General features: G+C 69.5%; 54 protein-coding genes and 5 pseudogenes (2 of these 59 only partly in view). 28 read left to right on the top strand and 31 right to left on the bottom strand.

All coding sequences use genetic code 11. The features are described from left to right. Both ACN28I_RS14335 and ACN28I_RS14330 read right to left on the bottom strand, forming a co-directional pair. Window positions 1–131, bottom strand: the 5' portion of a protein-coding gene (locus ACN28I_RS14335) for a glutathionylspermidine synthase family protein (protein ID WP_420942592.1). 1,129 nt of this gene lie to the left of the window's left edge; the window shows 131 of its 1,260 coding nt (coding positions 1–131); its start codon is at window positions 129–131; its stop codon lies off the left edge, out of view. Then, a complete protein-coding gene (locus ACN28I_RS14330; protein ID WP_420942591.1) occupies window positions 128–985 on the bottom strand; it encodes a DUF350 domain-containing protein in 858 nt (285 codons plus the stop codon). The genes ACN28I_RS14335 and ACN28I_RS14330 overlap by 4 nt, the downstream gene beginning before the upstream one ends. A 187-nt stretch (window positions 986–1,172) precedes the next feature. Between ACN28I_RS14330 and ACN28I_RS14325 the strand changes: the two genes are divergently transcribed. Then, complete coding sequence (locus tag ACN28I_RS14325) at window positions 1,173–1,862, top strand: GNAT family N-acetyltransferase (protein WP_420942590.1); 690 nt, start codon at window positions 1,173–1,175, stop codon at window positions 1,860–1,862. Here ACN28I_RS14325 and ACN28I_RS14320 read toward each other — a convergent pair. Then, window positions 1,835–2,689: a hypothetical protein gene (locus ACN28I_RS14320; protein ID WP_420942589.1), complete on the bottom strand. Its 855-nt coding sequence runs from the start codon at window positions 2,687–2,689 to the stop codon at window positions 1,835–1,837. The two genes, ACN28I_RS14325 and ACN28I_RS14320, sit on opposite strands and share 28 nt — an antisense overlap. Before the next feature lie 118 nt (window positions 2,690–2,807). Between ACN28I_RS14320 and ACN28I_RS14315 the strand changes: the two genes are divergently transcribed. Next, a complete protein-coding gene (locus tag ACN28I_RS14315) occupies window positions 2,808–3,809 on the top strand; it encodes a hypothetical protein (protein ID WP_420942588.1) in 1,002 nt (333 codons plus the stop codon). Window positions 3,810–4,017: 208 nt separating this feature from the next. Here ACN28I_RS14315 and ACN28I_RS14310 read toward each other — a convergent pair whose 3' ends face one another. The 4 genes and pseudogenes from ACN28I_RS14310 to ACN28I_RS14295 all read right to left on the bottom strand — a co-directional run bounded on the left by ACN28I_RS14310 (window position 4,018) and on the right by ACN28I_RS14295 (window position 7,238). Then, a complete protein-coding gene (locus ACN28I_RS14310; protein WP_420942587.1) occupies window positions 4,018–4,473 on the bottom strand; it encodes a DUF2381 family protein in 456 nt (151 codons plus the stop codon). Window positions 4,474–4,507: 34 nt separating this feature from the next. Then, window positions 4,508–4,903 (bottom strand): annotated as a pseudogene (locus tag ACN28I_RS14305) (DUF2381 family protein); the annotation flags it as partial. A gap of 53 nt (window positions 4,904–4,956) precedes the next feature. Further along, a complete protein-coding gene (locus ACN28I_RS14300; RefSeq protein WP_420942586.1) occupies window positions 4,957–6,681 on the bottom strand; it encodes a serine/threonine protein kinase in 1,725 nt (574 codons plus the stop codon). A gap of 107 nt (window positions 6,682–6,788) precedes the next feature. Beyond that, complete coding sequence (locus tag ACN28I_RS14295) at window positions 6,789–7,238, bottom strand: HmuY family protein (protein ID WP_420948640.1); 450 nt, start codon at window positions 7,236–7,238, stop codon at window positions 6,789–6,791. A gap of 319 nt (window positions 7,239–7,557) precedes the next feature. On the opposite strand from ACN28I_RS14295, the gene ACN28I_RS14290 reads away from it, so the two are divergent. The 6 genes from ACN28I_RS14290 to ACN28I_RS14265 all read left to right on the top strand — a co-directional run bounded on the left by ACN28I_RS14290 (window position 7,558) and on the right by ACN28I_RS14265 (window position 11,930). Beyond that, complete coding sequence (locus ACN28I_RS14290) at window positions 7,558–8,076, top strand: hypothetical protein (RefSeq protein WP_420942585.1); 519 nt, start codon at window positions 7,558–7,560, stop codon at window positions 8,074–8,076. 24 nt (window positions 8,077–8,100) lie between these two features. Continuing rightward, window positions 8,101–8,502: a hypothetical protein gene (locus ACN28I_RS14285; protein WP_420942584.1), complete on the top strand. Its 402-nt coding sequence runs from the start codon at window positions 8,101–8,103 to the stop codon at window positions 8,500–8,502. Window positions 8,503–8,600: 98 nt separating this feature from the next. After that, complete coding sequence (locus tag ACN28I_RS14280; protein ID WP_420948639.1) at window positions 8,601–9,779, top strand: M48 family metallopeptidase; 1,179 nt, start codon at window positions 8,601–8,603, stop codon at window positions 9,777–9,779. A gap of 24 nt (window positions 9,780–9,803) precedes the next feature. Then, window positions 9,804–10,460 carry a TIGR00266 family protein gene (locus tag ACN28I_RS14275; protein WP_420942583.1) on the top strand — a complete coding sequence of 219 codons (657 nt, stop codon included), beginning with the start codon at window positions 9,804–9,806 and terminating at the stop codon, window positions 10,458–10,460. A 12-nt stretch (window positions 10,461–10,472) separates the two neighbouring features. Next, window positions 10,473–11,162: a TIGR00266 family protein gene (locus ACN28I_RS14270; protein WP_420942582.1), complete on the top strand. Its 690-nt coding sequence runs from the start codon at window positions 10,473–10,475 to the stop codon at window positions 11,160–11,162. A gap of 21 nt (window positions 11,163–11,183) precedes the next feature. Further along, complete coding sequence (locus ACN28I_RS14265) at window positions 11,184–11,930, top strand: TIGR00266 family protein (RefSeq protein WP_420942581.1); 747 nt, start codon at window positions 11,184–11,186, stop codon at window positions 11,928–11,930. A 44-nt stretch (window positions 11,931–11,974) separates the two neighbouring features. Here ACN28I_RS14265 and ACN28I_RS14260 read toward each other — a convergent pair whose 3' ends face one another. The 3 genes and pseudogenes from ACN28I_RS14260 to clpB form a co-directional block, all read right to left on the bottom strand. Beyond that, the gene (locus ACN28I_RS14260; RefSeq protein WP_420948638.1) at window positions 11,975–12,724 is read right to left on the bottom strand and encodes a TonB-dependent receptor plug domain-containing protein; all 750 of its coding nucleotides are present in this window, start codon (window positions 12,722–12,724) and stop codon (window positions 11,975–11,977) included. Between the two features lie 778 nt (window positions 12,725–13,502). After that, window positions 13,503–13,790, bottom strand: a pseudogene (locus tag ACN28I_RS14255) (TonB-dependent receptor plug domain-containing protein); the annotation flags it as partial. A 424-nt stretch (window positions 13,791–14,214) separates the two neighbouring features. After that, window positions 14,215–16,818: an ATP-dependent chaperone ClpB gene (gene clpB, locus ACN28I_RS14250; protein WP_420942580.1), complete on the bottom strand. Its 2,604-nt coding sequence runs from the start codon at window positions 16,816–16,818 to the stop codon at window positions 14,215–14,217. A gap of 143 nt (window positions 16,819–16,961) precedes the next feature. On the opposite strand from clpB, the gene ACN28I_RS14245 reads away from it, so the two are divergent. Beyond that, window positions 16,962–17,555 (top strand): hypothetical protein, encoded by a 594-nt coding sequence (locus tag ACN28I_RS14245; protein WP_420942579.1) that lies wholly within the window; start codon window positions 16,962–16,964, stop codon window positions 17,553–17,555. 24 nt (window positions 17,556–17,579) lie between these two features. Here ACN28I_RS14245 and ACN28I_RS14240 read toward each other — a convergent pair whose 3' ends face one another. Genes ACN28I_RS14240 through ACN28I_RS14230 form a run of 3 tightly spaced genes read right to left on the bottom strand, consistent with a single transcriptional unit; the run spans window position 17,580 to window position 18,800 of the window. Beyond that, window positions 17,580–18,263 (bottom strand): hypothetical protein, encoded by a 684-nt coding sequence (locus ACN28I_RS14240; RefSeq protein WP_420942578.1) that lies wholly within the window; start codon window positions 18,261–18,263, stop codon window positions 17,580–17,582. Next, the gene (locus tag ACN28I_RS14235) at window positions 18,260–18,559 is read right to left on the bottom strand and encodes a DUF1844 domain-containing protein (RefSeq protein WP_420942577.1); all 300 of its coding nucleotides are present in this window, start codon (window positions 18,557–18,559) and stop codon (window positions 18,260–18,262) included. Before ACN28I_RS14235 ends, ACN28I_RS14240 begins: the two co-directional genes overlap by 4 nt. Window positions 18,560–18,563: 4 nt before the next feature. Further along, a complete protein-coding gene (locus tag ACN28I_RS14230; RefSeq protein ID WP_420942576.1) occupies window positions 18,564–18,800 on the bottom strand; it encodes a hypothetical protein in 237 nt (78 codons plus the stop codon). 95 nt (window positions 18,801–18,895) lie between these two features. Here ACN28I_RS14230 and thiE point away from each other — a divergent pair, with 95 nt between their 5' ends. The 4 genes from thiE (at window position 18,896) to ACN28I_RS14210 (ending at window position 21,938) form a co-directional block, all read left to right on the top strand. Then, window positions 18,896–19,573: a thiamine phosphate synthase gene (gene thiE, locus ACN28I_RS14225; protein WP_420942575.1), complete on the top strand. Its 678-nt coding sequence runs from the start codon at window positions 18,896–18,898 to the stop codon at window positions 19,571–19,573. Continuing rightward, a complete protein-coding gene (locus tag ACN28I_RS14220) occupies window positions 19,570–20,331 on the top strand; it encodes a gamma-glutamyl-gamma-aminobutyrate hydrolase family protein (protein ID WP_420942574.1) in 762 nt (253 codons plus the stop codon). The genes thiE and ACN28I_RS14220 overlap by 4 nt, the downstream gene beginning before the upstream one ends. Beyond that, the gene (gene thiD / locus ACN28I_RS14215; protein ID WP_420942573.1) at window positions 20,328–21,068 is read left to right on the top strand and encodes a bifunctional hydroxymethylpyrimidine kinase/phosphomethylpyrimidine kinase; all 741 of its coding nucleotides are present in this window, start codon (window positions 20,328–20,330) and stop codon (window positions 21,066–21,068) included. Before ACN28I_RS14220 ends, thiD begins: the two co-directional genes overlap by 4 nt. Window positions 21,069–21,269: 201 nt before the next feature. Then, a complete protein-coding gene (locus tag ACN28I_RS14210; protein ID WP_420942572.1) occupies window positions 21,270–21,938 on the top strand; it encodes a hypothetical protein in 669 nt (222 codons plus the stop codon). A 3-nt stretch (window positions 21,939–21,941) separates the two neighbouring features. Here the strand turns inward: ACN28I_RS14210 and dnaB are convergent. The 9 genes and pseudogenes from dnaB to ACN28I_RS14165 form a co-directional block, all read right to left on the bottom strand. Then, a pseudogene (dnaB, locus tag ACN28I_RS14205) lies at window positions 21,942–23,316 on the bottom strand (replicative DNA helicase). A gap of 190 nt (window positions 23,317–23,506) precedes the next feature. Next, the gene (rplI, locus tag ACN28I_RS14200) at window positions 23,507–23,953 is read right to left on the bottom strand and encodes a 50S ribosomal protein L9 (protein ID WP_047856539.1); all 447 of its coding nucleotides are present in this window, start codon (window positions 23,951–23,953) and stop codon (window positions 23,507–23,509) included. A gap of 33 nt (window positions 23,954–23,986) precedes the next feature. Next, window positions 23,987–24,334: a 30S ribosomal protein S18 gene (gene rpsR / locus ACN28I_RS14195; protein ID WP_375772279.1), complete on the bottom strand. Its 348-nt coding sequence runs from the start codon at window positions 24,332–24,334 to the stop codon at window positions 23,987–23,989. A gap of 51 nt (window positions 24,335–24,385) precedes the next feature. Further along, window positions 24,386–24,850 carry a 30S ribosomal protein S6 gene (gene rpsF, locus ACN28I_RS14190; RefSeq protein ID WP_420942571.1) on the bottom strand — a complete coding sequence of 155 codons (465 nt, stop codon included), beginning with the start codon at window positions 24,848–24,850 and terminating at the stop codon, window positions 24,386–24,388. A 228-nt stretch (window positions 24,851–25,078) separates the two neighbouring features. Next, a complete protein-coding gene (gene pth / locus ACN28I_RS14185; RefSeq protein ID WP_420942570.1) occupies window positions 25,079–25,657 on the bottom strand; it encodes an aminoacyl-tRNA hydrolase in 579 nt (192 codons plus the stop codon). A gap of 75 nt (window positions 25,658–25,732) precedes the next feature. After that, window positions 25,733–26,426, bottom strand: a pseudogene (locus ACN28I_RS14180) (50S ribosomal protein L25/general stress protein Ctc). Window positions 26,427–26,613: 187 nt separating this feature from the next. Further along, complete coding sequence (locus ACN28I_RS14175) at window positions 26,614–27,567, bottom strand: ribose-phosphate pyrophosphokinase (RefSeq protein ID WP_420942569.1); 954 nt, start codon at window positions 27,565–27,567, stop codon at window positions 26,614–26,616. A 67-nt stretch (window positions 27,568–27,634) separates the two neighbouring features. Continuing rightward, on the bottom strand, window positions 27,635–27,937 hold the full coding sequence (gene spoVG / locus ACN28I_RS14170; protein WP_420942568.1) for a septation regulator SpoVG: 303 nt from the start codon (window positions 27,935–27,937) through the stop codon (window positions 27,635–27,637). Window positions 27,938–28,028: 91 nt separating this feature from the next. Beyond that, window positions 28,029–28,232: a DUF5658 family protein gene (locus tag ACN28I_RS14165; RefSeq protein WP_420942567.1), complete on the bottom strand. Its 204-nt coding sequence runs from the start codon at window positions 28,230–28,232 to the stop codon at window positions 28,029–28,031. Between the two features lie 323 nt (window positions 28,233–28,555). On the opposite strand from ACN28I_RS14165, the gene ACN28I_RS14160 reads away from it, so the two are divergent. The 5 genes and pseudogenes from ACN28I_RS14160 to ACN28I_RS14140 all read left to right on the top strand — a co-directional run bounded on the left by ACN28I_RS14160 (window position 28,556) and on the right by ACN28I_RS14140 (window position 33,078). Then, window positions 28,556–29,158: a thymidine kinase gene (locus tag ACN28I_RS14160; protein ID WP_420942566.1), complete on the top strand. Its 603-nt coding sequence runs from the start codon at window positions 28,556–28,558 to the stop codon at window positions 29,156–29,158. A gap of 30 nt (window positions 29,159–29,188) precedes the next feature. Beyond that, a complete protein-coding gene (locus tag ACN28I_RS14155) occupies window positions 29,189–30,004 on the top strand; it encodes a uracil phosphoribosyltransferase (protein ID WP_420942565.1) in 816 nt (271 codons plus the stop codon). A 10-nt stretch (window positions 30,005–30,014) separates the two neighbouring features. Further along, window positions 30,015–30,549, top strand: a pseudogene (gene hpt / locus ACN28I_RS14150) (hypoxanthine phosphoribosyltransferase). A 117-nt stretch (window positions 30,550–30,666) separates the two neighbouring features. Next, window positions 30,667–32,904 (top strand): peptidase domain-containing ABC transporter, encoded by a 2,238-nt coding sequence (locus tag ACN28I_RS14145; protein WP_420942564.1) that lies wholly within the window; start codon window positions 30,667–30,669, stop codon window positions 32,902–32,904. Beyond that, window positions 32,905–33,078, top strand: coding sequence for a hypothetical protein (locus ACN28I_RS14140; protein ID WP_420942563.1), 174 nt, complete (start codon window positions 32,905–32,907; stop codon window positions 33,076–33,078). A gap of 81 nt (window positions 33,079–33,159) precedes the next feature. Here the strand turns inward: ACN28I_RS14140 and ACN28I_RS14135 are convergent, their stop codons facing one another. The 8 genes from ACN28I_RS14135 to ACN28I_RS14100 form a co-directional block, all read right to left on the bottom strand. Then, entirely contained in the window at window positions 33,160–33,321 is a 162-nt protein-coding gene (locus ACN28I_RS14135; RefSeq protein WP_420942562.1) for a hypothetical protein, read from the bottom strand. 180 nt (window positions 33,322–33,501) lie between these two features. Then, entirely contained in the window at window positions 33,502–34,458 is a 957-nt protein-coding gene (locus tag ACN28I_RS14130; RefSeq protein WP_420942561.1) for an ATP-grasp domain-containing protein, read from the bottom strand. Next, window positions 34,455–36,227, bottom strand: a complete 1,773-nt coding sequence (locus ACN28I_RS14125) for a vitamin K epoxide reductase family protein (protein WP_420942560.1) — start codon at window positions 36,225–36,227, stop codon at window positions 34,455–34,457. Before ACN28I_RS14125 ends, ACN28I_RS14130 begins: the two co-directional genes overlap by 4 nt. Before the next feature lie 157 nt (window positions 36,228–36,384). Further along, window positions 36,385–37,413 carry an ATP-binding protein gene (locus tag ACN28I_RS14120; RefSeq protein ID WP_420942559.1) on the bottom strand — a complete coding sequence of 343 codons (1,029 nt, stop codon included), beginning with the start codon at window positions 37,411–37,413 and terminating at the stop codon, window positions 36,385–36,387. Next, window positions 37,352–37,957, bottom strand: coding sequence for an RsbRD N-terminal domain-containing protein (locus ACN28I_RS14115; protein ID WP_420942558.1), 606 nt, complete (start codon window positions 37,955–37,957; stop codon window positions 37,352–37,354). The genes ACN28I_RS14120 and ACN28I_RS14115 overlap by 62 nt, the downstream gene beginning before the upstream one ends. Before the next feature lie 223 nt (window positions 37,958–38,180). Beyond that, the gene (locus ACN28I_RS14110; RefSeq protein WP_420942557.1) at window positions 38,181–38,738 is read right to left on the bottom strand and encodes an MmcQ/YjbR family DNA-binding protein; all 558 of its coding nucleotides are present in this window, start codon (window positions 38,736–38,738) and stop codon (window positions 38,181–38,183) included. A 54-nt stretch (window positions 38,739–38,792) separates the two neighbouring features. Further along, window positions 38,793–39,245 carry a dirigent protein gene (locus ACN28I_RS14105; RefSeq protein WP_420942556.1) on the bottom strand — a complete coding sequence of 151 codons (453 nt, stop codon included), beginning with the start codon at window positions 39,243–39,245 and terminating at the stop codon, window positions 38,793–38,795. Between the two features lie 83 nt (window positions 39,246–39,328). Continuing rightward, the gene (locus tag ACN28I_RS14100) at window positions 39,329–40,177 is read right to left on the bottom strand and encodes an IF-2 protein (protein ID WP_420942555.1); all 849 of its coding nucleotides are present in this window, start codon (window positions 40,175–40,177) and stop codon (window positions 39,329–39,331) included. 101 nt (window positions 40,178–40,278) lie between these two features. On the opposite strand from ACN28I_RS14100, the gene ACN28I_RS14095 reads away from it, so the two are divergent. The 6 genes from ACN28I_RS14095 (at window position 40,279) to ACN28I_RS14070 (ending at window position 50,986) form a co-directional block, all read left to right on the top strand. Beyond that, on the top strand, window positions 40,279–41,745 hold the full coding sequence (locus tag ACN28I_RS14095) for a methyltransferase domain-containing protein (RefSeq protein WP_420942554.1): 1,467 nt from the start codon (window positions 40,279–40,281) through the stop codon (window positions 41,743–41,745). A gap of 98 nt (window positions 41,746–41,843) precedes the next feature. Then, on the top strand, window positions 41,844–44,996 hold the full coding sequence (locus ACN28I_RS14090) for a hypothetical protein (protein WP_420942553.1): 3,153 nt from the start codon (window positions 41,844–41,846) through the stop codon (window positions 44,994–44,996). 15 nt (window positions 44,997–45,011) lie between these two features. Further along, window positions 45,012–45,866 carry a diaminopimelate epimerase gene (gene dapF, locus ACN28I_RS14085; protein ID WP_420942552.1) on the top strand — a complete coding sequence of 285 codons (855 nt, stop codon included), beginning with the start codon at window positions 45,012–45,014 and terminating at the stop codon, window positions 45,864–45,866. Between the two features lie 36 nt (window positions 45,867–45,902). Next, the gene (locus ACN28I_RS14080; RefSeq protein WP_420942551.1) at window positions 45,903–47,753 is read left to right on the top strand and encodes a response regulator; all 1,851 of its coding nucleotides are present in this window, start codon (window positions 45,903–45,905) and stop codon (window positions 47,751–47,753) included. Between the two features lie 17 nt (window positions 47,754–47,770). Then, window positions 47,771–49,273 carry a DUF4388 domain-containing protein gene (locus tag ACN28I_RS14075; RefSeq protein WP_420942550.1) on the top strand — a complete coding sequence of 501 codons (1,503 nt, stop codon included), beginning with the start codon at window positions 47,771–47,773 and terminating at the stop codon, window positions 49,271–49,273. Between the two features lie 195 nt (window positions 49,274–49,468). After that, entirely contained in the window at window positions 49,469–50,986 is a 1,518-nt protein-coding gene (locus ACN28I_RS14070) for an ELWxxDGT repeat protein (RefSeq protein ID WP_420942549.1), read from the top strand. A gap of 159 nt (window positions 50,987–51,145) precedes the next feature. Here ACN28I_RS14070 and ACN28I_RS14065 read toward each other — a convergent pair whose 3' ends face one another. After that, window positions 51,146–51,682: a hypothetical protein gene (locus tag ACN28I_RS14065; protein ID WP_420942548.1), complete on the bottom strand. Its 537-nt coding sequence runs from the start codon at window positions 51,680–51,682 to the stop codon at window positions 51,146–51,148. On the opposite strand from ACN28I_RS14065, the gene ACN28I_RS14060 reads away from it, so the two are divergent. The 4 genes from ACN28I_RS14060 to ACN28I_RS14045 form a co-directional block, all read left to right on the top strand. Further along, window positions 51,663–52,772 carry a hypothetical protein gene (locus tag ACN28I_RS14060; protein ID WP_420942547.1) on the top strand — a complete coding sequence of 370 codons (1,110 nt, stop codon included), beginning with the start codon at window positions 51,663–51,665 and terminating at the stop codon, window positions 52,770–52,772. The two genes, ACN28I_RS14065 and ACN28I_RS14060, sit on opposite strands and share 20 nt — an antisense overlap. 59 nt (window positions 52,773–52,831) lie before the next feature. Further along, window positions 52,832–53,587 (top strand): SDR family NAD(P)-dependent oxidoreductase, encoded by a 756-nt coding sequence (locus tag ACN28I_RS14055; RefSeq protein ID WP_420942546.1) that lies wholly within the window; start codon window positions 52,832–52,834, stop codon window positions 53,585–53,587. Between the two features lie 276 nt (window positions 53,588–53,863). Next, entirely contained in the window at window positions 53,864–54,073 is a 210-nt protein-coding gene (locus tag ACN28I_RS14050; protein WP_420942545.1) for a hypothetical protein, read from the top strand. Window positions 54,074–54,156: 83 nt separating this feature from the next. Further along, on the top strand, window positions 54,157–54,331 hold the start of the coding sequence (locus ACN28I_RS14045; protein ID WP_420942544.1) for a type III polyketide synthase. The gene runs 890 nt beyond the window's last position; 175 of the gene's 1,065 nt are visible here — the first part of the coding sequence; its start codon is at window positions 54,157–54,159; its stop codon lies off the right edge, out of view.

Below are 54,331 nucleotides of genomic sequence, written 5' to 3'. Positions count from 1 at the left end.
TGGCGCTCGCGGGGCATGAGCAGGGGCTCGGCGCGGAAGCGGGGCGCGCCCTCCAGCCACGGATCCGTGACGAGGCCCGTGCGCACCAGATGCTCGGCGAGCGCCTCGTAGGTGAGCGGCGGCGTGCTCATGCCAGCCGGGTCACCAGGAACGCGGCGGCGAGGTAGGAGACGGCTTCCAGCACGCCCATGCCCAGGTTGCGCTCGGCGGCGATGCCCTGATCCAACCGGCCGCCGCGCAGGGTGAAGCGCGCGCCCAGCAGCAGCGTCTGCACGAAGAACTGGCGCACCGGGTAGAGGGCGAGGGCGAAGATGAGCGCCAGCGCGTAGCCGCGCAGCGAGGCCGCCCAGCCCACGAAGTCCCCCTCCACCGCATGGCCGATGATGAGGGACAGCGCCACGGTGATGCCCGCGTAGCTCAACGCCGCGGCGAGGTTCTCCCCGAGGATCTCCTCGGCGTCGTCATAGGCGGTGAGGGTGCGGAAGAGCATCACGAACAGGTGCAGGGTGACCTGGGCGATCACGACGAAGACGAGCACCACGCCCAGCATGCTCAGGTTGGTGCCGGACACCGAGCGCGACAGGAGGATGCCGGTGGCGAGGTAGTGCGAGCCGGCGGCCAGTCCGGCGGCGATGTTGCCGCGCTCGACCTCGGCGGCCAGCCGCGCGCGCAGCAGCACCCGCACGCCCAGGTGCCCGAACACCACGAGCAGCACCAGCGCCGCGAGGCCGTAGGCGGACACCCAGAGCACGTCGTGCCACAGACTCTCGCCCTGGGCGCACCCGGCCACCACCGAGCCGGAGATCAGGAAGAGGCCGAGCACCTGGCCCACCTGGAGGAGCGCATGGGCCATGTGGCCCTCCTCCATGTCCGAGCGCACGGTGTGTGCGGGAGACAACAGCCGTTGTCCGGCGCGCAGGAGCAGCAGGAGCACGACCGTGGTGATCGCGCCAAGGGCGGGCAGGTAGAGGGGGCGGAACTCCATGGGGACCGGGAGCCTACACCGGTCTCCCTCTCGTCATCTGCTCCGTTTATCCCACCTCCCTGGAATTGCCGGGCTCATGACGCACCTGCTGTCAGCTACCTCCCAGCCGTGCGTCAGAGGGGTGGGGGTGGCTTGCCGCGCTGCGGCATCGGGCCCAGGTTGCGCGGACGAACGGGGGAGGTCCCACATGCAGCCGTACCGTCGTTTCCATTCTCAGTATCGAGAACGGCTGTCGCTCGCGGACGGGACGTGGGCGGAGCTGCGGATGGTCCGGCCCGAGGACGCGGCGCTGCTGCGGGAGGGCTTCGAGCGGCTCTCCCCGCGCTCGCGCTTCCAGCGTTTCCTGTCGGCCAAGCCCCGGCTGACCTCGGAGGAGTTGAAGTACCTGACGAGCGTGGATGGGGAGCGGCACGTGGCCATCGGGGCGGTGACGTGGAGCCCGGCGGGCCGGGAGGTGGGGCTGGGGGTGGCCCGGTTCTTCCGCTCGACGGAGACGCCCGAGGTGGCCGAGGTGGCGATCACCGTGGCGGACGACGCCCAGGGCAAGGGGCTGGGCCGCCTCCTGATGGACAAGCTGGTGGAGGCCGCGCGCGAGCGGGGCGTGGAGCGCTTCGACTTCCGGGTGCTGGCGGGCAACCTGCCCATGTACAAGCTCGTCCAGACGCTCGCGCCCTGCGAGCCCGTGCAGGACGAGGACGCGCTGTGCTTCAGCGTGCCGCTGGGGGCTCCCGCGCGCGGAGGCACGGAGCTGCTGCGCTCGTTGCTGGCGCTGGCGGCGCAGGGGGCGCTCACGCTCATCGGGCCCACGTGCCGCTGGCGGAGCCTGTCCCGCGCGCCGCCGCCGGTGGCCTACAAGGAGGAAGTCCGTACCCCTTGAGGCGCATGGTCCCGCTCCAGCCGCTCGAGGAAGGCGGGAGTGAAGACGCCATCCACGCGCAGTGAGTAGCGGAAGTGGGGAGCGGCCTCGACTCCGTGGTAGTCGAAGTCGTTGAACCAGTAGGCGCGGCCGTCCACGTGCGTCTTCTGCTGGCGCTCCTCGTCCCAGAGGTAGAGGCGCTTGTTGCCGCGCGGGCAGACGGTGATGAACTGGTCGGGGGCCGTCTGGTCCTCGGGCTCGCCGTCGCGGTGGACGGTGCCATGGTCGTTGGCGTTGAGCCCGAGCAGGGTGCAGCGGCCGATCTCCTGGAAGGGGAGGGACTTCACGAAGGCCACGGTGCGGGGGAAGTAGAGGCGGGCCTCGCGGGTGAAGTCTTTGCCGGCGCTGGTGCTCTTCTCGCTCCAGTAGCCACCGGGGACGAGCTCGTAGAAGACCTTCCAGGGGAAGTAGACGCCGTGCTTGAACTCGAGGAAGCGCATCTGCTCGCGGGTGAGCGGGTGGTCGCGCTCCTCGCCGAACTCGTACTCGTGACGGCGGCGCGGGTCGAAGGCGCCGGGGTCGCTTCCGAGCGAGACGAAGGTGGCGAATTCCTTCTCGGAGAAGCCGCGGATGACCTGGCCGTAGTCGACGTAGGGATCGCCCGCGAGCGAGGGCGGGACGATGCCCATGGCCTTGTGGCTGCCGCCCGTGTAGCTGGTGCCCACCTGGGCGAGCGCATAGCAGATCTCGTCATCCAGCGAGTCGAGGTGCGCCAGGTCGAGGTAGGGCTCGAGGTTGATGAAGGGGCGATCCCAGATGCCCACGAGGCCGTTGCGTGCGCCTGCCATTGCGTGTCCGTCCGACTCGGGCCTCGAAGGGCGGCCCTGTTCCGGGGCGCAGGATACACGAGCAGGCTCCATTTCTTCCTCGCGGGCGCATGCACGGTAGGCTGGCCCGGGTCTCCTCATGCCCTGGCTCGCCCTCGCTCTCCTCGCCATGATCGCCGTGCTGCTCCGGCAGCCGCTCATGGGCGCGCTGTTCGCGCTGGCGGAGGAGTGCAGCTTCCACTGGGGGGCCTATCGCGGCACGCTCCGCATCACCCACGCCATTGGATTGTTGGGCCCCGATGAGCGGATGCGGCGGTCGCTGCGGCAACTCCGGGTGCATGCCCATGAGGCGCTGGGACAGACGGCGCGAGCCGTCGAGGGGGCGCGGCGCCTCGCGGACGAGGCCAGGAGGGTGGGCGATTGGAGTCTCGCCAACACGGCCATCAACACCTTCATCAACGCGGGCCTGTACCAGGAGGCGCTCGAGGTCGAGCGCGGGTGGGAGCCCCAGGCGGCGCACAGCTCGGAGGGAGTGGGGGACGAGCTGGGACCCGACGAGCAGGCGGCCCTGGCGCAGTTCAACTTGTGTGAGGCGCTCTACAACCTCGGGGATTGGGAGGCCGCGCGCGAGCGCCTCCGGGTCGTGGAGGAGGCGGCGGTGGGAGAGCCGCTCCTGCGGCAGGCGATTCTCATGCAACGGGCGTGGATCCTGGCGCACACCGGACAGGCGGCCGAGGCACTCGCGGCGCTGGAGCAGTTGAAGCGCGAGGACATTCCCCGCGTGTATTGGAGCGAGGTGGCCTTCACCCGTGCGGCGGCGTTGCTGGCGTTGGGGCGGTACGAGGAGGCGGGGAACGAGGCGCGGGAGGGGCTGAAGCACGCGCGCCGGGTGGCGAGCACGAGGAATGGGCTGTTCATGCTCGGGCACATCGCCCTGGCCGCGGGGCGATTGGAGGAGGCCGCGCGTCACTTCGAAGCTGGAGCCGCGCACCCGTACAAGGGGCAGGGAGGGGGAGCGCTGCTGGCGTGGGGTGACTGCCTTGAGAAGCTCGGATGCGGCGAGCGTGCCCGGGAGGCCTGGCGGCTGGTGTTGGAGAGGGATCCTCAGAGCGCCGCGGCCCGGGATGCGGCCACGCGGTAGAGCTGGGTGAGGGAGTAGTCCAAGAACTGGTCGATGTCCATGTCGCCCGTGAAGCCGCGCTTCTCGAACCACTCGCGGAACTCCTTGGGCAGAACGCAGTAGCACCAGAAGCGTGGGCTTCATGCGGGCCTCCAAGGTACGCAAGCGCCTTGGCAGGCACCTTCGGTACAACGGACAGCCAGACCCTTCCGGCTCCCCATCCGCGCCTCTATGGGAACGTCAATCCGGGGATGGTGATGCCGCGCGAGCCTTCATCCCGCAGCGTCAGTGTCAATTCGCCAAGTGACTCGCCCCATTCCACGGTGGCCTCCACGATGACCGGACCTTCGGTATTGGGCGCAATCGGATTGTCCTGCCGAATCTTCATCCCTCGCAGTTCCCTGCCACGAGCGTCCACCAGCGAACCACCCACCGCCGTCCAGGGCTCCGAACCCGGGTTCTTCAACCACACCTCGGCTGCGATGCTCATGTCAGAGCGGTACCCGATGCCCCACATGTACGCGATGTCCGTTCCCGATTGAGCGGGTTCCCCGTCTCTGAGTTCCTTGGCCCGGACGCCATTTGACCTGATCGCCTTGTTGGCGATCAGGTTCCGCAACTCCTCGAGCTGCTCCAGGTTGACCCGCGCTTGCTCGAGTTGGGTCCGCGTCTGCCGGAAGCTCATCGCGGAGTTGCTGATTCTTCGCCTGCTCCTGGGCTATTTCCTGCAACAAGGACTCCCGGGGACGCTGGTCGCGATAAACCTCCACCTGATGTGTTGCCTGCCCCGAGTGAGCGACCAGGGACAAAGTGACACGCTGCTGGGTGGCTCCCTCCCCCAGCAGCGCCGTGAGCCGGAGGCGTTCTCCAATCACCAGATCGCGTGGAGGCAGGAGGCTGAGGGTGCTGCGTCCTCGAGTCACCTCGAGGAAGCGCACCTCGTCTTGTAGATCCACCTCCGCGCTCGCATCGAAGACGAAGTTCGTCATGAGCCCTGGGCTGATACAGATCTCCCGGGCTGCTGCCGCGGGTGCCAACGCGAGTTCGATGTGCTGCAAATCCCTGCACGCCAGGGCGGTGGGCGGCTGGATGAGGGGCGCGCTTTGAACAATCACGAGGAGCAGGATGGGGGATGGGGGGAGCACGGATGGTCGCCTCCGGCACGGGTCTAGTTGAAGCTACTGACCTGGATGATGCTCATGATGTTGGCGACACGGGCCTTCTCGGACGTGCTGCCGGGCTCCATGGCAATGCCGCGTCCCTGCGTCGTCCAGATCTCCATGCAGACAGGAACGACCTCACCGTCGGGCAAGCGAGCCCGGGTGAAACGGCCATAGAGATGCCCCTTTGCGAAAAACACCTCGCCCTCGAGCCGGGTCTGGCGTGGGAGCTTCCCCCCAAACGGAGGGAGGAACTCGCCCGTGACGTTCCCCTCCGAGAGCAAAGCGTCACGGTGTGTGTAATCGAACGGGTGGATGGTGATGCGCTGCAACTCTCCCGTCCTGATCTTGAATCGCTCTCGGGTCACTTCGGAGCCGGGCGGGCAATCCGTGGGCTTCGGGGGCTGACGGTGCTGCAGACCCCCCACGCAGGCGGAACCGGCAACACAGGTGGCGGCGAGAAGGGCTCGGGTCGTCTTGGACTTCGTCATCTTGGGCTCCTTGTTGTTCGTCGCTGTGGCGACGGGCGCGGGGGTGGATGACTTCTCCGGTTCCGCGCCGTGGCCAACTTCTCCCGTCAGCCCAGCGGGTGCTATTTCCTGGCGAGGGGTGACCTGCTGCGGTGGGGTCGGGGAAGACGGCTCCGCACGTTGGCCGGGGGGCATCACCGTCGAGGGCGGCTGCCGCCATGCGGCGGACAGGGAGAAGACCCCGGTCCCCCCCAGTACCGCGGCGAGAACGAGTCCCGCAGCCCACCACCGCTTGCGTCCCTGTCGCCCGGGCGCCGCCGGAATGGGGGCAGGGCGCTTGTCTCGCCTGGCTTCAGGGAACAGCGGTGTGCGCCAGGAGTTGTCCGCCTGGGTGCACTGCTCCCCCAGGTCTTCCGCGAGCGCGCGAGCATCCGGGTACCGGGCTTCGGGCTCCTTCTCAAGCATCCGCATGCACAACTCGCTGAGGGCCAGGGGGACTCGCGGATTGCGCTCGTGCGGGGCCGGCGGCGTCGTCTCGAGGATGGCTCGATTCAACCCCGGGTCGCCCCGGTCTCCGAACGGGAGCATGCGCGTCAACAGAATGTAGGTGACGACGCCCATGGCCCACAGGTCGTCTCCCGGCGCGAAAGGGTAGGGTTCACCCTCCCAGGCCCGGGCGAAGCGCAACGCCTCGGGGCTGCGGTACTCCGCGGTGCCCGGCGGCAGCCGCAGGGTCAGCCGTGGCGCCCCCTCCTTGATGCCCGCCGCGCCGAAGTCCACCAGCACCGGCTGCCCGTCCGCCTCGCGCACGATGATGTTGGCTTCCTTGATGTCCCGGTGCACCACACCCGAGTCATGCACGTCCGCCAGGGTGAGCGCGAAGGGCAACAACATCCGCGTCACCAGCTCGAGCGCGGAGGGATTCTCCTCGGCCGCCCAGACGTCGAGTGTACGGCCCTCGACGAGCTCCAGGGCCAGGACGAGGAAGCGCGGCTCGTCCTCTGGCCAGAGGCCATAGCCGTGGAAGGCCACCACATTGGGGTGGCGCATCAGCCGCAGTGCGGCCGCCTCCCGATCGCCCCGCGGGTCGATGCGCACCAGCTTGATGGCGTAGGGCCGTCCGCTCCGCCTCGCCCGGTACACGGTGCCGAAGCTGCCGGAGGCGATCGTCCCCTCGATGGTGAAGCCCGCCACCTCCGTCCCCGGAGCGAAGCGCGGTCCGGGAAGCTCACCCCCTGCCTGTCCACCACTCCCATCGAGCATCCTGCTGCCTCCGAAAAACCTCGGAGGCTACCAGGGAGATGACCTCGTGACCTGGACGCAGCAGGTTGGGTGATGGGTGGGAAACCTGTCCTGGACTCGAAGGCCGCTCAGGGAGCCGTGGTGGGCTCTGGCAGCCGTTGGTAGCGGAACGAGAGGCGGGCGGGGGTGCCCGCGCTGTCGTAGTACGAGAGCATCCGCAGCTTGAAGAACTGCCCGCTGCTGCTGCGGACCACGTACAGCAGCTCCTCCCGGGGGGAGAGCCGGTGCACGGAGAGATTGTAGAAGTACCAGCCGCCCTCGACTCCGCTGAACACCGGCTCCGAGGCGTCCTGCTGATAGCCCTCGGCCGGCGCGGCCGTGAGGGAGTCCCAGCCCTGGTCCTTGAGCACCGCCACCCGTACCTGGCCCGTGGGGTTGCCGCCTCCACCGTTCATCGTGACGGTGTAACGCTGGAAGGCCAGGTCCCAGGCGTTGGTCTCGAAGGCCTCGTCGGTCTTCAGCTCCCGGCCCTCGTCGATGTCGAAGAAGACGAGGGCGGACTTGTTCGTCGCGTCGATGAGGGCGTGGGAGCTTCCCGTCCTCTTGCGGAGTCACCTCGACGAGCGGCCCGCTGTTCGTCTGGCCATCGAATGGGTAGTCCGTGCGCAGGTCCGGGGCACAGCCCGCCACCGCGAGCCCGAGGAGCAGCACCGTCCTGTGAATCCGTATCGGCATGTCGACCCTCACCCCGGCGTTCTCCCAGGCGAGGAGGGGGCCTGTCCAGGGATTGGCAGTCCGTCTCGCGAGGAGCGACTCGCCCGCTTGGAGGCATTCCCACCTGCTGTCCTCCAAACCAGCGAGCAGGCAAGAACGGCCGCACGGCTGAGGGAGAGCACGATGAGGTCGGTCGTCCTGGCGAAATGGACTGTTCTGCTGACGGCTGTTGCGGTGGCCAGTGCCGGATGCTCCCACACGCAGCCGCAACCCGAGCGGAGAGTCTACGTCATCTCCGAGGACGCGAGCGGAGTGGGCTCCCACGTCGAGAGCGGAACTGGCGGGGCTGGCGCAGAGGCTTATTGCAGCGAAATGGAAAAACAGTCTTTCAAGAAGTGCTGGAGGCGGAAGCCCAAGGAACCCAGTATCGAGAAACACACCGAAAACCACCACAAGCACTGCGTCAGTGAAAGCCTCAAGGTGTTCATGAATTGCATCAAAGAGCAAGAGGAACTGGAGCGGCAAGAATCACAGTCACACAAAAAGGAGCTTCATTTCCCGACCATGAACGCAGCCTTGGACTGGCTCAGGGAGCACAAGACCGAAGTGGCACTTGGTGCCGTCGTCATCGTGGGGGGCATGGTCGCCGCTCCTTACGTCATTGCTCTTGTGGGTGGCGCATTGGTGCTGGCCCCGCTGTAAGCGGGCCGAAAGCGTGGTGACAACATGGCGCACATTCCAGAGTTTGATTTGGATGAAGCGATCGATTTTCTGAACCCCTTTATCGAGAATCATGCGAAAGGCTCCAAGGAGAGGAGGGCCTTCGGGCTTGCTCAGATTGCGTTGCTCTACATTCGCGACCTCAAAAAGAGGGATGAGTTCGAAAAATTCTATAAGGCATGCTTTGACACCGCATTCACTGTCGAGGTCTCTCATGAATTCGCGACGCGCGAAGAAGCGGACCAGTGGCTTGCCAGCGGAAAGGCCACGCACACCGAGCGTGTGAAGATCGCCGGCAAGGGCTTCATGGCCGTTGAGGTGTCAGGGAAGTGGTACTTCATGGTCGCCCCGCTCCCGGAAGAGTTGGAGACGGATGAATGGAAGGATGACTCCGAGGACGAGGAGTAGGCGCTCAGGGGTCCGGCCCTGCCCACGCCCGGGACTCCGGAACGGCGGCGATCATGTCGGGGCGCATCCACCGCGAGCGGGCTATAGTCCGCCCCGTGATGGAGACGATCGAGTTCCAGGGTGGGCTCTTCAGTGACGAGGTTCAAGGTGGCCGTGCCGGAGCGCGAATCCGGCTGGGGCTGGAGGGGCTGGAAGCCGAGACCCCCACGGGCGAGCGGTTCCGCCTTCCCTACGCGGACTGCCAGCTCGAGCAGGGGGGCGCCAGTGGGAAGATGATCTTCTGCCACGGCCCCGGCCGGCGGCTCACCCTCTTCTCCGAGCAGAAGGGCTTCGCCGAGGCCCTCGCCCGCTCGGGGGGCGACCCCATCGTGGAACAGCTCAAGCGCATGGGCCTCGCGGCGCGCAAGGAGCGCAACCGCTACACGCTCCAGATCGTGCTCGGCCTGGTGGCGATGGTGTTGCTCACCATGGGCGCCTTCCGGCTCCTCAAGATGGGGGCCACACGCGCGGTGCATGCGCTCCCCGTCTCGGTCGACCGGAAGCTCGGCGGGCTGGCCATGGAGGCCATGTCGCTCGACGGACCGAAGGTGACGGATCCCGTCCTCGTCGGGACGATGGAGAAGCTGGTCTCCCGGCTCGAGCCCCACGTGCGCATCCCCGGGCTGGAGTTCCAGGTGACGGTGGTGGATGCGCCCATCGTCAACGCGTACTGCCTGCCCGGAGGCCGCATCGTCGTCTACACCGGCCTCATCAAGGCCGCCCGGCGCCCCGAGCAGGTGGCCGGCGTGCTCAGCCACGAAATGGCCCACGCCACGCTCCGGCATGGCCTCGAGCGCATCGCCCAGTCCGCTGGTGCCGTGGTGGCGCTCGAGCTGCTCATCCAGGACGTGGGCGGGCTGCTCGCCATGGCGGTGGAGCTGGCCCGGCATGGTGTCCTCACCAGCTACGGCCGCGAGCAGGAGACCGCCGCCGACATGGAAGGGGCGGAGATGATGCTGAAGGCGGGAATGGACCCGGCCGCCCTCGCGGAGTTCTTCGCCATCCTCCAGGAGCAGCACGGGGACGTCCCGGACTCCCTGGCCTGGCTGTCGTCCCATCCCCAGCTCTCGGAGCGCCAGGCCGAGCTGCGGCGCCGGGCCGAGCTGTCCCGCCCCGCCGCCGCCGAGCCGCTGGGCATTGATTGGGACGAGGTGGTCCGCCACGCGAAGGATCCCCAGTCCAAGCACTCAGTGGACTCCAAAACCCAGGTCGGGGAACATCCCGCCCGGGCTGAATGACGCTGACCCCACGAAGGGAAGGGCATGGAAGCGGAAATCCGAAACAAACCCTCGTTCGCCAACGTACTCGTCCGCATGCGGGCGGGTGACGGGCTGGTCGCCGAGGCCGATGCGATGGCGAGCATGAGCTCGAGCATCGAGATGAAGGCGCGCATGGCGGGTGGCTTCTTCACCTCGCTGGTGCGGCGCGTGTTCGGCAAGGAGTCCTTCTTCGTCAACGAGTTCGCCACCCAGAGCCAGGGGGAGCTGGTCCTCACCCAGCCGGTGCCGGGCGACATCACCAGCGTGGCGCTCAATGGCAGCACGCTGTTCCTCCAGCAGGGCGCCTTCCTGGCCTGTGAGCCGGGAGTGCAGCTCGGCGTCGGCTGGGCGGGCGTGGCGAGCCTCGTGGGTGGCGAGGGCCTCTTCCGGCTCAAGGCCAGTGGCTCCGGGACGCTCTGGTTCGGCGCCTATGGCGGCATCATCGAGAAGGAAGTGGACGGTGAGCTCATCGTCGACAGCGGCCACCTCGTCGCCTACGAGCCGACGCTGAGCCTGAGCATGGGGCTGGCCGGAGGTATCTTCTCCAGCTTCTTCTCCGGCGAGGGCCTCATCACGCGTGTGCGTGGCCGCGGCAAGGTCTACCTCCAGTCGCGCGCGCTCGCCGGGCTCGCGTCCTGGACCAACTCCAACATCTACTGAAGAGGGCCCAAGATGCAGACGGAAATTACGTGTCGTCCGGCGTCCTCGGTGGCCCGGATCACCCTCCAGGCCGGTCAGTCCATCACCTGCGAGGTGGGGGCGATGATCGCCATGAGCCCGGAGCTCACCGTGGAGACCTCCTCCCACAAGAAGGGGGGCAGCGGGGGCTTCGTCTCCGGACTGAAGCGGATGTTCGCGGGGGAGAACTTCTTCCTCAACCACTTCACCGCGCACGCGCCGGATCAGGTGTTGATCCTCGGGCCGGGGCTGATGGGCGACGTCGTCTCCCACCGCCTCAACGGGGGCTCGCTCATCGTCCAGGGCTCGAGCTGGCTCGCGTCGGATCCCGACATCGAGCTCGACGCCACCTTCCAGGGACTGGGCAAGGCGCTCTTCTCTGGCGAGAGCGTCTTCTGGGTCCGGTGCACGGGAACGGGTGATGTCCTGCTGAGCAGCTTCGGGGCCATCTACGAGGTGGAGGTGAATGGGCAGTACGTGGTGGACACCGGCCACATCGTCGCCTTCGAGGACTCGCTCCAGTTCGAGATCGGCAAGGCCTCCAGCAGCCTCGTGGGCAGCTTCCTGGGCGGCGAGGGGCTCGTCTGCAAGTTCAACGGCCGCGGCAAGCTGTACTGCCAGAGCCACAATCCGCCGAGCTTCGGAAAGCTGCTCGGCCCCATGCTCAAGCCTCGCTCGGCCTGACGGATCCGCGGAGAACCACGAATGGAACAGGCAACGGCGAATATCGTTCCGAACGCGGCCCTGGCACATGCTGGCCTGCGCTTCGACATCCAACACCGGCCCGACTTCGCGATCCTGGGCGTCAAGCTCGCCCCGGGGCAGAAGGTCCTCGCCGAGCCCTCGGCGATGGCGACGATGGATCCCACCATCGAGCTGAAGGCGGGGACGCGCGGTGGGTTCGGCAAGTCCCTGGGGCGGCTGCTGGGCGGTGAGAGCTTCATCGTCAATACCTTCACCGCGAAGGCGGGGGCCGGCGAGGTGCTGCTGGCGCCCGGGACGCCCGGCGACGTGGTGCACTACCGGCTCTCGGGCAACAGCCTGATGCTGCAGCGCGGCTCCTTCCTCGCGCACAGCGACGGCGTGGACGTCACGGGCAAGTGGCAGGGCGCGCGCGGCTTCTTCAGCGGCGAGGGCCTCGTCCTGCTCAAGGCGGAGGGCTCCGGAGATCTCTTCTTCAACTCCTACGGCGCCATCCTGGAGATCGACGTCACGCAGGGCTTCGTGGTCGACACCGGCTACGTCGTCGCCTTCGAGGACACGCTCCAGTACAACGTGACGATCATGCCGGGGCTTCGTCCGGGCTCGAAGGTGAAGAGCTTCCTCTTCGGCGGCGAGGGCCTGGTGTGCCGGTTCAGCGGCAGGGGCAAGGTGTGGATCCAGACCCGCACCGCCGCTCCCTTCCTGCGGTGGGTGCACCCCTTCCGCCCGGTGCAGAAGCAGAACGGCTGAGCCGGGCTGTCAGGACCGGTCCGGGTACCACCCGGGCCGGGCCCTCAGTACTCCCACTGGACGCCGCCCAGCACGCCGCGCGGGGGGCGGGGGTTGAACTGCTGGTCGCCCGCGTTGAGCAGGTTGTAGCCGTTGACGAAGATGTCGAACCCGCCCCGCAGCTTGTAGGTGACCTGGGCCTCGAGGTCGAAATACGAGGGCGCCCATACCTCGCGCTCCTCGAGGCCGATCACGTTGACCATGCCGCCGGCCGTTCCCAGGTAGTACGGCCGTCCACTCACCCACGAGCCCCGGACGGTGGCCTCCAGGTTGAACGGGCGGTACTTCGTGGACAGCTGCGCGTTGACGCGGTGCCGCGAGCGGGCCTCCAGCGGACGGTTGCGCGTCTGGTCCCTCGCGTCGAGCAGCATGTACGCCAGATCCAGGTACGTGGCGCGCACGGGCAGCCGGAAGCGTCCGTTGAGCTCGAAGCCCTGCGTGTACGCCCGGGCCACGTTCTCGTAGCTGAAGGTCACCGGGTTGTCCGGGTCCGGCGCCCCTCCGGCGGTGATGTTGATGAGGTTGTTGAGCCGGGTGTGGAAGGCGCTCGCGGAGAGCACCCACCCGTCGATGGGCGGGCGCCAGTCCACGCCGGCGTTCACCGCCGCGGAGCGCTCGGCCGTGAGGCCCCGGTTGCCCGAGACGATGTAGCCGATGCCCTGGTTGGTGAAGCGCAGGTACAGCTCCTGGAAGGACGGCGGGCGGAACCCGAGTCCCACCGAGGCGCGCACCGTCAGCGAGGGGTTCGGGTCCAGCTTGAGGGCCAGCCGCGGCGAGGGAAGCTCCGCCGAACTGCGAGTCCAGGTCGAAGCGGAAGCCCGGGGCCACCTTCAGCTTCGGCCCGGCTTCGTCCGAGGACAGCGCCACGTCCCACTCGTCCTGGAGGAACGCGCCGCCCCGGATGCGGCCCACCGGGCTCTCCTCGAGCCGCGCCGAGGTGAGCCGCTCACCGAGCACCTCGAGGCCTGCGGTGAGCGCATGGTTGCCGATCCGGTGGTCCGCCTGGACGACACCCTCGTAGAGCCGGTTGACGTTCTGCGTGTAGTCGTCGAGCGCCCGCGAGCCGCGCTGATCCTGCAGGAGCTGGTCGCGGAACAGGCCGAAGTGTCCCCGGACGAGCAGCGAGGTGTCGCTGGCGAGCCGCTTCCTGCCGCCGAGCGAGACATCGAACTGCTCCTGCCGCTGCCGCCGGTCGAGCACGGCGCCCGAGGGGTTGAGGTCGACGGCGTACTCGTCGCGCAGGTTGTACTGGCTGCGCAGCCACAGGCGGGAGCGGTCATCCGGTGCGTAGGCGAGGGCCACGTCGCCATCGAGCCGGCGGATGCCCGAGCCGCTCGTCGCCGCGTCCGCGGGCACCCAGTCGTAGGGCTCGCGGGTGCGGTAGCCGCCGCCCACGCGCACCTCGAAGGGGCCCTGCTTCGTGCCCGCGTTCGCGCGGAAGTCGCCCTCCAGCAGCGTGCCGAACGTGCCCCGGGCGCCCAGCTCCAGCGGGCGCTGCACGTGCCGGGAGATGAGGTTCACCACGCCGCCGATGGCGTCCGCCCCGTAGAGCGCCGCCGCGGGCCCCTTGACGATCTCCACCCGCTCCACGTCGCGCAGGCTGAAGCGTCCGAGGTCCAGCGTGGTGCCCACCCGGCCGCTCACGCGCTCGCCGTCCACGAGCACGAGCACGTACTCGGGATCCAGCCCCTGCAGGCGCAGGCCCGTGCCCCGGAAGGTGTGCACCAGCTCCACGCCCGGGTGCTGCTGCAGGAGCTGGCCCAGGTCCCGGGCCCCCACCGCTTCGATCTGCTTGCGGGTGATGACCTCGGTGGCCACCACCACGTCCTCGAGCTTGCGCTCGGAGCGCGAGGCGGTGACGACCGTCTGCTTGCGCCGGTCCGGCTCCTCGGGCTCGGGCGGCGCCGGGGCAGGGGTGGATTCGGAGATGGCGGGCCCGGCGGCGTCGGGACTGGAGACGGCCGCGCCGGGCTGCTGGGGATCGATCGGCTGGCTCACCACGAGGGCGGCCACCAGGGGGAGGATCACGGGGTGACTCTCGGCCGGATGCCTCCCTCCGTCAATGGGCGCACACCCGGAGCGCAGGCTCGTGAAACGCGAGAGGGCCCCGGGTCCGTGGACCCGAGGCCCTCTCGTGGTGGCCCGGGAATCAACCCGGGGCCTTCGATACCCTCACCCTGTCCCTCTCCCGAGGGGAGAGGGGATGTTGGGGCAGGGGACTGCTGACTGCGACTGCTGGCTGCGACTACGCGGCCTTCGCCTGGCCCTTGCCGAACGTCAGCCCGTCCTTGCCCGCGTCCACCACGATGTGGTCCCCGGGCAGGAACTCGCCCCCGAGCACCTTCCGCGCCAGCGGATCCATCAGGTACTTCTGGATGGCCCGCTTCAGCGGCCGCGCGCCGTACGTCGGATCGTACCCGCGGTCGGACAGCAGATCCTCCGCCTTGTCCGTCAGCTCCAGCGTCAGCCGCTTGTCGCCCAGCAGCTTCTGCAGCCGCGCCACCTGCAGCTCGACGATCTGCCGGATGTCCTTCTTGCGCAGCGGCTCGAAGAGGATGACCTCGTCCACGCGGTTGAGGAACTCCGGCCGGAAGTGCTGGCGCAGAATGCCCATCACGTCCTCGCGCGTCGCCTCGTCCAGCTCCTCCTTGCCCGCCATCCCCTCCTGCAGGGCCTGCGAGCCGATGTTGCTCGTCATGATCAGCACCGTGTTCTTGAAGTCCACGGTCCTGCCCTGGCTGTCCGTCAGCCGGCCCTCGTCCAGAATCTGGAGCAGCATGTTGAAGACGTCCGGGTGGGCCTTCTCGATCTCATCGAACAGGACCACCGTGTACGGCCGGCGCCGCACCGCCTCGGTGAGCTGGCCGCCCTCCTCGTAGCCGACGTACCCCGGAGGCGCGCCCACCAGCCGGGCCACGGAGTGCTTCTCCATGTACTCGGACATGTCGATGCGCACCATCGCGCTGTCGTCATCGAAGAGGAACTCCGCCAGCGCCTTGGCCGTCTCCGTCTTGCCCACGCCCGTGGGGCCCAGGAAGATGAACGAGCCGATGGGCCGGTTCGGATCCTGCAACCCGGAGCGCGCCCGGCGCACCGCGTTGCTCACCGCCTCGACGGCGCTGCGCTGCCCGATGACCCGCCTGGCCAGCCGGTCCTCCATGTTCACCAGCTTCTGGACCTCGCCCTCCATCAGCTTGGAGACGGGAATGCCCGTCCACTTGCCCACCACCGCCGCGATGTCCTCCGCGTCCACCTCCTCCTTGAGGAACTTGTGGCTCTTCTGCAGCTCGGCCATCTTCGCGTTCTGCTGCTCGATCTCCTTCTCCAGGCCGGGGATGACGCCGTACTTGATCTCCGCCGCCTTGTTGAAGTCACCCTGCCGCTCGGCCGCCGCCTGATCGTTCTTCGCCTTCTCGAGCTTCTCCTTCTGCTCGCGGATGCCGGCGATGGACTTCTTCTCCGCGTCCCAGTGCGACTTCAGCCCGGTGAAGCGCTCGTTGAGCTCGGCCAGCTCCTTCTCGAGCTTCCCCAGCCGCTCCACCGAGTGCGGATCCGTCTCCTTGCGCAGGCCCTCGCGCTCGATCTCGAGCTGGTTCATCTTCCGCCGGATGTCGTCGATCTCCGTGGGCATCGAGTCGATCTCAATCCGCAGGCGGCTGCAGGCCTCATCCACGAGATCGATCGCCTTGTCCGGCAGGAAGCGGTCGGCGATGTAGCGGTTGGACAGGTTGGCCGCGGACACCAGCGCCGAGTCCTGGATGCGCACGCCGTGGTGCACCTCGTAGCGCTCCTTGAGGCCGCGCAGGATGCTGATGGTGTCGTGCACGCTGGGCTCGCCCACCATCACCGGCTGGAAGCGCCGCTCCAGGGCCGCGTCCTTCTCGATGTGCTTGCGGTACTCGTCCAGCGTGGTGGCGCCGATGCAGTGCAGCTCGCCGCGCGCCAGCGCCGGCTTGAGCATGTTGCCCGCGTCCATCGAGCCCTCGGCCTTGCCCGCGCCCACCAGGGTGTGCAGCTCGTCGATGAAGAGGATGATCTCCCCCTGCGCGTCCATCACCTCCTTGAGCACCGCCTTGAGCCGCTCCTCGAACTCACCGCGGAACTTGGCGCCGGCCACCATGGAGCTCAGGTCCAGCGTGACCAGGCGCTTGTTCTTCAGCCCCTCGGGCACGTCCCCGTCCACGATGCGGCGCGCCAGGCCCTCGGCGATGGCCGTCTTGCCCACGCCCGGCTCACCGATGAGCACCGGGTTGTTCTTCGTGCGCCGGCTGAGCACCTGGATGCAGCGGCGGATCTCCTCGTCCCGGCCGATGACGGGGTCCAGCTTCCCGGCCCGCGCCGCGTCCGTCAGATCGCGCCCGTACTTCTCCAGCGCCTGGTAGGTGGACTCCGCGTCCTGGCTCGTCACCCGGCTGGAGCCGCGCACGTCCTTCAGGCTGGACAGCACGCGCTCGCGCGTCACGCCCGAGGACTTCATCACCTCGCCCACCGCCCCCTTGTCCTGCGAGAGGGCCAGCAGCAGGTGCTCGCTGGAGATGAAGTCGTCCTTGAGGGACTTGGCCTCGTCCTCGGCCTTGTCGAATGTCTTGAGCAGCCGCTGGCTGAGCATCGCGCCCTCGCCGCCCTGCATCCGCGGCAGCTTCTGGAGCGCCTCGCCCAACCGGCCGGCGAACAGCTTCACGTCCACGCCAATCTTGCGCAGCAGGGGCTCGACGATGCCCTCCTTCTGCCCGAGCAGCGCGGTCGCGAGATGCTCTGGCTCGTAGTTCGGGTTGTCCGCCCGGCGCGCCAGAGACTGCCCTTCCTGGATGGCCTCCTGGGCCTTGACTGTGTACTTGTCGAGTCTCATGACCCCAACGTAAGGGCCGGGGAAGCCTTGGCAAGAACTGGGGGGCCGCCCAGATTTCACTTGTCGCGTGAGCCTGGATGCTTGGAGCCTCTACGAACTTCCAGGCTCTCCGGGAGTTGCCTTTCTCCCATCAGCCCGGGTATATGCGCGCCCATCTTGGGGGGCATCCTCTGGAAGCGCACGGCGGTTATCTCATCCGAACTGAATCCCTGGGCGGCCTGAAGCTCGTCGAGCTGGCCCGGCGGGCGCTCGTCGAGGACGGGGCCCCGGAGGACACCCTGCTGACGGTGTCCGTCTACCGCAAGCGCAAGGTCGTCCGGCTGGCGCTGGACGGCCCGCACACGGCGGGGCGCCGGGGCTCGCACTGGTACAGCGAGCATCAGGCGCTCGCCCGGCTGCTGTCCAAGGAGGCGGGCCTCACCGTCCACTCCTACGTGTACGACCCCCAGGAGTACGAGGAGGTCATGGCCTTCGGTGGAGGCCAGAACGTGGGAGGGGAGCGGCTGCTCTACGACGAGGTGGAGCTGCCCGAGTGCCTGGACGGGGAGTTCGACGACGCGGCCTTCGCGCGGATGCAGGAGCGCTGGCCGCTGGGCCACCTGGCGTGGGTGTACGGGGTGGAGCGGGAGCTGCTGCTGCAGCTTCACCGCATGCAGGGGACGCGGCTGCTGCTCAACAGCTCGGAGCCGGAGTCGGAGCGGCCCCTGGAGCACCTGCTGCGCGGCCTCGCGGCGTGAAGGCGAGGGCCCGGCGGCGGGTCCTCAGTCCTCTTCTTCGATCGCCAGCTCGCCGTCCTGGGCGCTGATGGCGGCGCGGACACTGTCGCTGCGGAAGTACTGGCTGAGCAGGGCGAAGGTGCCGGCGATGAGGGCCGTCATCACGATCGCGAAGCCCGAGAGCAACCCGGGCAGCATGGCCTTGAACTGGGCGGTGGCCTCGGCGGCGGCCTGGGCGGAGGCCGGAGGCACCTGGGCCATGGGCAGGGAGTTCAGGTGTTGGGCCAGGATCGGCCCCAGGCGTCTGCCCACCACGGCCCATTGCGCGCCATCGATGGTGCGCAGCAGGGCGGCGAGGATGGCGGAGCCCGCGAGCACCTGGCGCATCCGCTCCATGGGCAACCCTCCGGGCCGGAGGAGCCGGGCCGCGGACACGAAGACGACGGAGCACACCACCGAGAGTGCTGCCAGCACCACCGCGTGGGGCCCGCTCAGGGGCTCGAGCGCGGCGAGATACGCCTCGTTGACCTGGGCGCCGCGGACCAGGTCCGGGTCCTTGGAGAAGCGCGACACGTCGATGGCGGCGTCCCGCAGCTCCCCCAGGCTGAAGAGCGTCACGGCCTGCTCGAGCGCCATGAAGCCCGAGAGGGCGGAGAGCACCAGGCACACCGCCGCCGCGAAACGGATGCGCCGCGGCAGCAGTGGGGTGGGGGACTCGGGGGACTTCACCGCTTGCTCGCCTCCACGAAGCGAAGGCGCAGATCCGCGAGGAGGTTGTCGAAGAGCTGCTTCTCCTCGGGGGTGAGGTTGCCGCGCGTCTTGTCGTGCAGCATCCCCAGCAACTCGATGCTCTGCCGGGCGAGGATCAGATCCCGCTCGGCCTTGCCCGTCTCCGGGTTGGGCGCCTCACCCAGGTGGATGAGGGCGCTGGAGGCCAGACCGATGAGGAAGGTGCTGAAGGTGATGGCGGCCTCGGGCACCTCACCCCGCATCACGAAAGTCTCTCCGCGCTTCTCCTCGGTCATGGCGTCACTCGTCCGAACCGGTGTCCTCGTCCTCGTCACCCTCGTCCTCGTCGTCCTCGAAGTCGTCGTCCTCGTCCTCGAGCTCGTCGTGCATCACCGTCTCGACGGGGACGGACTTCTCGGCCACGTCCGGCAGGGTCTCGATGTGGCGCTGGTATGCCTTCTCATCCACCGCGCCGGAGCGCAGGTAACGCTCGGCCGTACGCTTGTCGAGCTGCTTCGGGTCTGTCGGGCTGGACATGGTCAACTCCTCGGAATCTCTTGGAAAAGGGCGCGCCACCTTATAGCAGGGCTACCCTCTGTCAACGCCGCTGAAACCCCACCCCTCCGGAGCCGATGAACGCCCCTGTCCGTCCGTCCCTTCCCCGAGGCCTCTATGTCCTCTGTGATGACACCGTGCGCCCCGAGCTGCCACTGAAGGAGAAGGCGGCCGCTCTGCTCGCTGGAGGGGCGCGGGTGGTGCAGTTGCGGATGAAGCGGACGCCGCTGAGGGAGGCGCTGGCGGCGGCGCGCGAGGTGGTGGCGGCCTGCCGGAGGGCGGGGGCGGTGTGCCTGGTGAACGACCGGGTGGACCTGGCCCTGCTGTCGGGGGCGCACGGGGTCCATGTGGGAGACGAGGATCTGCCCGCGGAGGAGGCGAGGGCGCTGCTGGGCCCGGAGGGGCTGGTGGGGGTGACGGTGCGGGGCCTGGAGGAGGCGCACGCGGCGCGGGCGGCCGGGGCGGACTACGTGGGGCTGGGGCCGGTCTTCGGCACGACGACCAAGCAGGTGAACGCGCCGGTGCTGGGGCTGGGGGGCTTCGGTGCGGTGGTGCGCACGAGTCCCCTGCCGGTGGTGGGGATCGGCGGGGTGAAGCTGGAGAACATCGCGGAGCTGGCCGCCACGGGGGCACACGGTGGAGCGGTGGCCTCGGATGCCCTGCTCGCCGGGGACATCGCCGAGCGTGTCCGGCGCCTGGCCGCTGCTTTTGACAGGGGCGCCCGGGGGACTAGCCTCGTGGGCGGAGACGTATGAAACCTCATGGTCATGGCCAGGCCCCGCGCCGGCCCAACATCGGCATCACCCCGGACTTCAGCGAGAGCCGGCCGGATTCGCCGTTCTCGTACTACGAGTTGAAGGTGCCCTACGCGGACGCGGTGCTGCGCGCGGGGGGCCTGCCCTTCGTGCTGCCGTACTCGGACGAGCTGGCGTGCGTGGACGCGTACCTGGATCGCATCTCCGGGCTGCTCGTCACGGGCGGGGCCTTCGACATTCCGCCCGAGGCCTATGGCGAGACGGCGCGCGAGGGCATGGGGCCGCTGAAGCTGTCGCGCACGGCCTTCGAGACGGCACTGATGCGCGGGGCGCTCAAGCGGAACATGCCGTTGCTGGGCATCTGCGGAGGCATGCAGCTGCTCAACGTGGTGCTGGGCGGCACGCTGCACCAGGACATCGGCCGCGAGGTGAAGGGCGCGCACGAGCACGAGCAGAAGCACGATCGGACGCACCCCCAGCACCCGGTGGACGTGAAGGATGGGACGCTGTTGGCGGAGGCGCTCGGCAAGGGCCAGCTCATGGTGAATTCCACGCACCACCAGGCGGCGCAGAAGATGGGGACGCAGGTGGTGGTGAGCGCGGTGTCGCCGGATGGGGTGGTGGAGGCCATCGAGTCCACCCAGTACGGCTTCGCGCTGGGCGTGCAGTGGCACCCGGAGCTGATGCTCAACACGGTGCCGGTGCACGTGGGCGTGTACCGGCTGTTCATCCAGAAGGCGCGAGAGCACCGGCGGTGAGTGGAGCGCCGCGCGTGCTGCTGTGCGCGGGCCACGAGCCCACGGGCCGCGCGGGACTGCTGGCGGACGTGGCCGCGGTGCGGGCGCTCGGTGGCGCCCCGGTGGCCGTGCCCTCAGCGCAGACGGCGCAGGGCCGGGGGACCTTCCTGTACCAGCCCACGCCGGCGCGGGTGCTGGGTGCCCAGGTGAAGGCGGCGCTGGAGCTGGGGCCGCTGCACGCGGTGAAGCTGGGGCAGGTGCCCGGGCCGGCGCTGCTGGCGGCGCTGCGTGAGGCGCTCGAGGGCGTGGACGCGTGGTGGGTGGTGGACCCGGTGGTGCGGACCTCCCGGGGCGAGCCGCTCTCGAAGCTGACGCGGCGGCACTACCTGGAGCTGGCGGGGCCGAAGGTGATGCTCACGCCGAACCTGGACGAGGCGGCGTGGCTGCTCGGCGGGGGCGAGGTGCACTCGGTGGAGGAGGCGCGCGAGGCGGGGAGGGCGCTGGTGGCCCACGGCTTCGGCGCGGTGCTGGTGAAGGGCGGGCACCGGGCCACGGGAGCGGTGGACGTGCTGTGCCTGCCGGAGCGGGACGTGCTGCTGGAGGCTGAGCGGCTGGAGCGCGCACCCGAGCGCCGGGGAACGGGATGCCGGCTGGGCTCGGCCCTGGCGGTGGAGCTGGGGCGGGGCAAGACGCCCACGGCCGCGGCCCGCCGGGCGAAGTCCTACGTGACTCGCTACCTGCGCACCGGCCGCGACTGACCGTTCCCCCATTCCCCCGCCGTGCCCACTTCCCCTCGCCGCGCCCACTTCCCCTCGCCCTCCGGGAGAGGGACGGGGTGAGGGTGCCTGTCTCCGTGCTCCCAACCGTGACCTGAATCACCCGGGCCAACTCCCGGACATCCGTGCAAGCACTGTCAGACCGGCATGCGACACAGGAGGTCCCGAGCACGGAGAGGAGACATGGCCATCCCGAACGAGCACCGCCTGCGCGAGCTGCTCCAGATTCCGCCCGAGGCATGGGTACCCGACGACGACAGGCCCGAGTACTGGGACGAGACCTTCATGCGCCTGGGTCGCGGTTACGGCTTCGACCCGGAAGCGGGCGAGTACCCGGTCAACCACGGACAACTGGTGTTGAATCTCGCGAGGCTCGTCTCGCCGCTGCTGGACGGGGCGAGGTTCACGCAGGTGCTGCCAGGGGATGACGACGTGGAAGGGGAGGAGCGCGCGCCCCCGCCGGAAGACGGCGACAAGGAGAGTGGCGGAAAGGACAACCGGTACACGCTGCGCCTGAGGCACGGAGGGCGGCGGTACAGCGTCACGTTCCACGACTTCTCGGGCTTCTTCAACATCAACGCGGTGCTGGCCCTGCTGAACGCGGCGCTGGAGCCGACCGGCACGCCGATGCGGTTCTTCGGCTTCGGGGACGTGGTCGTCGTCGGGCCGCTGCGAGGCGTGCAGCAGGCCATGCGCGAGGGCTTCATCCCCGGCTTCGACGGGGCGGGCGTCTTCGAGGACTGGGAGCTGGAGGAGATCGACGCCTGGAGCGAGTCCGGCGATACGCCCGAGTCCCTGGTGAGACAGCTCGAGAAGGGACGCAGGCGCGTGCGGTTCTGCTTCGTGGTCTGAGCCCTACTCGACGCGGGCCCGGCTCTCGAAGCGCGTGTACTCGGCGAGGAAGACCAGGTCGATGTCGCAGATGGGGCCGTTGCGTTGCTTGGCGATGACGAGCTGCACGGGGATGGCCGTGCTGGTGCGTTGGACTTCGCCGCCTTCGGCGTTCTCGCCCTGGTCCTCGCGGTGGATGAACATCACCACGTCGGCGTCCTGCTCGATGGCGCCCGACTCACGGAGGTCCGAGAGCATCGGCTTGCCGCCCTTGCGCTCCTCCACCTTACGGCTGAGCTGCGAGAGCGCGATGATGGGCACCTCCAGCTCCTTGGCCAGCTGCTTGAGGCTTCGGGAGATCTCCGAGATTTCCAACTGGCGGCTCTCCACCTTGCCCTTCTGATGCATGAGCTGGAGGTAGTCGATGATGATCAGCGAGAGCCGCGGGTCTCTCTGCTTGAGCCGCCGCGCCTTGGCGCGCAGGTCGAAGGGGGACAGACCGCCCGAGTCGTCGATGTAGATGGGGGCGTTGTAGAGCTTGCCCGCCATCTCCTGGAACTTCTCCTCGTCGTGCGGGGTGAGCCGGCCGCCGCGCAGCTTCTTCATGTCCACGCGGGCGCTCGAGGCCAGCAGACGCATGAGGAGCTGATCCGCGGGCATTTCCAGGCTGAAGATGGCCGCCGCCTTGGGCTCCTCGGCCAGGCCCACGTGCGTGGCGATGTTCATCGCGAAGGACGTCTTTCCGACGCCGGGGCGCGCCGCGAGGATGAGGAGCTCGCCGCCGTGCAGACCCGTGAGCGCCTGGTCCAGGTCGGCGTAGCCGGTGGACAGGCCGGTGATGCCCGTCGTCGCCGTCTTCATCTTGTCCAGCAGATCCAGCGTGTGCTCCATCAGCTCGCTGACGGGCCGCAGATCTCCCACGCGCTTCTTCTCGGCCAGGAGGAAGACCTTGCGCTCGGCCTCGTCCAGCAGCACGTCCAGCTCGCCCGTTTCCTGGCTGGCGAGCTCCTGGATCTCCCGCCCCGCGTTCGCCAGCCTCCGCCGGAGGGCTTGATCCTTGACGATCTTCGCGTACTGGACGGCGTTGCCCGGCACGGGCACCACCTGATCCAGGCTCATCAGGTAGGCCGGGCCGCCCACCGCCGCCAGATGCCCGAGCACCTTGCAGCTCCTCGGCCAGCGTCAGGTGATCCACCTGCCGCGAGGAGCCGGCCAGCTTCACCATCGCCGCGAAGATCTGCGCGTGCGCCGGACTGGCGAAGTCGTCCTGGTGCACCACCTCCGCGAGGCTGTCGATGATCGTGTTGTCCGCGAGCACGGCGCCCAGCACCGCGCGCTCCGCGGCCAGGTCCTCGTGAGACCTGCGCCCGCCCGTCCGAATATCGAGGATGTTGTCCATGGCTCCCGGCCAGTCTACAGGCTCTGCTACGGGGATGTAGCGCGGCAGCCTGATCGCGCCCTCTGACATGCCACGGGGCCTCGGGACCGGCGTCCTCCCGCAAATGAAAGAGCCGCCCGGGGGTTGACTCCCGGACGGCTCTTGTCTTCCTTCACCCCGGCCCTCTCCCAGAGGGAGAGGGAGGAGGGGCTCAGGCCTCGGCGGCGACTTCGACCTTGATCTTCGCCACCACGTCGCGGTGCAGCCGCAGCTCCACCTCGTACTGACCCGTGGCCTTGATGGGCTCGGGCAGGTGGATGTGACGGCGGTCCACCGTCTGGCCCTGGGCGGCGAGTGCCTCGGCGATGTCCAGCGCGGTGACCGAGCCGTACAGCTTGTCCTGCTCGCCCACCTTGCGGCGGATGACGGCCTTGACCGCGCCGATCTTCTTGGCCTGCTCCTCGGCGGCGCCCTTCAGCTTGGCGTTACGCGCCGAGATGACCGAGCGCTCGTGCTCGAGCTGGCGCACGTTCTGCTCGGTGGCCAGCACCGCCAGCTTGCGCGGCAGCAGGTAGTTGCGGCCGAAGCCGTCCTTCACCGTCACGAGCTCACCGGACTTGCCCAGGTTCGCGACGTCCTCACGAAGAATGACCTTCATGTGCTGTCTCCGTTGGTGCGTGAGGGGCGGCGATCAGCCGACCATCGCGTTGTAGGGAAGCATCGCCAGACCGCGGGCGCGCTTGATGGCCGTGGCGATCTCGCGCTGGTGCTTGGCGCAGTTGCCGGAGATGCGGCGGGGGATGATCTTGCCGCGCTCGGTGACGAAGTACTTCAGCGTCGGCTGATCCTTGAAGTCCACCTTGGCGTTCTTCTCGGCGCAGAAGCGGCAGACCTTCTTGCGGCCAAAGCCACGGCCGCCACGCTTCTCGTCATCACCACCGGCGCCGCCGCGATCACCGCGGTCACCGCCACGATCCCTGTCGCCACCGCGGTCCCGGTCACCACCGCCGCGGGAAGCATTCCTGTCGTTACCAATCATGAGTGTTCTCTCTTCTCTGGAATGGATCCGTAGAAGACGACCGCGGGGGCACTAGGCCTCCTCGGTGCCCTCCTCCTCGGTCTCGGCGACATCGTCCACCACCGCGGCGCGCTCGGCGGCCGCGGGAACGCCCGGACGGGTCTCCTCGACGTCACCGGCCAGCTTCAGGTCCTCGAGCACCGGACGGCTCTCGGGATCGACCTCGTCCGCCAGCTTGGTGGACAGGAAGCGCGTCACCTCTTCGTAGTTGCGGAGGTTACGCTCGAGCTCGGCCACCACTCCGGTGCCGCCCAGGTAGCTGGCGTGCACGTAGATGGCGCGGGGCTGCTTGGCGATGGGGAAGGCCGTCTTCTTCTTGCCCCACACCGTGAAGCGGAGGACCTTGCCACCCTCACGGCCCACGATGCCGCGGACGCGCTCCTTGAGCTTGTCCACGTTGTCGTCGGTGAGGTCCGGCTTGACCAGGAAGATGGTCTCGTACTCACGAAGCCGCTTGGCGGCCTGCGTCTCAGCCATGTTGCTCTCCCCTTGGGGTTGAGTGCCCCCCGGAGGTCCGAGGAGCGGGGAAACGGACAGAAGGTCCAAGGGGGACCGACCGCCGGGAACGGGAAAACCACGCGCCCGTCTCCCTCGCGTTTCGTCCCGGAGGCTCGCGCACCCGGGATGATGGAAAAGAACAGCTCCGTCCCGCCGAAGCTTCCGGAGGGTAGGGAAGGGGCCTTCTACGGGGGGGAGGACCCCGAGTCAAGGCGCCCGCTTGTTGTACCGGTTCATCGCCGTGGCCAGCCCGTCGCGCACCCAGGTGTCGGCCGCGTCCGCCGCCAGGGCGATCAGGTCATCGAGCTGCCGGCGCTCCGCGTCGTCGAAGTTGGACAGGACGTAGCCGGCCACCCGGTCCTTCGCGTTGGGGCCCTGCGGCTTGCCGATGCCGAAGCGCAGGCGGATGAAGCCGTCCTCCCCCAGGCTGGCGACGGTGCTCTTCAGCCCGTTGTGGCCCCCGCTGCCCCCGCCCGCCTTGAGCTGTAGCCGCCCGAAGGGCATGTCCAGCTCGTCGTGGATGACGAGGATGTCCTCCGCCGCCACCTTGTAGAAGCGCGCCGCCTCGGCCACCGAGCGGCCGGACAGGTTCATGTACGTCTGCGGCTCGAGGAAGAGGACCTTCTCGCCGCCCAGGGAGCCCTGGCCCACCCGGGCCTGGAACTTCTCGTGGTTGAGCTCGGCGCGCGCCCGCGGCAGCAACGCCTCCACCACCATGAATCCGATGTTGTGCCGGTGGCGCTCGTACTCGCGCCCGGGATTGCCCAGTCCACAGATGAGCTTCATGGCAGAGACTCCGAAAAACAGACGGGGCCAGCCCCCTTCGGGCTGACCCCGCGTGTGTACGGCAGGGCGAAGAGCTTACTTCTTCGCGCCAGCCGCGGGCTTGGCCGCCGCGCCGGCCGCGGGCTTGGCCGCCGCACCGGCCGCGGGCTTGGCCGCCGCCGCCGCGGGAGCCGCAGCCGCCGCCGCGGGAGCCGCCTCGGCCGCACCCTCGGGCGCGCTCACGACGGCGATGGTGTAGTTGACGTTCGTCTTCACCACCACGCCCTCGGGCAGCTTCACATCGTTGATGTGCATGGCCATGGCGATCTTCAGCGACGTCACGTCCACCTCGATCTTCTCGGGGATGGCGCGCGGCTTGGCGTAGACCTCGAGCTGCACGGCGGATCTGCGTGAGCAGACCGCCCTCGGCCACGCCCTCGGCCTTGCCGGTGAGGATGAGGGGCACGTTCACCTTCACCAGGTCCTCCTCGCGCACGGCGATGAAGTCCACGTGGAGGATGTCGCGGGAGACCGGATCCCGCTGGTAGTCCTTGAAGAGGACCTGCTGGTCGGCGCCCACACCCTTGAGGGTGATGAGGGTGTTGAGCTTGTGCGGGGTGTTGATGGCCTGCTTCACGGCCTTCGGGTCGACGGCCACGCTCAGGGGCTTCTCCAGGTGCTTGCCGTAGACGACGGCGGGCACCAGGCCCTGGCTGCGCAGACGGCGGGCGGCGCCCTTGCCGGTGCCTTCACGCGCCTTCACCTCGAGCGTGCTCTTGTCGATGGACATGGATTTCCTCGGTATGGGGACTGCGATGTGACCGCGCCGGCCCTGGCGCCTCTGGCATCCCGCCCCCGTGGCGGGCCCCGAGACGGCACCTTCCGGAAAGCGAAGGGCCAGCGTGGTGTGGGGTGCGACATGACAGCGCGGGCGGCCGGAGTCAAGCCGCCCGGCGGACAGGAGGGCCCTTCTCCGCCTAGACGAAGAGGGAGCTGAGCGAGTCGGCGCGGTGGATGCGCGCGATGGCCTCACCGAAGAGGCGCTCGGTGGTGATGATCTTCAGCTTGGGGCACGCCAGGGCGGCGGGCGAGAGGGGCACCGTGTCCGTGAGGACGAGTTCCTCCAGCATCGAGTCCTGGATGCGCTGGATGGCGGGCCCGGAGAGGATGGGGTGGACGGCGTAGGCCACCACCCGGCGCGCGCCCCGCTCCTTCAGGGCGGCGGCGGCCTGGGTGAGCGTGCCGGCCGTGTCCACCATGTCGTCCACCAGCACCGCGTCCTTGCCGTTCACGTCTCCGATGAGGTTCATCACCTCGGAGGAGTTGGGACGGGGCCGGCGCTTGTCGATGATGGCCAGGCCGCAGTTGAGCCGCTTGGAGTAGGCCCGCGCCCGCTCCACGCCCCCCGCGTCCGGCGACACGATGACCATGTCCTGCGTGTCCGGAAACTTCTTGCGCAGGTCATCCAGGAAGACCGGCGAGGCGTAGAGGTGATCCGAGGGGATGTTGAAGAAGCCCTGGATCTGCCCGGCGTGCATGTCCATGGACACCACGCGCGTGGCCCCGGCCACCTCCAGCAGATCCGCGATCAGCTTGGCGGTGATGGGCGTGCGCGGCGCCACCTTCCGGTCCTGCCGCGCATACCCGTAGTAGGGGATGACGGCGTTGATGGAGCCGGCGCTCGCCCGCTTGAGGGCGTCGCAGATGATGAGCAGCTCCATCAGGTGATCATTGGCCGGCGGGCACGTGGACTGGACGATGAAGACGTCCGAGCCGCGGACGTTCTCGCCGATCTCCACGTGAATCTCTCCATCGGAGAAGCGGCCGACCGAGGCCTTTCCCAAGGGGCGCTTGAGATAGTCGCAGATGCGATGGGCCAGACCGGGGTTGGAACTCCCGGTGAACACCTTGAAGTCGCGGGGCTGCTGCATGGGCGCGCTACTAGCGCGCCCCGTGGCGGAAGGGAAGCCCCTTCCACCCAGACCTCCGGACCCGTGCTCAGTCGTGATCGCCCGAGGCGGCCAGGAAGGGGCTCGGCGCCCCGCCCGTTCCATGCTGCCGCTCGTACTCCTGCAGGATGGTCCGTTCCATCTGGTTGCGCGTGTCCGCGTTGAGCGGATGGGCGATGTCCTTGTACGTCCCATCCTTGCGGCGCTTGGCCGGCATGGCGATGAACAAACCGGAAGCCCCGTGAATCACCTTCAAATCCCGGATCACGAAGCAGTGATCCAGGGTGATGGTCACGTAGGCCTTCAGCTTATCCTCGTCAACCGGGTACACCTTGACGTCGGTGATGTTCATGGTCCCCCCACAGACCCTAGAGGTACGAGCCAGGGAGGCAGCCTGAGACAGACCGGCCCGGAAAAGCAAGTCTGTCAGGGCTTCTTGTGCGTCAACCGATGCCTCGATGACACATGTGGGCCAGGAAGGCGAGGTGGTAGACGTCGATGACGACGTAGAGGGCGGCACCGGCCTGGATGGCCCGCTGGCTGAGCTGCATGTTGCGGTGCAGGCACAGCAGCGTCAGCCCGAGGCTCACGATGGTGACCTTGATGGCCATGAAGGCCAGGGGCGAGTGCTCGTAGGCCACCCGCATGAGCGGGTTGAGCTTCCTCGGCCACCTCCAACTGTAAAAAGGTGAGGGTGAAGAGCCCATCCAGCAGGTTGAGCACCAGCAGCAGTACCGCCGCCGGCGAGATGTGGAACGAAGCCCCCTCGATACCCGCCCAACGTGTTGCCTGCGTCGTCGCCGCCACCCGGACCTCCCCGTTGGAATCCGGGGCGGGGTTGTTCAAGATGCTTGCCAACGCGCGAGGCCGGGTGCGGGAAGCCCGGGCGGGTTTTGAAAGTTGACGTGCCAGGAGGGGCGTGACAGAGGGTGACCCGCGCTCCCGCACAGCCTCCCGAAGAGTCCTCCGCGTGCAACAATTTCCCAATGACATCGGGTGGATAGAGGTCATCTGCGGCTCGATGTTCTCCGGCAAGACGGAGGAGTTGATCCGCCGCGTCAAGCGGGCCGTCTACGGCAAGCAGGCCGTCCAGGTGTTCAAGCCTCGACTGGACAACCGCTATGACGAGACCCAGGTGGTCAGCCACTCCCAGTTAAAATTGACCTCCATCCCGATCGAACGGGCTGAAGAAATTTTCCATCACCTGTCCCCCAAGACGCAGGTGGTGGGCATCGACGAGGTGCAGTTCTTCGGCGCCGAGGTCGTGGCGGTATGTGAGGCGCTGGCCAACCGGGGGATTCGCGTCATCGCCGCGGGGCTGGACCAGGACTACCAGGGCCGCCCCTTCGAGCCGATGCCGCAGCTCCTGGCCATCGCCGAGTACGTGACGAAGCAACTGGCCATCTGCGTGGTGTGTGGGAATCCGGCCAACCGCTCGCAGCGATTGGTGGATAGCGGAGAGCGGGTGGTGGTGGGCGCCGCCGGAGCGTACGAGGCGCGCTGCCGCAAGTGCCACCGGGCCGAGCCCACCGAGGCCACGCCTCCTCAGACGCTCGATCTGTTCGAACACTGAAGCCCTGACTGAAACCCCAGAGGTCCGGCCATGCGCGACACCCTCTACGCCAACGTTCCCTTCCTGTTGAGCGAGATGCCCCACCGGTATGGCCCCAACGTGCACCTGGTGGGCAACCCCTTCCTGCTCTCGCAGCTCGCGAAGCTGTGCAGCAAGGCCACCGTCCAGCCGGAGATCAACCGGCTGGTGGCGCTGCTCTACACGGACCTGGTGAAGACGGTCATCAACGCGGAGTTCCCCCGCAAGATGGTGGCCATGCCCACCCGGATGATCGATCACACGCCGCAGGGCATGTACCAGGGCGAGGTGATCGATCCCGCGGTGCGCGCGGTGACGGTGAACATCGCCCGCGCCGGCACGCTGCCCTCGCAGGTGACGTACGATCTGCTCAACACCACGGTGGATCCGGTGCTGGTGCGCCAGGATCACATCATCATGAGCCGGATGATCGACGCCAAGGAGCACGTGGTGGGCTCGAACATCGGCGGGGCGAAGATCGGCGGGGACATCGACGATGCGATCGTCCTCTTCCCGGACCCGATGGGCGCCACCGGCGGAAGCCTGAGCACCGCGGTGAGCATGTACAAGGAGAAGGTCCCCGGCACGCCTCGGAGAATCCTCAGCCTCAACCTGATCGTCACCCCCGAGTTCCTGCGAAGGATTTCCGGCGAGCATCCGGATGTGGTGGTGTACGCGCTGCGCCTGGACCGCGGGCTGTCACCTCCGGAGGTGTTCGGCACGGTGCCCGGCGAGCTGTGGGAGAAGGAGCGGGGGCTGGATGACCGGCAATACATCGTCCCCGGTGGCGGCGGCTTCGGGGAGATCATGAACAACGCGTACGTGTAGAGGTACGACCGTGGCTTTCTACGAGCAGGATGTCGGCGTCCACATCGACGAGAAGAAGCTCCAGGCGCGTGTGCGCGAGCTGGGTGAGCAGATCACCCGTGACTACCAGGGCAAGGAGGCTCACGTTCATCTGCGTGCTCAAGGGCTCTGCGTTCTTCGCCATGGACCTGGCGCGCTACGTGGACCTGCCGCTGACGATCGAGTTCCTCGGCGTGTCCTCGTACCAGGGCGGCACCGAGACGACGGGCGAGGTGCGCATCACCACCGACGTGAGCAAGCCCATGGCGGGCAAGCACCTGCTCGTCATCGAGGACATCATCGACACCGGGCTCACCATGAGCTTCCTGCTGGAGAACCTGAAGGCCCGGCACCCGGCGTCCCTGAAGGTGTGCTCGCTGCTCGAGAAGCCCTCGCGCGCCCGCACCCAGATTCCCATCGACTACAAGGGCTTCGTCATCGACGACGTCTTCGTGGTGGGTTACGGGCTCGACTACGCCGAGCGCTACCGCAACCTGCCCTTCATCGGTGTGATGAAGGGGAAGTAGTCCCCCGGCGGGTCTCCGGCCCGGCGGCCGGCGGGCCGAGCGTTCCTTGCGCGGCAACCCGCCCCTCCCCATGGTCTGACCCATGCCACGAGCGTGGGTCCACCCATCGGAGGGGCCGTGCTAGCCACGCCCGCCCCGCGCCTTCGCACCCGGCTCGCCGTCCTCTCCAGGCGCCGCCGCTACCCGCTCCGCCGTCAGGTCGAGGAGGCGGACTGTGGCCCGGCGTGTCTGGAGATGATCTCCGCCTTTCACGGCTCGGAGCACGCCCAGGCCCTGCTGCGCGAGCTCGCGTACGTGCGCGCTCCGGGCGCCACCCTCCTGGACATCGCCCGGGCGGCGGAGCAGCTCGGCTTCCGGGCGCGCGGCGTCCACGTGGAGGACGCGGCCGACCTCGAGGACGAGGAGGGGCAGGCCCTGCTGCCCGCCATCGCCCACTGGGAGGGCAACCACTTCGTCGTCCTCTATGAAGTGAATGCCCGCAACGCCGTGGTGGGCGATCCCGCCCTGGGCCTGCGGCGCATCCCCCGGGCCGAGCTGGCCTCGCACTGGAACGGCATCCTCCTGCTGCTCGAGCCCACCGAGGCCCTCCACCAGCCCCGCGCGGTGTCCGAAGCGCCCGAGCGCCGACCCACCGCGCTGCGCCGCTTCGCCCGCGGGCTGCTGCGCTACCGCGCGTTGCTCGTGCAGATCGTCTTCGCCACGCTCCTGCTCCAGGGACTGGCTCTGGCTCAGCCCTTCTTCGTCCAGGGGCTGGTGGACAAGGCCGTGGGCGGGCGCGACGTGCCGCTGCTCACCGCCATCGGCGTGGGCCTGGGCGTCCTGCTGGCCGCGCAGGTGGCCGTCACCGCCGCACGGGGCGCCGCCCTCTTCCTGCTGTCCGGCAGCTACTCGATGCTGCTGCTCACCCGTTTCTGGAAGCGGCTGCTGTCGCTGCCCCTGTCCTTCTTCGCCCGGCGCCACCGGGGCGATCTGCTCAAGCGCATCGAGGACCACCAGCGCATCCGCCGCATCCTCCAGGGCGCCGCCTCCTCCGTGCTGCTCGACCTGGTCATGCTGGTGGGCTACGCCGTGGTGCTCCTCCTCTACGACACCACCGTCTTCCTCCTCTTCCTCGGAGGGGCCGTTCTCTACGCGGCCTGGACGCTGGTGCTGCTGCCTCGCCGCGGCCGTCTGGACTCCGAGCGCTTCCGCGTGGGCGCCGAGGCCAGCCGCCTGGAGCTGCAGATGCTCGGAGGCATCCAGACCCTCAAGGCCGCCAGCGCCGAGCAGCAGATGCGCGCCTCCTGGGAGCGGCTCCAGGCCCGGGACTTCGCCGCCTGCCGCCGCCTCTGGTTGCTCGATACCCTCCACCAGGGCGGCACCCTCTTCATCAACCAGGCCATGTACCTGGGCATCCTCCTCTACGAGGCCTGGCTCGTCCTCCAGGGCCGCCTGTCCATCGGCCAGCTCGTCGCCACCCTCGCCATCCTCGCCCTGGTGCTCAACCCCTTGCAGAACCTCGTCACCTTCGTGCACGAGTTGCAGGACGTGGCCCTCTCCCTGCGCCGCGTGGAGGTCGTCTACGAGGCCGAGCCGGAGTCACTCGATGCTCCGGGCACCGCGGCCACGGTGCTCGCCCGGGCCCCGGAGATCCGGCTCGAGCACGTCACCTTCCGCTATGGCTCACCCCACGAGCCTCCCATCCTCGATGACGTGAGCTTCACCCTGCCCGCCGGGAAGATGACCGCCATCGTGGGCCGCTCCGGCGCCGGCAAGACGACGCTCGCCCACCTGGTGCACGGCCTCTACCGGCCTCAGCAGGGCCGCATCCTCTATGACGGCGTCCCCCTGGAGGCCCTTCCTCCCACGCGCCTGCGTCGCTCGGTGGCCTACGTCTTCCAGAAGACCGACATCTTCGATGGCACGCTCGCGGAGAACATCTCCCTGGGCGACGAGCGGCCCGATCCGGAGCGGCTGCTGCACGCCGCGCGCACCGCGTGTCTGGATGACCTGCTCGCGCTGCCCCGGGGCCTGGAGACCCGCATCGGCGAGTCCGGCATCCGCCTCTCCGGCGGCGAGGAGCAGCGCCTGCAACTCGCGCGCGCCATCTACCGGGATCCCCGCGTGCTCTTCCTCGACGAGGCGACGAGCCACCTGGATGCGACCACCGAGCGCGCCATCACCGAGTCGCTCCAGCGCGAGGCGGCCGGCCGCACCGTGGTGGTGGTGGCGCACCGGCTCTCCACCATCCGCCGCGCGGACCTCATCGTCGTGCTGGAGCGCGGGCGCGTGGTGGAGCAGGGCTCCCACGAGGAGCTGCTGGCCCGGGAAGGCGGGCGCTACCGCGCGCTCGTGGAGAATCAGGTGGAGGGTTGAATGGTGCACCCGCGTGAGGAGGACGAGGACGACCTGACACTCACCGAGGAGCTGCGCGCCGTCATGCGTCCGCGCTCCGGACGGCTCCTCGTGCTGCTGGTGCTGATTGCGGTGGTGCTGGCCGCGCTGGTGCTCGTGGCCTCTCGCACGGTGCTCGCGGGCTTGTGGCGATAGCGGGCCGTGCGGGCCGTGCGGCTCAGACGGCAGGGCGGTGGGGCGGACCCCACCGTCTCTGCTCGGATTCAACGGGACTTCTCAGCAGGCGCTGCAGCCAGGGGGCTCTTCGCCGCACGCGAAGGTGGTGATCTCCGGGCACTTCTTGTCCTTCACGGGCCCTTTGCCACCCTCGATTCGAGCGAGGTCCTGCACGAAGAGCTCCTTGATCTTCTTGACCTTCTTTTCCTTCTTCGGCTCCATGTCGTCTCTCCAGGATTCGGTGGCTCACGGGCCCACCCCGCATGCCGCAGGCGCTCGACGAACCTGCATTCGGGGAAACGGCTCCCGGAGAGAACCCAGTCCAGGAGAGCCAAGAAGCCACTCCATGCCCGAGTGCCCGGCTGCCCTGGGCACGGGCGCTTGATGGCTCGCTCCGTGGTCTCAGGGAATGGAAGCGCGTGCCGCCCGTGCGAGGGTCCGGGAGAGCTGCCCGAGGAGATCCGTCCCCGCACGCGTGTCGAAGCCGAGGAACATGGGCGAGGCGTTGAGCTCGAGGAAGCGCAGCGTGCCCCGTGCATCGCGCTTGAGATCCATCCCCGTCCAGCGCAGCCCCACCACCTCCGTGGCCCGGAGGCACTGGCGCGCCACCTCGGGCGGCAATTCGAAGGGCTCGATGCGCTCCTCGTTCTGCCGGAAGTCGAGCGCGCTCGAGATGATGCGCAGGCTGGCGATGATCTCCCCGTCGAGCACGTAGACACGCACGTCCTCGCCGGGCATCAACTCCTGGAAGGTGACGGGCGCGGCCTCCAGTGCCTCCAGCCGTTCGTCGGAGAGATCCTCGGGCCCCAGCTCCAGCGTGGCCGCGCCGCCCTCCACGGGCTTGTAGGCCACGCGCCGGCCCGCGGCGAACCGGCGCACCGACTCCGGATCATTCGTCCAGAGGGTTTCCGGCACCGGCAGCCCCGCCTCCGCGAGGAGCGCGAGTTGCACCGGCTTGGGCGTGCGCCAGTCCGCGGCGAGCGGGTTGTAGAGCGGCACGCCCATCGCCTCCCAGCGCCCCACCAGCCCGCGCAACAGCGTGGTCTTCTCCCGGAAGGCCACCAGCGTGGTGCGCCAGTCGTCGTCCATCGCCTCCTTCGCGTCCACGCCGAAGGTGAGCGGGTGCGAATGGTAGCTGCGCAGGTAGATGGCTCCGGGCCGCTCGAGGCGGCGGCCATCCAGGGTGATGCCACCGAGGCCCTCCGTCAGTGCCAGGCGCGTCTCCTGCGGGAAGGTGAGGGTGTCGACCACGAGGGCCTCGATTCCCTCCTCCTCGACCCGGCGCGCCACCTCCGACACGTGTGTGTCGTCGCGGGAGCCCACGAGGAGGACGGGCCGGGCGGGTGAGCGGGTCGTCATGGGGCGTGTGCTCCTTCCTGGGTGGCCTCGGCGGAGGTGGCCGGAGGCGTGAGGGTGTCGAGCAGGGCGGGCCGGTCCAGCCACATGGCGACATGGGCCAGTGGCGCCTCGCAGCGGCGGCCATCGAGGAAGAGGGTGGGGAGGCCCTGGGCATGACGCTGCTTGAGCGCTTCGGCCGCGCGCACCCGGGCCCGGGCCTTCTCCCGTGCTCCCGTGAGTGCCCCGGGCTCCTGTCCGGCATCGGCCGCCACGAGGGCCAGCGGCTCCCCGGCGTTCCGCAGGCGCGTGTAGTCCCGTTTCGCCGCGCGGAAGAGCTGGAGGAAGACCTCGCCTCCCCAGGCCACGCCCGCCGCCGCGAGCGCCTCGCATGCTGTCCGGTCCCCCGGGTCGTCCGGGTCCATGGGCGCGAGGGCCACGTGCGCGCGCACCTGATCTCCCCTCCGGGCCACCAGTGTCTCCAGCTCCTCCAGCACGGGGCCGCAGTGGCCGCAGGCGGGGTGGGCCAGGAGGACGAGCACGTGCGGCGCGTCCGCCTCGCCCAGCCGGGGACCGAGGGCCTCCGCGTCCAGCTCCAGCCGTGGCTCCTGGGAGAGCTGCGCGAGCGTCGCCAGGGGCGAGCGCAGCAGGCGCGTGTGCTCCCGGAGGAGGGATTCGCCTTCACCGCCGCGGGAGATCAGGGGCACCGTGGTGGAGAGCACCAGCCCGAGCAGCAGCACCAGCAGGAGCGCGGTGGGCAGCAGCCCCGGAGGCGGTACGGGCCCGTGCGGCAGGACTCCGAGGAGGAAGACGGCCGCGCCGCCGAGGTCCACCGCGTGCACCACCATGCAGAGCGTGCAGAAGCGCCGTATCCGCACCTGCGCCAGAATCAGCAGGAGGGAGAGGGGCAGGGTGGGGAGGAAGGCCGCGCCCGTGAGCCACGCCTGCACCGGGCCGCCGCCGAGCGCAGCGGTGCACAGCACCAGCAACTGGGCTCCGAAGAAGGCCGTGCCCAGCCCGGCCAGCGGCACTCCGGCGGGACTCGCCCAGGCGGAGAGCAGCACACTCTCGCAATCCAGCGGTCCGCCGCCTCCGCACAGGCGCGAGGCCTTGCCTCCTCGCGTCCACGAGAGCGCCGCGAGCGCCGCCGCGAGGCCCACCCCGGAGAGCAGGGCCAGCAGCGCGGTGGGCAGCCGGAGCCCGGCGGGCTGGGCGAGGACGGCCAGCACGAGCAGCACTCCCACCAGCGCGGCCAGTCCCCCGCGCATCCACGGTGAGGCGGCGGGTCCGGCGAGGGCCGTTCTCAGCTTCCACTGCTCGAGGAGCAGCTCCCGCGCGCGGTGACGGAGGTAGCCCGGCTCGGGCTCGCCCTCGCCGCCGTACTCCAGGAAGACCACGACGCCCGACCAGAGGGCCGTGAGCGTGTCCCGCTCCATCTCCCGGCTGCCCCGCCGGCTGTCCCAGATGCGGAAGGTTCCAGGGCGCCCCTCCGAGGGTGGAGCGACGGCTTCGAGCAGGCCGAATCCCCCCTGGGGGCCGGATTGGAAGTGGAGGATGGCGGGCAGCTCGTCCGCCTCCAATGTGTCGAGGGTCTCCAGATCTCCCTGGCCGGCCGTGACGTCCAGCCCCAGCACGGGCGCCTCCTGCGCCAGCGCCAGCAGGGAGCCCGGTTGCGCGTGACGTGCGAGCACCTCGCGTACATACGTTCGCGAGTAGCGCAGGCCCAGGCGCCGGGCCACCTCGGCGAGGACCTCCGCCGGGTCATCGCTGGGGACATCGGGATCTCGGAGCATCGGAAAGTGCGCGGGAGGGTAGGCAGCGCTCCCCCGGCCGACGACGGGGCCGTGCCTTCCACCCGGGAGCACGGGTGGGTATTGAACATCCCTCCGCTTCCGGGCCGGGAGCCGGGGAGTCGAAGCGTCCTCCGCCAACACCTGGCAAGCGGACGGCTCACTGTCGCAGGTCTCGTGCGACGGTGACCGTGAAGGTCGTTCCCGTTTCCCGCGTGCTTTCGACTCGCACCGTGCCTCGGTGCGCCTTGGCCAGGCCCTCGACCAGGGTCAGACCCAGCCCCCAGCCCTTCTGGGCTGAATCCATTCGACGATACTGCTGAAACAAGAGCTTCTGGTCCTCCGGCGGAATGGGAGGTCCCCAGTTGTGGACGGAAACCGAGACTTCATCGGGCCCGTGCTGGGTCACGCTGACGGTGACAGGGTGATCTCGAGCCCCGTACTTGATGGCGTTGTTGCACAGGTTCTCGAGGATCCGCCTCATCCCGCTGCAGCTCCAGTAGCCTTGAATCGCCTGGTGCGCGTTCAGCACGAACCGGTCGCCATGCACCAGCGACAACTCCTCCAGGGTTTCCTGTGCCAAGGCGCTCAGCTCGCACTCGGAAATCTCCAGGGGAAGCCCCTCCCCCGCCCGGAGCCGATTCGCATCCAGCAGATCCCGGATCATCCGATCCGCCCGGTCGAGGTTCTCACTGATCCTCGCCGTCAACTTGTAGAGGACGGCCGGGTCGCTTCCCTTTCGCGCCAGCATGTGGGCATTCAATGTCGCGGCGGTGAGGGGCGTTCGCAGATCGTGCGTGAGCGTGGCAACGAACCTCTCACGAAGGTCGCGTTCTTCTTCCAGGTGTGCGGTGACCGTCTTCAGGTCGTGGATGTCGGTATTGGCACCGACCCATTTCACGATCCTTCCCTCTGGATCGCGAATCGGAACCCCACGGACCAGATGCCAGCGGTACTGGCCGTCGGAGCCGCGCCGGAACCGTTGCTCCATGAAGAAGTCGTTGCCGGTCTCCACGGCCTCCTTCAATCGCGGCCGGGTCCGTTCCACGTCCTCGGGATGCATGGGCAGGGTGTCCGGGTCGTCCCAACGGGTGCCCCGAGGCAGTTCCAGGTACTTGAACCACCAGTCATTGTACCAATCGACGAAGAAATCGAGACGTGGCGGTCCAGATGATTTGCGGCAGGGCATTGGCGATGAGTCTGAACCGCGCTTCACTTTCCTCAATCGCCTTCCGCGCCTCGAGTTGAGCGGTCTCGCGGGAGTGAGCCTCGATGGCTCGCTCCCGGGACTGGACGAGCTGCATGAAGCGCGCGCCCGCCTCCGCCATTCCCTGCTCGATGGCGGAGAGGATGATGTCACGTTCCAAGGGGGGGACGGGGCCGTCCTGCTCCAACACCTGGAAGATGACCTCCCGAAGGAGCTGGTACTCCCGGAGCATCTGATGAAGCGAGTACGTCTCGATGCTCGAGCGCTGTTGCCCGTGGTCTCGGGAAAGGCCGTTCGGCGCTTCATCGGAGACCGGGCGGAGGCGCTCTGGCGCCAGGGCCGTCACCAGGTACTCCAGGAACCCTGGCACGTTGTTGCGGAGCTGAGACGCCTCCTGCGCTCTTGCCGCCGGGATGGCCTGGCGGACGCGGTCCATCCAAAGCTGGAGGATGATGTCCTTGTGGGCCTTCAGCCGAGCCGAGACGGAGTGCTGGGTTTCAGGCGGATGGGACGAACGCCCGGTCATGCCCCACCCTGCCGCCAGGCATTCGCTTGTCCGCTCGACTCCTCGACGGCATCACCCGTGTCGAGATGCCGGAGCGGCTTCGCGAACCTGACCTTCATGCTCGGTTTCCTTCCCTTGGAGGCAGTTCAAGCCCTGCCTGCTCAGGTTAGGTCTGCCCGAGGTCCGGCTGCAGAGGGGCCGCCCCTGGTTCATGGTCCAGCAGGCGGGTAGACAGGTGCTCGCCTCAAGCGCGCCGGGACCGCGTACCGGCCGGGGCCTTCTTCGCCGCGGTCTTCTTGGCGGAGGCCTTCTTCGCGGGCGCCTTCTTCGCGGGGGTCTTCTTCGCGGCGGCGGGCGCGGACTTCCGGGCCGGTGCGCTCCGGGTCTTGGCGGGTGCGGCCTCCGCCTTCGGTGCTCCCGCCGTGCCCAGCTGCGCCACGAGCTTCTTGGGCGCCACCGCGCGGTAGCTCTCGTCGAGCCACTTGCGCAGCATGTCGAGCGGAGGCGTGTCACGCGCACCGAAGTTGGCGGACACCCAGCCGCTCTTGCCCAGGCCGTACCCGGTCGGCTGCGCGAATGGCAGCATCAGCGCCGCGCCGTTCGACTGCGGCAGCTTCACGGACATGGACAGGCCCTCGCCCGTCAGCGTCAGGAAGACGAAGGCCTTGCCCTTCACCTTGAGCGTCCGGTGCCCCCACGGGAACTCCTCGGTCACCTCGGGATAGCCCATGCCCGCTTCGCGCAGGGCCAGCTCGAAGGGCTCGAGTCGCTTCATCTCGGGGGGAACCGGAGTCATCGTCATGGCGTGCGTTTCCTCGTGAGGAGTTCACGTATACCGCACGCGGACGCGCCTCCCTTACTTCTTCGGCTTCAGCAGCGTGAGCACCTGGGTGAACGTCCTGTCTCCGTTGGGCGTGGTGGCCAGCACGCCGCTCGCGCCTTCGAAGGCACCCGTGCCTCCGATGATCGGAACCAGCGAGGTGCCCATCTCGGCTTCCCGGCCCGCGACGGTAATGGTCCCGTCGGCCATCGTCAGCGTCCACTGGCATTCGCTGAACTGGCCGGGAAGCGTCCGGACGCAGTAGCCGCTGTTGCTGCCGATGTTCTCCCTGGCCTCGTTCAACAGCGGCTGGTCGAACACGAACATGTCGCCCGGCGAGTCACCCGGCGGACCCAGATCCACCGGCGTGGCGATGCCGCTGCGGGCATCGGCGATGGTGTTCAGGGTCCAGGCCTCCTCCGCGGGGCCATTGTTGGTGCAGCCCAGCACCTGGGCGGTGAAGACAGCCATGAGGATGATCTTGCGCATTTTGTCGCTCCTTGGGGTGGCTCGTTCTGGAGCCGACCCGGGCCGTAGCACGGCCCTCGGGGAGCGTCAGGGCAAAATCCATCCTACTGAGGACGCTGCTGCGTCTCGCTGTCGCTGGTCCGCACTCCCGGCTGGGAGGCGGTGGGGGGCGTCGTGGCCTCGGTACCCCGCGGCGGGGGCGCCTCCTGCTGGCCCTCGGGGGCCGGAGGGGAGGGGGGCGTCCCGGCGGGAGCGGGGGAGGCGCCGGGCTCGGGCAGGCTGGCATCCACCGCCCTCAGTGCCTTCTCCAACGCCTGGGCCGCCGGACCCACCGCGGTGAGCATCTGGTTGGCCCGCTGCGTGTTGCGGTTGCGGCTCTCCGCCGCGAGCTTGAGCTGCGTCAGCGCCTCCGTCACGTCCCGTCGGGCCTGCTCCAGCTTCTGCCTCGCCTGGAAGAAGGCCACGTCCGCCTTCATCGTCTCCAGCGTGCGGCGCTGCTCCTCCGACAGCCCGGAGAGAAGCTCGGCGCGCCGCAGGTAGTAGAGGCCCTTTTCCAGCACGGGCGGCTCGTCCGACTGCACCCGCGGCCGGGCGAGCCCCTCCAGCACCGGGAAGAGGGCCCGGTCCAGCTCGTCCCGCTCGGTGAACCGTTGCTCCATCAAGGACGACACGTCCCGGCCCTCCAGGGGGATGGGGGCATAGGCGTCCGCCAGCCGCGCGTCCCCGGGGCGGTAGGGCGCCGCTCCGGTGGGCAGCATCCGCCCCTTCATCACCACCAGGTGCCCGTTCTCCTGGGCCAGGGTGAAGGTCCGGGCGTTGAGCTGCGAGAGCAGGAAGCCCACCGCCCCTCCCAGGCCCAGAATCAAGAGGGTGACGAGCAGGCGCGTGAAGGCGCTCGTGGCCCGGCGGCCGAAGCCCGGCCGGTTCTGCTGTGGGTTCATCATGGGATTCATGTCGCTTGCTCCCCAGACGTCCAGGCGGTGTGCCGATTTCCCGGCCCCAGTGCTTTCCTTGGGACAACCGTCTCCAGGGCTATACTCGGCCGGCCCTACTCATGCATCCCACATTCCGCCGCCTGGGGACCAGCGAGCTGTTGCCCCGGTACATCTTCGCGGAGAGCCTCTTCGCACGCCGTCGCGTGTTGGAGGTGGACGCGGTCGCCACCACCGGCGGCGAGAGCGCGCGCTTCCTCCTGGAGCGCGGCGCCCGCACCGTCGTGGCCTGTGACGCGGACCTCGCGGCGGTGGCGGCGGCCCAGAAGGCCCATGGCGGCGCCTCGCTGCGCTACCGCGCCAACATCTACGACGACCTCGAGCCCGGCGGCTTCGACCTGGTGCTCGTCGCCGACCTCGCCCCCTACGTGCGCGCCCCCACGCTGCTCGCCGAGCTGGCGCGGCTCGTGAGCCGGCAGGGCTACCTCATCGGCGGCCTGAGCAACACGGCGGGGCTCGCCCTCTGGCAGCTCATGGACACGGAGGAGGGCGTGCCGCCCACGTACGGGCAGCTGCTCGACGCGCTCTCCCCTCACTTCCCCCATGTGGAAGTGGCCACGCAGTCGCCCGTGCTGGGCTATCAGCTCGCCTTCGAGAAGGGCGATGGCCTCCAGGTGGATGGCTCCCTCATCCGGGGCAGCGAGGCGGCCTACTACGTGGTGGTGGCCGGCGCCGAGTCCGCCCGCGTCGTGGACCCCACCTGGGTGCAGCTCCCTCCCGAGCCGCTCGCCTTCACCCGCGGCAAGCTGGACGAGGTGGCCCAGCGCGCCAAGGGCTGGGAGGAGCGCACCGGGCGCCTCAAGGAGTCCCTCAACCGGCTGCGCGCGGAGCTGACCGACCGCGAGAACGAGGTCGTCCAGCTCAAGCCGGCCCTGGAGATCGCCCGTGACGACGTGGCCCGGCTCACCGCGCAGCTGGAGCAGGCGCGCGGCACCCCGGAAACGACCCGCGAGCGCGATGAGCTGTCCTCCCGCCTGCGCCGCACCGAGCTGGAGCTGCAGGTGGCCCTGGAGCGCGTGGCCGACGCGGACCGGCGGCTCGGCCAGCAGCGGTTGGAACTGGAGGCCGCGGAGCGCTCCCGGAAGGAGTCGGAGGTCCAGGTCCTCGGCGCCCAGGAGACGCAGCGGCTGGAGCGTGCGCGCCGCGAGGAGCTGAACACCACCCTGGAGGAGTCGCGCGAGCGCCTCACCCAGGCCTACACCCAGCTTCGCGAGCTGCAGGACGAGCTGGCCTCCGTGCGTGTCGAGCGCGAGAAGGACCGGCTCTCGGCGGAGCGCGCGAGGGAGCAGTCCGAGGAGCTGCGGCGGCAGGTGGAGGCGGCCCGCGAGCGCGAGCTGCGCCTGGCCGAGCAATATTCGACCTCGCTCGCCGCGGTGGAGCTGCTCAAGTCGGACGTGGCCAAGGCCGAGCAGGCCCGCCAGAACGTCGGAGTCGCTGCTGCGCTCGCGCGACGCGGACGTGGCGCGTCTGTCGCGCGAGGTGGAGGAGGGCTCCCGGCGCGTGTCAGCGGCGGAGGCGGCCCGGCGTGACGCGGAGGTGCGCCTGACGGCCCGCGAGGCCGAGTGGCGCGGGCTGGAGACGGAGGCTCACGGCGGCGCGCGCCGAGCTGGAGCGGCTCACGGCCGAGGTGGAGGCCCGCTCGCGTGCCGAGGAGAACCTCCGCACGGCGGCGGCCCGGCTCGAGCAGGAGCTGCACGAGGCCCGGGGCAGCCTGGAGTCGCTGGAGGAGGAGCGGGTCCGCGCCGCGGCGGAGCTGGAGGAGACCATCGAGGAGGAGCGCCAGCGCGCGGAGACGCGGGTGGCGCAGGAGCGGGCCAGGACGGAGCGGGCCGAGGCCCTCGCCGCCCAGGAGAAGGCCGCTCGCGAGGCCCAGGAGCTGCGCGCCGAGGGGCTCGAGAACCAGGTGCGCGTGGAGGCCGGTGCCCGGGAGGAGGCCTCGCGGGCCCTCGCCGAGCTGGAGGCCCAGCAGCAGCAGTGGGCCGACGAGCGCGGGGTCCTCCGGCGGCGCGTGGTGGAGGTCGAGGCGACGCTCACCGAGCTGGAGCGGGTGCGGGCCTCGGACGTGGAGTCGATCACCCGGCTGGACGCGGCGCTGAAGGCGACGCAGGGCTCCATCACGGCGGAGCAGCAGGCGCGGGCCCGGGCCGACGAGGCGCGCGAGCAGGCGCTGGCCGAGCTCGAGCTGGAGCGCGAGGGAAGGGCGCGGCTGGAGGAGGCCGTGGCCCAGGCCGAGGCGCGGCTGGCGGCGGAGCACCAGCGGCTCGAGGAGACCCGCGAGGCGCTCTCCAACGTCCGCGCCGAGCTGAAGTCGGAGCGGCAGCAGCGTCTCCTCGGAGATGAGGAGGGCTCGAAGCTCCAGGCCGTGCTCGAGGAGGAGCGCCAGCAGCGGGCCCGCGTGGAGGCGGCCCTGGCCGAGGTCCAGGCCGGGCTCGAGGCCGAGCGGCAGGGGAGCACCGGGCTGGCGTCCGAGCTGGCCCAGGTCCAGGCCGAACTCGAGGTGGAGCGGCATCAGCGGACCCTGGTGGAGGAGTCCCTGGCGCAGGTGCGGGCCGAGTCCAAGGCCGAGCGGCAGCGGAGCTCCGAACTGGAGGCCGAGCTGGCCCTGGCCCGGGCCGGGCTCGAGTCCGCGTGGCAGGCGCATGGTGCGTCGAAGGAGTCCACCACGCGGGTGATCGCCGAGCTCGAGACGGAGCGGCGGCAGCGGACCGGGGCGGAGGCGTCGCTCGCCACCGTCCAGGCGGAGCTGGAGACGGAGCGCGAGAGCAGGACGCGCACCGAGGAGTCGCTGGAGCTCGCCTGGACGCAGCTCGAGGCCGAGCGGCGGCAGCGCACCGAGACCGAGGGGTCGCTCGTTTCGGAGCGCGAGAAGGCGGCGGCGCACCTGGCCCAGGTTCGCGCCGGGCTCGAGGTGGAGCGGGATGCGCTGCGCCTGGAGCTGGAGGCCGAGCTGGCGCAGTCCCGTGCCAGGGCGGAGTCCTGGCGGAGCGAACGCGAGCAGTCCGAGGCGGCCCTCGAGGAGACGCGGCGGGCGCTGGAGACGGAGCGCTCCGGACGCGAGGCCCTGGCGCAGTCGCTGGCCGAGGCGCGCGCGGATCTGGAGTCCGCCCGGGCGGGCGCGGACGAGCGCGAGCGGGCCCGGCTCGAGGCGCTGGAGGAGGCCCGGCGGGAGTCCTCGGCGTTGCGTGCGGAGCTGGAGTCGGCCCGGCGCGAGGGCGAGGAGCTCCGGGCCACCCTGGAGGAGGAGCGCGCCCGCGAGGCGGCCCTGAAGGAGTCGCTCGCGGAGGCCCGGGCTCGCGAGGAGGCCATCTCCACCGAGCGCGACACCCGCAAGCGCGACGCGCTGGAAGTCCGGATGGAGCTGGAGGGCCTCCGGGACGATCTCGCGAAGAAGGACCAGGAGCTGGAGGCGCTGCGGGCCCAGGCGGCGCAGCTCGATGTCACCCGCTTCCAGGCGCACCAGGCCTCGATGGCGCTCCAGCAGGCCCACCAGGGACTGCGCGACCGGGACATGCACATCTCCCACCTCCAGAAGGAGGTGTCCGAGATCCGGGCCCGGCTCGCCGCGGAGCACGAGCAGATGGAGCTGGTGACCCTGCAGCTCGAGTCGGCACGGCGCATCGCGGGCAAGGCGCCCTCGCTCGAATCGGCCCTCGAGGAGGAGCGCGCGGCGCTCGGGAGTGTCCGGGAGGCGCTGGAAACGGCGCGCACCGGGCTGGAGAGTGCCCGGGAGGAGCTGGAGACGCTTCGCGCCGGACTGGCCCGTTCCCGGGAGGAGCACGAGGCGGAGCGGGAGCGGGTGGCCGCGGCGCGGCGCTCGGCGGAAGAGCTGGAGACGCGGCTGGCGGAAGCCCGGACCGAGCTGGAGTCCGCGAAGGCGAAGCAGGCCGAGCTGGAGGCCCAGGCGGAGGAGTCCCGTCTGCGGGCCCAGGAGCGGCAGGCGGACGTCGAGGCGAGGCTCGCCGGGCTGGAAGCCAGGGCCGAGGAGGCGGAGCAGCGGGCCCGGGAGCAGGAGGCCGCCGCCGAGGCTCAACGTGCCGAGCAGGAGGCGCAGCGGGCCGAGCAGGAGGCCGCCGCCCAGGCGCAGCGGACCGGGCTGGAGGCGAAGCTGGCCGAGCTGGAGGCCAGGGCGGAGGAGGCGGAGCGCCGGGCCCGGGAGCGGGAGGTCTCCGCGCAGGCCGTGCAGGAGCAGTTCGCGAAGCTCGAAATGGAGAAGGGCACGCTCATCTCCGAGCGCGAGCGGCTCAACTCGGACCTCACGGTGGCCCGTGCGGCGCGCATCCGGCTGGAGGGCCGGGTGACGGCGCTGGAGGCCGCCTCCGCCGAGGCCGTGAAGTTCCTCGACGCCGAGCGCACCGAGAAGGCGAGGGCGGCCCAGGCGCTGACCGACCGCATCCAGATGATGGAGACGGAGCGGGCCGGGTTGCGCGAGCGCATCGAGCAGCTCCAGGCGCGCAAGCCGGTGTCGGACTCCGAGGCCATCCTGGAGATGTCCGAGGAGCTGGAGCGGCTGCAGGGCGAATTCGACACCCTCCAGAGCACCCTGGCCGAGCGTGACCTGGCGCTGGCCGAGCAGAAGCGCCGCCTGGAGGAGCAGGAGGCCGAGCTGGTCTCCTTGAAGAAGCTCTCCGCCAAGAAGGGGGCGGACACCGTCCAGGACATCTACGCTCGGGCCAACGCCGAGCTGAACGCGGTCAAGAATGAGTTGCTTCGCCGCCCGAAGGGGAGCACACCCGCTACAGTGGCACCCGCGTCTACCCCGAAACCCGAAGACCCGGGCTGAAGAGACCCGACGACCATGAGCACTACGGCAGAGTTCTTCTTCAAGTACCACGGCCTCGGCAACGACTTCATCGTGCTGGACTGCCGGCAGGATGGCACGGACATCGACGCGAGGTTCTCCCAGTGGCTCTGCGACCGGCGCAGGGGCGTGGGCGCGGACGGCGTGCTCTGCCTGTTGCCCTCGGAGTCCGGCCATGCGCGCATGGTGGTGCACAACGCCGATGGCAGCATCGCGGAGATGTGCGGCAACGGTCTGCGCTGTGCGGTGAAGTATCTGGTGGACCACTCCGGCGAGAAGCCCGAGCGCATCGAGGTGGAGACGGGGGCCGGGGTCCTCTCGTGTATGCCGGGGTACGGCGTGGACGGCGTCGCCGAGGTGGAGATCTCCATGGGGCCCGCGCGGCTCGTCGCCCCCAACCTGCCCTCGGGCGCCACCGGCCAGCCCTTCCTGGGCGAGGTGGTCCCCGGCCATTCCGGGCTGCGCGGCTACGCCATCAACATGGGCAACCCCCACCTCGTCCTGCTCGACCAGCCCCTGGAGGACGCCGGCCGTCTGGGCCCCGAGCTCGAGCGGCACCCGGGTTTCCCCGAGCGCACCAACGTGGAGTTCGTCCGGGTCACCGAGGAGGGCCTGGCCGTGGTGGTGTGGGAGCGGGGCTGTGGCCTGACCGAGGCCTGCGGCACCGGGGCCTGCGCGGCGGCCGTGGCGGCGGTGCTCGCCCGGCGGCTCCCGGCGGATGCCTGGCTGCGTGTCACCCTGCCGGGCGGGGACCTGCACATCCGTGTCCCCTCGGACCTGTCGGACGTGCGCCTCCGGGGGCCCGTCTCCTTCGTCTTCACGGGCGTTGTTCCGGATCTCCCGGGCCGGTAACCTCGGCGTTCCCCCCCTCCCGTCGAGTCCTCCGCCGTGGCTGGCCCCATTCTCGTCGTCGATGACGACAACTTCTTCCGGCAGCTCGCTTCCGACATGCTCTCCCGGAAGGGCTACCTCGTCGTCCCCGCCGCGAGCGCCGCCCAGGCTTTGGAGGCGGCCACGCACGAGACCTTCGATCTGGTCATCACCGATGTGGTGATGCCCGAGCTGGACGGCTTCGGCCTCACGGCGAAGCTGCGCGAGCGCGACCCCGAGCAGGAGGTCATCCTCGTCACCCAGCGCACGGACGTGAAGGGCTCGGCCATGGCCCTGAGCGCCGCGGTGTCCGTGGTGCTCACCAAGCCCGTCGAGGAGACGGACCTGCTGCTCGCGGTGGAGCGCGCCATGGAGCGCGTCCAGCTGCGCCGCGAGCGCTCCCAGCTCCAGAGCGAGAACCTGGAGTTCGCCCGCTACCAGAACATCCACCAGCGCTGCCTGGAGTTCCTCTCCCAGCCGGACCTGGAGTGGCTGCAGGAGCGCGTGGCCGCCGAGCTCGCCGCCGTCTGCGATGCCCAGAGCGCCGCCCTGTGGATCATCGATGACCGGGGGCACCTCGTCCTGCGCGCCTACCGGGGCCTGCTGGACAAGCAGTTCCTCGCCGAGCGCATGAGCCCGGATGGGCCGCTCGGCAACCGGCTGCGCGAGGCCATGCCGTGGATCGCCCGCGACGAGCGTTCGCCGGTCCTCTACGTCCCCTTCGTCATCGGCGGGGAGATCATGGGCCTGGCGCAGCTCTCGGACCCCGTCGCCGGCGACTTCCGCTCCGAGCACGTGCGCTACGCGAAGATCCTGGGCGACTCGGCCGCGGTGGGCGTGAAGAACGCCCGCCGGATGCTGGCGCTGCAGCGGTTGGGCCTGCGGGACAGGGACACCGCCGCCTACAACCTCAGCTACTTCACCGACTACGCCTCCAAGGAGATCTACAAGGCGCGGCGCTACGGGCGGACGTTCTCGCTGCTGACGTTCAGCGTGGACAACCTGCCCCTGGTCCGCATGCGCCTGGGCGTGCCGGACGCGAAGCTGGCGGTGCGCGGCATCATCAAGGCCTTCGGACGCATCGTCCGGGACTCGGACGTCATCGCCAAGGCGAGCGACCAGGAGTTCTACCTGCTGCTGCCGGAGACGGACTTCTTCGGCGCGATGATGTTCGTGCGCCGCGCCCTGGACGCGGTGCGGGCGGAGCCGGAGGCGCAGGAGGTGGAGGCGCGCCTGCCGCTGGCGCTGGTGGGCGGGGCGAGCACCTTCCCCAAGGACGGCGAGGACTTCGACGAGCTGGTGCACCGCTGCCGCCGGCGCATGGACGAGCGGCGCTCCTCGCTGCAGCGCAAGCTGATGCTGGACACGCTGCCCTTCTGGGACGAGGTGGACCTGCTGCTCGGCAACGCCTCCAGCCCCCGGCTGCCGGTGGAGGAGAACGCCGAGCCCTCTCGCCGCGGCAAGGTGTCCGACGTCCTCTTCGACGAGCTGCAGGCGGAGATCGCCCGTGAGCTGATGCGCGACCCCAGCTCGCGCGGGCTGCTGTACGTGGGCAGTCCGGAGATCCGCGCGGACCTGCCCATCGCGCAGGGGCTGGAGTCGGCCTCGCCGGAGATGGCCTCGCGCATCTACCTGCTGGGGCGGCGCGGGGACCTGGACTCGCACCCGGCGCTCACGCCCGTCTTCCTGGAGGGGGACGAGCGCATGGCCCGGCACGAGTTCATCCTCTGGATGTCCGAGACGGCTTCGTACGCCCTCATCCAGCGCCGGGGTCTCGGCGCCACCTGGGGGTTCCACTCGTCGGACACCGCCGTGGTGGATGGGCTCATCACCCGCCTGCAGACCGAATACGACCTGCAGCCGTACTGACCCGATAGGGAACGACCATGGCCCAGGTTCGAAAGATCCTCATCGCCGATCCCGACCTCGAGTCGGTTCGCCCGCTCTCGCGCTCCCTGCGCACGCGGGGCTACCAGGTGCACTACGCGCCGGATGGCTCGCGCGCGCTGGAGGTGGCGGTGCTGCGCCATCCGGACCTCATCCTCTTCGATGAGGCGTGCCGGATGCTGGACGCGCGCACCTTCATCAACATCCTGCGCACCAACCCGCGCACGGACGACATCCCGGTGGTCGTCTCCACCGGCCAGTTCGAGGCGGACAAGTTGCGCGGCCTGCGCGACGGCTTCCTGCGCAAGCCCTTCAACCTCGACGAGGTGCTCTCCCGCATCGAGCACGTCTTCCGCCGCAACGAGGCGGCGAAGGACCTCAAGAGCGAGGTGCAGGAAATCGAAGGCTCGCTCAGCCAGCTCAGCATTCCGGATCTGATGCAGATCCTCGGGATGAACAAGCGCAGCGGGAAGCTGACGCTGGAGCGGGGCAACGAGCGCGGGGAGATCGTCGTGGTGGACGGCCGCCCGGTGAACGCGCGGGTGGGCCGCGCCGAGGGCGAGAAGGCCCTCTTCCGGCTGCTGGTGTGGAGCGAGGGCTCCTTCACCTTCTCCCCGGGGAACACGGGCGGCAAGCCCCGCATCCAGCGCGCCGTGGACGACGCCCTGCTGGAGGCGATGCGCCAGGCGGACGAGGTGAACCGGCTGCTGCCGGGGCTGCCCGCGCGCAATGTCCGGCTGGTGCTCTCGCCGGAGGCGGACCTGACGCAGGATCAACACCCGGTGACGGCGCAGGTGGTGGAGCTGCTGCGCCAGCCGCGTGCGCTCGGCGAGGTGCTGGACCTGGCGCCGGCCACGGACCTGGAGGTGGTGGGCGTGCTGCACACGCTCCTCCAGAAGGGCGTGGCCCGCATGTCCGAGCCCGACCGGGACGAGGGCAGTGGACCGCTGCTCGGGCCGGCGGAGGTGCACGCGCTGCGTGGACGCATCCTCCGGGGCCGGGGGCCCTCGCGCGAGGCCACCGCCAAGGTCTTCGTGTGTGGCAGCGGCCCGGCGGTGGCGCGGCGGCTGATGTCCCAGTTGCCGGACATCGCGGCCGTGGCGGCCGAGCCCGCCGCGGTGAAGAGCGGCTTCGGGACGCTGGGGCGGTTGGATCTCAACGAGCTGCTGCACCTGGACTTCTGCGTGCTGCCTCCGGCGGAAGCGGCGAGGCCCTTGTGGCGGCCGTTCAGCTCGGGCGGCGTGGGCGCGCTGCTCTTCGACGTCTCGGAAGCGGCGGTGAAGCTGGCGCACTTCCTGGCGTGGGACATCCGCATGCCGGTGGTGCTGGTGGGCCATCCGGTACCGCCGGAGCTGCATGGGGCGCCCGCGGGCGCGGCCAGCGTGGGGGAGGACCTCACCGAGGCGCTGCGCAGCCTGCTCCTCCTGGCGCTCAACCCGGCGCCGATGCTGCCCGGTGTGCCGCAGGCGCAGTCGCAGGTGCCGCGGACCGCCGTGTCGTGACCTGGTGGACGCACGTTCGCGTCCCCGGGTTTCACACACAATCCCCCTCCCCGGAGACAATGGGAGGGAGGGCCCACCGCTCCCACCTGTCTGGCACAGCCGTTTCATGGCGGAGCCAGTTCATGGCGGGAGGTGGGTATGTGGAGATGGGGCGGGCTGGCGGTCGTATGCTCGGTGGGTCTGGCGTGTGGAGGAGTGCTTCCGGAACCGGACGAACCCGTCCAGGAGGAGGCCCTCCAGGAGGAGTCAGGGACAGCGGACTCCGAAGCAGGGGAGCAGGCGGCCGCGGGTGACGTGAGCGGGCTCTGGTCCAGCTCCAAGCTCGGGCACCCGCATCTCTTGAGGAACTTTCCGCCCCCGGTCACGCCGGGCTTCCGGGGCATCACGGAGCTGGTGGACATCGGCGGGACGCTCTTCTTCGGCGTCAACCCCGAGGCCGGAGGCCCGTCCCTCTGGAGGAGTGACGGCACCGTCGCGGGGACCGTGCGGGTCAGGCAGTTCCCCGCGGTGGCCGGTGCCACCGTCAGGGGGCTGACCGTCCTGGGGGACCGGCTCTTCTTCGTGGCGGATGACGGGGAGCACGGCGCCGAGCCGTGGATCAGCGATGGCACCGCCGCGGGCACCCACCTGCTCGCGGATGTCTCCCCGGGCCCTGACTCCTCGCTCGTGGGGGAGTCCGCCGCCGTCGGGGAGACCGTCTTCTTCTTGCGGAGGCTGCCCGGGACGGTGGTCCACGAGGAGCTGTGGAAGAGCGATGGCACCGAGGCCGGGACCGTGCGCGTCAGGGACCTGGGCACGGTGGCCACCGGAGCCATCGCCGTCGGGCTGACCAACTTCGGCGGCGTCCTTTTCTTCAGCGGGTTGGATGCGGAGCACGGCCGCGAGCCCTGGACGAGCGATGGCACCGAGGCCGGGACGGGGATCGTCCGGGACATCTTTCCGGGGCCTGAAGGCTCCTTCCCCAACTTCCCCGTCTTCGTGGGGGAGGGGGTGAGCTACTTCGCCGCCACCGACCCGGTCCATGGACGCGAGCTGTGGAGGACCGATGGCACGGAGTCCGGCACGGTGCTCGCGGAGGACATCGTCCCCGGTCCCGAAGGCTCCCGGCCGCGGCCGTTCACCGTCTTCAAGGATCGGCTCTACTTCACCTCGAGCGAGTCGCCCGAGGGGGCCCTGAGGCTGCGCAAGCTCAGGCCGGGCCGGACGCGCTCGGAGGTCATCGCCGACATCCCCAACCCGTTCGGTCCCGGGGCGCCCCCGCCGATGGAGCCCCTCGTCATCAACTCCGCCGAGGCGGACGGCCAGCTCTTCATGACGGTCTTCTTCCCGGGCCTCACCAGCCCCACGCCTCGCGATGTCCAGCTCTGGCGCACCAACGGCACCCGGAGCGGGACCCGGCTGCTCCACAGGCCGCTGTTCATCTCGGCGCGCTTCCGGCCTCCCGAGCTCATCCCCGTGGGGGACCGGATCCTCTTCACCGGCTTCAGCGAGGCGTCGGGGGATGAGCTGTGGGTGAGCGATGGCTCCGTGCGCGGCACGCGGCTGCTGCACGACTTCCTGCCCGGGCCCGCCAGCTCGGCTCCGCTGTTCCTGACGCGCTCGGACGGGTACGTCTTCTTCGTGAACCTGGGCTTCGACGGCGGCGAGCAACTCTGGGCGCTCCCGTTCGGGAAGCACAGGTGCCTGGACGTGGACACCGGGATCGCGCGCTGAAGCACCCACCGCTCGGAGGGACCGCTCCCATGCGGCTATGGGAGCGGTCCACGCGGTGACATTCCAGACATGCGGCTCTACCCCCTTGGTGGCTCCCGGCTACTTCCGGCCGGCGCCTCCACCTCGTGAGGAAACGCCATGTCCGGACACGACGTGCGGCTACCCCTGCATCCAAAGGAGCGCCGCGAGCAGGCCCGCAAACTGCGGGAGAAGGCCTTCGAGCTCTCCAATCCCAAGAAACCCGCGGACCACGAGAGCAACGGCGAGGAGCGCGAGTTCCTCGAACAGAACGGATTTCCCGTCTCCAGCTATTCCAAGGGGTTGGCGCACAACGGGCGAGGAGAGGTGGAGCGCGGCGCCTACAAGCAGCTCCTCGAGGCGCTGGGCACCGGCCGCGAGGCGGACCTGGCGCGTATCCCCCTGGGGACGCCGCCTCCCCTCGGGCGCAGGTTCGTCGGGCTCCAGAGCGGCCTCGCCTTTGATCTGGAGGGCCCCGACGCCCAGGTGCTCGCCATGCGGCCAGCCCCGCGCCTCGGCGGGCGGAAGAACGACGCGGAGATGATGGAGCTGTACTGGATGGCGCTCCTGCGCGACGTGCCCTTCACCGCCTACGAGCAGCGCGAGGAGGTGACCGTCGCCGCGCGGGAAGCTCGACAGGTTCCACGAACAGCTCGACATGCCGTTCGCGCGGGACATCACCCCCCGCACGCTCTTCCGCGGGCACGCGCGGGGCGCCCTGGTGGGACCCTACCTCTCGCAATTCCTGCTGCAGGACTTCAACTACGGCGCCATCGAGGTCCAACAGCGCATTCAGACCGTCATCCCGAACCAGGACTACCTCACGACGTTCAACGGCTGGCTCGCCAGTCAGAACGGCGCCCCAGCGCCTCATCAAGACGTGCTGGATTCCGAGCACCGGTACATCCGCAACCTGCGGGACCTGGCGCGCTACGTCCATGTGGATCCGCCCTACCTGCCCTACCTGGCGGCGGCCCTGGGGATCCCCCGGTTGGCCCGGACGCCCCTGGAGTTGGCGGGGCTGCAGGATGACGGCAATCCCTACCTGCGGAGGACGCCCAACCAGGAAGGCTTCGCCACGTTCGCCGCGCCCGCGCTCCTGGCCCTGCTGGCGGAGGTGACCACGCGGGCCGCCAAGGGCATGTGGTTCCAGAAGTGGTTCGTCCACCGGCGGCTGCGCCCCGAGGAGTACGGAGGCCGCGTCGACGTCCACCGGCGTGAGGAGGCCCACTACCCGGTGAGCCAGGAGCTGCTCTCCTCCGAGGCCCACCAGCGGACGCTGCGCCGTTTCGGCTCCTCGCTGCTGCCCCAGGCCTACCCGGAAGGGGCTCCCATGCACCCGGCCTACGCGGCCGGCCATGCCTCCAGCGCGGGGGCCTGCGTCACCATTCTCAAGGCCTTCCTCAACGAGCGCAGCCCGTGGACGGGCCGCGTGGTGGTGCCCTCCGAGGATGGGAAGACGCTGCGGGACTACACCGGGCCTGGAGCCGGAGCCCTCACCCTCGGAGGTGAGCTGGACAAGCTCGCGGCCAACATCGCCCTGGGACGCTCCGCGGCGGGTGTGCACTGGCGCAGCGACTACACCGAGGGCCTCCGGTACGGGGAGCGCGTCGCGCTCGCGGTGCTGCGGGAGCACAGCCTCCTCTTCAACGAGACGGGCCACTTCACGGTGGAGAGCTTCGACGGCCGCACCGTGCGCATCGAGCGGGGCGAGCTCGAGGTCGTGACGGAAGGGGCCGCATCCGCTTCCCCCGCCGCGACGCCGTAGCAGGAAAAGCAGACACGGACAGGCGGGCTCCGGGAGGGGCCCGCCAGGAGACAGGACACATGATGGAGAGGGATTATCGCACCGCGCTCATCGCGGGAGCCCCGAGTCAGCTCGCACGCGAGCTGGCGCTCTGGCTCGCCGGGACGGGCATGCGGGTTCATGTCGCGGCACGGGCTCCGGAGGAGCTGGAGCCCTACCTCACGCGGGCACGGGACTCGGGCGTCCGGCTCCTACCGGTGGAGCTGGACACCACCCGGATGGAGGAGGCACGGGAGCGCGTCCTCGCGCTCGACGAGGCGTGTGGCGGGCTCGACCTGGTGGTGGCCGCGGGCACGTATGAGGAGACGAGCGCCCGGGACTTCCCCTGGGAGCGCGCGCGCCAGCTCATCGAGACCAACGTCACGGGCACGGTGGCGCTCCTCTCCGCGGTACTGCCACGGATGTTGGAGCGTGGCCACGGGCACCTGGTGGGCATCTCCAGCCTCGCGGCGTACCGGGGCCTGGCCGGACGCTCGGCCTACTCGGGCTCCAAGGCCTTCGTCTCCAACTTCATGGAGAGCCTACGCGCGGACCTGCGGGACACCGGCCTGCGCGTCACCTGCGTCTACCCCGGCCACCTGCGCAACCACCACGCGGTGCAGGGCCGTTCCGAGCCCTTCACGCTGGACGAGAAGGACGCGGCGGCGCGCATGGGGCGGGCCATCCTCCAGGGCAAGGCGCGCTACGCCATGCCGTGGCAGGCCGCCACCTTCATGCGGATGCTGCAGGTGCTTCCAGGATCCCTCTTCGACACGATCGCCCGCCGCATGCACTGAGGCGGCGCGCGCGCGGCCTCGCGCGGCCCGAGGCACCGGATCGAGCGGCTGGGAAACCAGCCCTCTCCGGCCCGGGCAACATCCCACCGGCAGCTTCACGCGGACAGCGCGGGCCTCGCACGGCGAGGACTCCGTCCGCGGCACGGACGGGCCGTGAGGGCTTCTGCATCACATCCACGGAAGTTTTCTCTGTCTGATTGTCGCTGCTGGATGACACCCGCTCCTGAGCGTCTCCGGCCGCGGCTTCCACTTCACCCCTCCTGGGAAGGAAGCCCCATGAACACAGACAGCAGGACTCCCCTCATCACGGCGCGCTCGTTCTTCCGGCAGATGCGCTCGTACGGCTACAGCCCGAATCAGATCATCCGGATCATCAACGAGCTGCTCGAGCTCGTCACCACCTCCGTCCGCGAGGGGAAGCCCACCCCTGTCCTCGTGGAAGCCACGCAGGAGGAGGGGACGCACCCTCCGCCCACGGCCCGCTGAAGGCCGCGTCACAAGAAATGACGCGGCCCTCCACCCCAATGTCCGCACCGCGGTACTCCCCCCTCCAAAGAAACGGTCACCACATGAAGAACATGTCCGTAGGCGATGTCTATCCAACGTTCCTGCATATGAGCTCGGCGTTCCCGAAGAATGCCTATCAGCAATCGGATCTCTACGAGACGTTCGGCAAGCAGATGTACGGCGACATCGCCGCGCTCGAGCGCATCATCCGCCGGGTCCGCGTGAAGCGCCGCTACC

The sequence above is a fragment of the Archangium gephyra genome, assembly GCF_049060025.1.
Lineage (GTDB): Bacteria > Myxococcota > Myxococcia > Myxococcales > Myxococcaceae > Archangium > Archangium gephyra_A.
Note: the sequence above shows the minus strand (reverse complement) of the source record. Positions and strands in the feature narration are given on the sequence as shown.

What these genes read in the sequence shown, in the direction of transcription:
- ACN28I_RS14330 (WP_420942591.1), bottom strand. Translation starts at nt 985, where the DNA reads ATGGAGTTCCGCCCCCTCTACCTGCCCGCCCTTGGCGCGATCACCACG.
- ACN28I_RS14325 (WP_420942590.1), top strand. Translation starts at nt 1,173, where the DNA reads ATGCAGCCGTACCGTCGTTTCCATTCTCAGTATCGAGAACGGCTGTCG.
- ACN28I_RS14320 (WP_420942589.1), bottom strand. Translation starts at nt 2,689, where the DNA reads ATGGCAGGCGCACGCAACGGCCTCGTGGGCATCTGGGATCGCCCCTTC.
- ACN28I_RS14315 (WP_420942588.1), top strand. Translation starts at nt 2,808, where the DNA reads ATGCCCTGGCTCGCCCTCGCTCTCCTCGCCATGATCGCCGTGCTGCTC.
- ACN28I_RS14310 (WP_420942587.1), bottom strand. Translation starts at nt 4,473, where the DNA reads ATGAGCTTCCGGCAGACGCGGACCCAACTCGAGCAAGCGCGGGTCAAC.
- ACN28I_RS14300 (WP_420942586.1), bottom strand. Translation starts at nt 6,681, where the DNA reads ATGCTCGATGGGAGTGGTGGACAGGCAGGGGGTGAGCTTCCCGGACCG.
- ACN28I_RS14290 (WP_420942585.1), top strand. Translation starts at nt 7,558, where the DNA reads ATGAGGTCGGTCGTCCTGGCGAAATGGACTGTTCTGCTGACGGCTGTT.
- ACN28I_RS14285 (WP_420942584.1), top strand. Translation starts at nt 8,101, where the DNA reads ATGGCGCACATTCCAGAGTTTGATTTGGATGAAGCGATCGATTTTCTG.
- ACN28I_RS14280 (WP_420948639.1), top strand. Translation starts at nt 8,601, where the DNA reads ATGGAGACGATCGAGTTCCAGGGTGGGCTCTTCAGTGACGAGGTTCAA.
- ACN28I_RS14275 (WP_420942583.1), top strand. Translation starts at nt 9,804, where the DNA reads ATGGAAGCGGAAATCCGAAACAAACCCTCGTTCGCCAACGTACTCGTC.
- ACN28I_RS14270 (WP_420942582.1), top strand. Translation starts at nt 10,473, where the DNA reads ATGCAGACGGAAATTACGTGTCGTCCGGCGTCCTCGGTGGCCCGGATC.
- ACN28I_RS14265 (WP_420942581.1), top strand. Translation starts at nt 11,184, where the DNA reads ATGGAACAGGCAACGGCGAATATCGTTCCGAACGCGGCCCTGGCACAT.
- clpB (WP_420942580.1), bottom strand. Translation starts at nt 16,818, where the DNA reads ATGAGACTCGACAAGTACACAGTCAAGGCCCAGGAGGCCATCCAGGAA.
- ACN28I_RS14245 (WP_420942579.1), top strand. Translation starts at nt 16,962, where the DNA reads ATGCGCGCCCATCTTGGGGGGCATCCTCTGGAAGCGCACGGCGGTTAT.
- ACN28I_RS14235 (WP_420942577.1), bottom strand. Translation starts at nt 18,559, where the DNA reads ATGACCGAGGAGAAGCGCGGAGAGACTTTCGTGATGCGGGGTGAGGTG.
- ACN28I_RS14230 (WP_420942576.1), bottom strand. Translation starts at nt 18,800, where the DNA reads ATGTCCAGCCCGACAGACCCGAAGCAGCTCGACAAGCGTACGGCCGAG.
- thiE (WP_420942575.1), top strand. Translation starts at nt 18,896, where the DNA reads ATGAACGCCCCTGTCCGTCCGTCCCTTCCCCGAGGCCTCTATGTCCTC.
- ACN28I_RS14220 (WP_420942574.1), top strand. Translation starts at nt 19,570, where the DNA reads ATGAAACCTCATGGTCATGGCCAGGCCCCGCGCCGGCCCAACATCGGC.
- ACN28I_RS14210 (WP_420942572.1), top strand. Translation starts at nt 21,270, where the DNA reads ATGGCCATCCCGAACGAGCACCGCCTGCGCGAGCTGCTCCAGATTCCG.
- rplI (WP_047856539.1), bottom strand. Translation starts at nt 23,953, where the DNA reads ATGAAGGTCATTCTTCGTGAGGACGTCGCGAACCTGGGCAAGTCCGGT.
- rpsR (WP_375772279.1), bottom strand. Translation starts at nt 24,334, where the DNA reads ATGATTGGTAACGACAGGAATGCTTCCCGCGGCGGTGGTGACCGGGAC.
- rpsF (WP_420942571.1), bottom strand. Translation starts at nt 24,850, where the DNA reads ATGGCTGAGACGCAGGCCGCCAAGCGGCTTCGTGAGTACGAGACCATC.
- pth (WP_420942570.1), bottom strand. Translation starts at nt 25,657, where the DNA reads ATGAAGCTCATCTGTGGACTGGGCAATCCCGGGCGCGAGTACGAGCGC.
- ACN28I_RS14175 (WP_420942569.1), bottom strand. Translation starts at nt 27,567, where the DNA reads ATGCAGCAGCCCCGCGACTTCAAGGTGTTCACCGGGAGTTCCAACCCC.
- spoVG (WP_420942568.1), bottom strand. Translation starts at nt 27,937, where the DNA reads ATGAACATCACCGACGTCAAGGTGTACCCGGTTGACGAGGATAAGCTG.
- ACN28I_RS14165 (WP_420942567.1), bottom strand. Translation starts at nt 28,232, where the DNA reads ATGCGGGTGGCCTACGAGCACTCGCCCCTGGCCTTCATGGCCATCAAG.
- ACN28I_RS14155 (WP_420942565.1), top strand. Translation starts at nt 29,189, where the DNA reads ATGCGCGACACCCTCTACGCCAACGTTCCCTTCCTGTTGAGCGAGATG.
- ACN28I_RS14140 (WP_420942563.1), top strand. Translation starts at nt 32,905, where the DNA reads ATGGTGCACCCGCGTGAGGAGGACGAGGACGACCTGACACTCACCGAG.
- ACN28I_RS14135 (WP_420942562.1), bottom strand. Translation starts at nt 33,321, where the DNA reads ATGGAGCCGAAGAAGGAAAAGAAGGTCAAGAAGATCAAGGAGCTCTTC.
- ACN28I_RS14130 (WP_420942561.1), bottom strand. Translation starts at nt 34,458, where the DNA reads ATGACGACCCGCTCACCCGCCCGGCCCGTCCTCCTCGTGGGCTCCCGC.
- ACN28I_RS14125 (WP_420942560.1), bottom strand. Translation starts at nt 36,227, where the DNA reads ATGCTCCGAGATCCCGATGTCCCCAGCGATGACCCGGCGGAGGTCCTC.
- ACN28I_RS14120 (WP_420942559.1), bottom strand. Translation starts at nt 37,413, where the DNA reads ATGCCCTGCCGCAAATCATCTGGACCGCCACGTCTCGATTTCTTCGTC.
- ACN28I_RS14115 (WP_420942558.1), bottom strand. Translation starts at nt 37,957, where the DNA reads ATGACCGGGCGTTCGTCCCATCCGCCTGAAACCCAGCACTCCGTCTCG.
- ACN28I_RS14110 (WP_420942557.1), bottom strand. Translation starts at nt 38,738, where the DNA reads ATGACGATGACTCCGGTTCCCCCCGAGATGAAGCGACTCGAGCCCTTC.
- ACN28I_RS14105 (WP_420942556.1), bottom strand. Translation starts at nt 39,245, where the DNA reads ATGCGCAAGATCATCCTCATGGCTGTCTTCACCGCCCAGGTGCTGGGC.
- ACN28I_RS14100 (WP_420942555.1), bottom strand. Translation starts at nt 40,177, where the DNA reads ATGAATCCCATGATGAACCCACAGCAGAACCGGCCGGGCTTCGGCCGC.
- ACN28I_RS14095 (WP_420942554.1), top strand. Translation starts at nt 40,279, where the DNA reads ATGCATCCCACATTCCGCCGCCTGGGGACCAGCGAGCTGTTGCCCCGG.
- dapF (WP_420942552.1), top strand. Translation starts at nt 45,012, where the DNA reads ATGAGCACTACGGCAGAGTTCTTCTTCAAGTACCACGGCCTCGGCAAC.
- ACN28I_RS14075 (WP_420942550.1), top strand. Translation starts at nt 47,771, where the DNA reads ATGGCCCAGGTTCGAAAGATCCTCATCGCCGATCCCGACCTCGAGTCG.
- ACN28I_RS14060 (WP_420942547.1), top strand. Translation starts at nt 51,663, where the DNA reads ATGCCGTTCGCGCGGGACATCACCCCCCGCACGCTCTTCCGCGGGCAC.
- ACN28I_RS14065 (WP_420942548.1), bottom strand. Translation starts at nt 51,682, where the DNA reads ATGTCCCGCGCGAACGGCATGTCGAGCTGTTCGTGGAACCTGTCGAGC.
- ACN28I_RS14055 (WP_420942546.1), top strand. Translation starts at nt 52,832, where the DNA reads ATGATGGAGAGGGATTATCGCACCGCGCTCATCGCGGGAGCCCCGAGT.
- ACN28I_RS14050 (WP_420942545.1), top strand. Translation starts at nt 53,864, where the DNA reads ATGAACACAGACAGCAGGACTCCCCTCATCACGGCGCGCTCGTTCTTC.